This window comes from Helicobacter zhangjianzhongii (assembly GCF_030249855.1).
Taxonomy (GTDB): domain Bacteria; phylum Campylobacterota; class Campylobacteria; order Campylobacterales; family Helicobacteraceae; genus Helicobacter_B; species Helicobacter_B zhangjianzhongii.
Genome location: NZ_JANURN010000004.1, coordinates 1 through 57,671 on the forward strand (window position 1 = coordinate 1; position 57,671 = coordinate 57,671).

The 57,671-nt window shown below is 45.1% G+C and carries 45 protein-coding genes and 3 pseudogenes (1 of these 48 running past the window's edge); 30 read left to right on the forward strand and 18 right to left on the reverse strand.

The window, feature by feature from the left end; genetic code table 11:
* Positions 1 to 223: 223 nt before the first annotated feature.
* Positions 224 to 463, forward strand: a complete 240-nt coding sequence (locus tag NYG90_RS04710; RefSeq protein WP_285264759.1) for a hypothetical protein — start codon at positions 224 to 226, stop codon at positions 461 to 463.
* A 78-nt stretch (positions 464 to 541) separates the two neighbouring features.
* On the opposite strand, the gene NYG90_RS04715 is transcribed toward NYG90_RS04710, so the two are convergent.
* The 5 genes from NYG90_RS04715 to NYG90_RS04735 form a co-directional block, all read right to left on the reverse strand.
* On the reverse strand, positions 542 to 1,849 hold the full coding sequence (locus NYG90_RS04715) for an RNA polymerase factor sigma-54 (protein ID WP_285256890.1): 1,308 nt from the start codon (positions 1,847 to 1,849) through the stop codon (positions 542 to 544).
* An 8-nt stretch (positions 1,850 to 1,857) separates the two neighbouring features.
* Entirely contained in the window at positions 1,858 to 2,574 is a 717-nt protein-coding gene (gene lptB / locus NYG90_RS04720) for an LPS export ABC transporter ATP-binding protein (protein WP_115012328.1), read from the reverse strand.
* A gap of 111 nt (positions 2,575 to 2,685) precedes the next feature.
* Complete coding sequence (gene tsaE, locus NYG90_RS04725; protein WP_285256889.1) at positions 2,686 to 3,135, reverse strand: tRNA (adenosine(37)-N6)-threonylcarbamoyltransferase complex ATPase subunit type 1 TsaE; 450 nt, start codon at positions 3,133 to 3,135, stop codon at positions 2,686 to 2,688.
* A complete protein-coding gene (locus tag NYG90_RS04730) occupies positions 3,132 to 5,171 on the reverse strand; it encodes a DNA polymerase III subunit gamma/tau (protein ID WP_285256888.1) in 2,040 nt (679 codons plus the stop codon). The genes tsaE and NYG90_RS04730 overlap by 4 nt, the downstream gene beginning before the upstream one ends.
* 39 nt (positions 5,172 to 5,210) lie before the next feature.
* Positions 5,211 to 5,675, reverse strand: coding sequence for a c-type cytochrome (locus tag NYG90_RS04735; RefSeq protein WP_350338547.1), 465 nt, complete (start codon positions 5,673 to 5,675; stop codon positions 5,211 to 5,213).
* A gap of 75 nt (positions 5,676 to 5,750) precedes the next feature.
* On the opposite strand from NYG90_RS04735, the gene folD reads away from it, so the two are divergent.
* The 9 genes and pseudogenes from folD (at position 5,751) to ychF (ending at position 12,980) form a co-directional block, all read left to right on the forward strand.
* Positions 5,751 to 6,605, forward strand: a complete 855-nt coding sequence (gene folD / locus NYG90_RS04740; protein ID WP_285256887.1) for a bifunctional methylenetetrahydrofolate dehydrogenase/methenyltetrahydrofolate cyclohydrolase FolD — start codon at positions 5,751 to 5,753, stop codon at positions 6,603 to 6,605.
* Between the two features lie 9 nt (positions 6,606 to 6,614).
* Positions 6,615 to 7,517: pseudogene (gene lepB / locus NYG90_RS04745) on the forward strand (signal peptidase I); the annotation flags it as partial.
* Between the two features lie 93 nt (positions 7,518 to 7,610).
* Positions 7,611 to 8,282 (forward strand): site-2 protease family protein, encoded by a 672-nt coding sequence (locus tag NYG90_RS04750; RefSeq protein ID WP_285256900.1) that lies wholly within the window; start codon positions 7,611 to 7,613, stop codon positions 8,280 to 8,282.
* A gap of 11 nt (positions 8,283 to 8,293) precedes the next feature.
* Positions 8,294 to 8,725 carry a ribose 5-phosphate isomerase B gene (rpiB, locus tag NYG90_RS04755; RefSeq protein WP_285256886.1) on the forward strand — a complete coding sequence of 144 codons (432 nt, stop codon included), beginning with the start codon at positions 8,294 to 8,296 and terminating at the stop codon, positions 8,723 to 8,725.
* Position 8,726: 1 nt separating this feature from the next.
* Positions 8,727 to 9,065, forward strand: coding sequence for a hypothetical protein (locus NYG90_RS04760; RefSeq protein ID WP_115011649.1), 339 nt, complete (start codon positions 8,727 to 8,729; stop codon positions 9,063 to 9,065).
* A 35-nt stretch (positions 9,066 to 9,100) separates the two neighbouring features.
* On the forward strand, positions 9,101 to 9,661 hold the full coding sequence (gene apt / locus NYG90_RS04765; RefSeq protein WP_285256884.1) for an adenine phosphoribosyltransferase: 561 nt from the start codon (positions 9,101 to 9,103) through the stop codon (positions 9,659 to 9,661).
* Between the two features lie 83 nt (positions 9,662 to 9,744).
* The gene (locus NYG90_RS04770) at positions 9,745 to 10,395 is read left to right on the forward strand and encodes a DedA family protein (protein WP_258552317.1); all 651 of its coding nucleotides are present in this window, start codon (positions 9,745 to 9,747) and stop codon (positions 10,393 to 10,395) included.
* Positions 10,395 to 11,879, forward strand: a complete 1,485-nt coding sequence (locus tag NYG90_RS04775) for a leucyl aminopeptidase (protein WP_115011646.1) — start codon at positions 10,395 to 10,397, stop codon at positions 11,877 to 11,879. Before NYG90_RS04770 ends, NYG90_RS04775 begins: the two co-directional genes overlap by 1 nt.
* Entirely contained in the window at positions 11,880 to 12,980 is a 1,101-nt protein-coding gene (gene ychF / locus NYG90_RS04780) for a redox-regulated ATPase YchF (protein ID WP_285256883.1), read from the forward strand.
* A gap of 127 nt (positions 12,981 to 13,107) precedes the next feature.
* Here the strand turns inward: ychF and NYG90_RS04785 are convergent, their stop codons facing one another.
* Both NYG90_RS04785 and NYG90_RS04790 read right to left on the reverse strand, forming a co-directional pair.
* On the reverse strand, positions 13,108 to 16,542 hold the full coding sequence (locus tag NYG90_RS04785; protein WP_285264760.1) for a proline dehydrogenase family protein: 3,435 nt from the start codon (positions 16,540 to 16,542) through the stop codon (positions 13,108 to 13,110).
* Between the two features lie 103 nt (positions 16,543 to 16,645).
* Positions 16,646 to 18,037, reverse strand: a pseudogene (locus NYG90_RS04790) (sodium-dependent transporter); the annotation flags it as partial.
* A gap of 109 nt (positions 18,038 to 18,146) precedes the next feature.
* On the opposite strand from NYG90_RS04790, the gene NYG90_RS04795 reads away from it, so the two are divergent.
* The 6 genes from NYG90_RS04795 (at position 18,147) to NYG90_RS04820 (ending at position 22,516) form a co-directional block, all read left to right on the forward strand.
* Positions 18,147 to 19,220, forward strand: a complete 1,074-nt coding sequence (locus NYG90_RS04795; protein ID WP_115011642.1) for a tyrosine-type recombinase/integrase — start codon at positions 18,147 to 18,149, stop codon at positions 19,218 to 19,220.
* 46 nt (positions 19,221 to 19,266) lie between these two features.
* The gene (gene ybeY / locus NYG90_RS04800) at positions 19,267 to 19,908 is read left to right on the forward strand and encodes an rRNA maturation RNase YbeY (protein ID WP_350338568.1); all 642 of its coding nucleotides are present in this window, start codon (positions 19,267 to 19,269) and stop codon (positions 19,906 to 19,908) included.
* A 252-nt stretch (positions 19,909 to 20,160) separates the two neighbouring features.
* Positions 20,161 to 21,354, forward strand: a complete 1,194-nt coding sequence (locus tag NYG90_RS04805) for an acetate/propionate family kinase (protein WP_285264761.1) — start codon at positions 20,161 to 20,163, stop codon at positions 21,352 to 21,354.
* A gap of 34 nt (positions 21,355 to 21,388) precedes the next feature.
* Positions 21,389 to 21,982: an isochorismatase family protein gene (locus tag NYG90_RS04810; protein ID WP_285256880.1), complete on the forward strand. Its 594-nt coding sequence runs from the start codon at positions 21,389 to 21,391 to the stop codon at positions 21,980 to 21,982.
* Positions 21,983 to 22,181: 199 nt separating this feature from the next.
* The gene (locus tag NYG90_RS04815) at positions 22,182 to 22,322 is read left to right on the forward strand and encodes a hypothetical protein (protein ID WP_285256879.1); all 141 of its coding nucleotides are present in this window, start codon (positions 22,182 to 22,184) and stop codon (positions 22,320 to 22,322) included.
* Positions 22,298 to 22,516: a hypothetical protein gene (locus NYG90_RS04820; RefSeq protein ID WP_285256878.1), complete on the forward strand. Its 219-nt coding sequence runs from the start codon at positions 22,298 to 22,300 to the stop codon at positions 22,514 to 22,516. Before NYG90_RS04815 ends, NYG90_RS04820 begins: the two co-directional genes overlap by 25 nt.
* Before the next feature lie 23 nt (positions 22,517 to 22,539).
* On the opposite strand, the gene NYG90_RS04825 is transcribed toward NYG90_RS04820, so the two are convergent.
* From NYG90_RS04825 to NYG90_RS04835, 3 genes are all read right to left on the reverse strand, one after another.
* The gene (locus NYG90_RS04825) at positions 22,540 to 24,948 is read right to left on the reverse strand and encodes a TonB-dependent receptor domain-containing protein (RefSeq protein WP_285264762.1); all 2,409 of its coding nucleotides are present in this window, start codon (positions 24,946 to 24,948) and stop codon (positions 22,540 to 22,542) included.
* A 329-nt stretch (positions 24,949 to 25,277) separates the two neighbouring features.
* On the reverse strand, positions 25,278 to 26,348 hold the full coding sequence (locus tag NYG90_RS04830) for a Cj0069 family protein (RefSeq protein WP_285264763.1): 1,071 nt from the start codon (positions 26,346 to 26,348) through the stop codon (positions 25,278 to 25,280).
* 83 nt (positions 26,349 to 26,431) lie between these two features.
* Positions 26,432 to 27,421, reverse strand: a complete 990-nt coding sequence (locus NYG90_RS04835; protein ID WP_285264764.1) for a hypothetical protein — start codon at positions 27,419 to 27,421, stop codon at positions 26,432 to 26,434.
* 77 nt (positions 27,422 to 27,498) lie between these two features.
* Here NYG90_RS04835 and hemB point away from each other — a divergent pair, with 77 nt between their 5' ends.
* The gene (hemB, locus tag NYG90_RS04840; RefSeq protein WP_285256874.1) at positions 27,499 to 28,518 is read left to right on the forward strand and encodes a porphobilinogen synthase; all 1,020 of its coding nucleotides are present in this window, start codon (positions 27,499 to 27,501) and stop codon (positions 28,516 to 28,518) included.
* A complete protein-coding gene (locus NYG90_RS04845; protein ID WP_285256873.1) occupies positions 28,509 to 29,276 on the forward strand; it encodes a pseudouridine synthase in 768 nt (255 codons plus the stop codon). Before hemB ends, NYG90_RS04845 begins: the two co-directional genes overlap by 10 nt.
* A 261-nt stretch (positions 29,277 to 29,537) precedes the next feature.
* Here the strand turns inward: NYG90_RS04845 and NYG90_RS04850 are convergent, their stop codons facing one another.
* Complete coding sequence (locus tag NYG90_RS04850) at positions 29,538 to 31,205, reverse strand: cation:proton antiporter domain-containing protein (protein ID WP_258552223.1); 1,668 nt, start codon at positions 31,203 to 31,205, stop codon at positions 29,538 to 29,540.
* A 232-nt stretch (positions 31,206 to 31,437) separates the two neighbouring features.
* On the opposite strand from NYG90_RS04850, the gene cheP reads away from it, so the two are divergent.
* Both cheP and NYG90_RS04860 read left to right on the forward strand, forming a co-directional pair.
* The gene (gene cheP, locus NYG90_RS04855) at positions 31,438 to 32,289 is read left to right on the forward strand and encodes a cheVAW transcriptional regulator CheP (RefSeq protein ID WP_115011631.1); all 852 of its coding nucleotides are present in this window, start codon (positions 31,438 to 31,440) and stop codon (positions 32,287 to 32,289) included.
* The gene (locus NYG90_RS04860; protein ID WP_285264765.1) at positions 32,225 to 33,217 is read left to right on the forward strand and encodes a hypothetical protein; all 993 of its coding nucleotides are present in this window, start codon (positions 32,225 to 32,227) and stop codon (positions 33,215 to 33,217) included. Before cheP ends, NYG90_RS04860 begins: the two co-directional genes overlap by 65 nt.
* Positions 33,218 to 33,340: 123 nt before the next feature.
* Here NYG90_RS04860 and NYG90_RS04865 read toward each other — a convergent pair whose 3' ends face one another.
* From NYG90_RS04865 to NYG90_RS04885, 5 genes are all read right to left on the reverse strand, one after another.
* On the reverse strand, positions 33,341 to 35,305 hold the full coding sequence (locus NYG90_RS04865) for a methyl-accepting chemotaxis protein (RefSeq protein WP_285256870.1): 1,965 nt from the start codon (positions 35,303 to 35,305) through the stop codon (positions 33,341 to 33,343).
* 368 nt (positions 35,306 to 35,673) lie between these two features.
* Entirely contained in the window at positions 35,674 to 36,327 is a 654-nt protein-coding gene (locus NYG90_RS04870) for a response regulator (RefSeq protein WP_285256869.1), read from the reverse strand.
* Positions 36,327 to 37,850 (reverse strand): sensor histidine kinase, encoded by a 1,524-nt coding sequence (locus NYG90_RS04875; RefSeq protein WP_115011627.1) that lies wholly within the window; start codon positions 37,848 to 37,850, stop codon positions 36,327 to 36,329. The genes NYG90_RS04870 and NYG90_RS04875 overlap by 1 nt, the downstream gene beginning before the upstream one ends.
* A complete protein-coding gene (locus NYG90_RS04880) occupies positions 37,843 to 39,294 on the reverse strand; it encodes a hypothetical protein (RefSeq protein ID WP_285256868.1) in 1,452 nt (483 codons plus the stop codon). The genes NYG90_RS04875 and NYG90_RS04880 overlap by 8 nt, the downstream gene beginning before the upstream one ends.
* 9 nt (positions 39,295 to 39,303) lie before the next feature.
* The gene (locus NYG90_RS04885) at positions 39,304 to 42,522 is read right to left on the reverse strand and encodes a UvrD-helicase domain-containing protein (RefSeq protein ID WP_285256867.1); all 3,219 of its coding nucleotides are present in this window, start codon (positions 42,520 to 42,522) and stop codon (positions 39,304 to 39,306) included.
* 118 nt (positions 42,523 to 42,640) lie between these two features.
* On the opposite strand from NYG90_RS04885, the gene NYG90_RS04890 reads away from it, so the two are divergent.
* The 8 genes and pseudogenes from NYG90_RS04890 to dapE all read left to right on the forward strand — a co-directional run bounded on the left by NYG90_RS04890 (position 42,641) and on the right by dapE (position 53,222).
* Positions 42,641 to 43,483 (forward strand): hypothetical protein, encoded by an 843-nt coding sequence (locus tag NYG90_RS04890; RefSeq protein ID WP_285256866.1) that lies wholly within the window; start codon positions 42,641 to 42,643, stop codon positions 43,481 to 43,483.
* A gap of 66 nt (positions 43,484 to 43,549) precedes the next feature.
* Positions 43,550 to 45,253: an OmpP1/FadL family transporter gene (locus tag NYG90_RS04895; protein ID WP_434062728.1), complete on the forward strand. Its 1,704-nt coding sequence runs from the start codon at positions 43,550 to 43,552 to the stop codon at positions 45,251 to 45,253.
* Between the two features lie 71 nt (positions 45,254 to 45,324).
* Positions 45,325 to 45,729, forward strand: coding sequence for a hypothetical protein (locus NYG90_RS04900; protein ID WP_285264767.1), 405 nt, complete (start codon positions 45,325 to 45,327; stop codon positions 45,727 to 45,729).
* Positions 45,729 to 48,443: a ribosomal protection-like ABC-F family protein gene (gene abc-f, locus NYG90_RS04905; RefSeq protein ID WP_285264768.1), complete on the forward strand. Its 2,715-nt coding sequence runs from the start codon at positions 45,729 to 45,731 to the stop codon at positions 48,441 to 48,443. The genes NYG90_RS04900 and abc-f overlap by 1 nt, the downstream gene beginning before the upstream one ends.
* A gap of 69 nt (positions 48,444 to 48,512) precedes the next feature.
* Positions 48,513 to 49,685, forward strand: coding sequence for a pyridoxal phosphate-dependent aminotransferase (locus tag NYG90_RS04910; protein ID WP_285256863.1), 1,173 nt, complete (start codon positions 48,513 to 48,515; stop codon positions 49,683 to 49,685).
* Positions 49,686 to 49,687: 2 nt separating this feature from the next.
* A pseudogene (mnmG, locus tag NYG90_RS04915) lies at positions 49,688 to 51,286 on the forward strand (tRNA uridine-5-carboxymethylaminomethyl(34) synthesis enzyme MnmG); the annotation flags it as partial.
* Between the two features lie 384 nt (positions 51,287 to 51,670).
* Positions 51,671 to 51,931, forward strand: a complete 261-nt coding sequence (locus tag NYG90_RS10595) for a hypothetical protein (RefSeq protein ID WP_434062729.1) — start codon at positions 51,671 to 51,673, stop codon at positions 51,929 to 51,931.
* Positions 51,932 to 52,058: 127 nt separating this feature from the next.
* Positions 52,059 to 53,222, forward strand: coding sequence for a succinyl-diaminopimelate desuccinylase (dapE, locus tag NYG90_RS04920; protein WP_285256861.1), 1,164 nt, complete (start codon positions 52,059 to 52,061; stop codon positions 53,220 to 53,222).
* A 125-nt stretch (positions 53,223 to 53,347) separates the two neighbouring features.
* Here dapE and NYG90_RS04925 read toward each other — a convergent pair whose 3' ends face one another.
* Complete coding sequence (locus NYG90_RS04925) at positions 53,348 to 54,460, reverse strand: DUF354 domain-containing protein (protein WP_285256860.1); 1,113 nt, start codon at positions 54,458 to 54,460, stop codon at positions 53,348 to 53,350.
* Positions 54,461 to 54,671: 211 nt separating this feature from the next.
* Here NYG90_RS04925 and NYG90_RS04930 point away from each other — a divergent pair, with 211 nt between their 5' ends.
* Positions 54,672 to 56,531 (forward strand): hypothetical protein, encoded by a 1,860-nt coding sequence (locus NYG90_RS04930; RefSeq protein ID WP_285256859.1) that lies wholly within the window; start codon positions 54,672 to 54,674, stop codon positions 56,529 to 56,531.
* Positions 56,532 to 56,585: 54 nt separating this feature from the next.
* On the forward strand, positions 56,586 to 56,738 hold the full coding sequence (locus tag NYG90_RS04935; RefSeq protein WP_285264770.1) for a hypothetical protein: 153 nt from the start codon (positions 56,586 to 56,588) through the stop codon (positions 56,736 to 56,738).
* Between the two features lie 198 nt (positions 56,739 to 56,936).
* Here the strand turns inward: NYG90_RS04935 and NYG90_RS04940 are convergent, their stop codons facing one another.
* Positions 56,937 to 57,671, reverse strand: partial view of a glycosyltransferase gene (locus NYG90_RS04940; protein WP_285264771.1) — the 3' portion only. It continues 84 nt past the right edge of the window; 735 of the gene's 819 nt are visible here — the last part of the coding sequence; its start codon lies beyond the right edge, outside the window; the stop codon is at positions 56,937 to 56,939.

Consider the following 57,671-nt stretch of genomic DNA (forward strand, 5'->3'; position numbering starts at 1 on the left):
TCTAAAGAAACATCGGCTTGCGCCGAGCGGTGTCCCTTGTTTTCTTTTTGCGGATAAAACAGAGTAAGCTTTTTGCGTTAAGGGAGACTGAATCGTAGAGAGAGCTTTCACACCAGAATCCACTTTTTTAATTTTTCCCCTTACATTTTTAACATTTCCCTAGAATCCAATTTTTGATTGTGGATTGCCACGATTTGCCACGCAAATCTCGCAATGACAGAATTTGGGCTTCAATCCTAGAATCCACTTTTTACATTTTTGGCGTTTATTACTAGAATCCACTTTTCAAAAAGTGGATTCTAGTAAAGGTTATTTTGCTAGCGCAAAATTATGGATCGCTGCGCCGATACATCGGCTCGCGATGATAGAGGGGCAGCGTAGCGCAAGGCTCGCGATGATAGAAAGGCTATGGATACTAAAAACTTCGCTTTGCCACGACTTGCTAGCGCAAGTCTCGCGATGATAAAATGGGCGATTTCTCTCTCACTCGCTTGCGATGATAAAGGGGCTTGAAAGTCTTAGATCCACCTATCCACTATGCCTACACGCTCATTTCATAGAGTCTTTTTCTCTCGCTTGAGCTGGCGATATTAAGCTGCTGGCGGTATTTGGTGATGGTGCGGCGCACGATTTTTAGCCCAAATCGCTCCTCAATCATCGATAAAATCTTCACATCACTTAAGGGCTTTTTCTTGTTCTCGCTCTTGATAATCTCTAACAAAAAGTCCTTGATAGAAGCATTGCTCACATCGCCATCAATCGCCGTGGTAAAAAAGCTCTTAATCGCAAACACGCCGCGCGAGCATTCTAGGTATTTGTTGGAAATCGCGCGTGAAATGGTGCTTGGTGCGTAGCCTAGCTCCTGGGCAATGTCTTTAAGCTTCATAGGCTTCATCTCCCCACCGGTAAAAAAGTCATATTGATAATCCACAATCATAAGCCCCACCTTTTTGATCGTGGCTTTTCTCATCTCAAGCGCATCGATGAGATCCTTTGCCTCTTTGACTTTAGATTTTATATATGCTTGACTATCATTGTGCGCACGAGCAAACTGCCGATCAAACCGCTGCTGGTCTAGCATATTTCTATCCAAGGTGATGATGGGATAGCACTCATCATTTGTGCGCACAATGATATTGCCATCTTCTTCAAAGATAAAAATATCAGGGATTTTGTAGGACTCTTCGTGGGCAAAATCTAGCGCGGGAGGGTTTTTAAAACTGCGTATAACGCGCATAGCTTCGTTGTATTTGGGGTGCTTCCTAAAAGTGTGATGCATATCAAGCTTGGTGATGATCTGCGCACAAAGCTCATAAGTCGCATTATCCACCTCGCTTGCCTCTAGCTGGAAGCAAAAGCTCTCCACCACATCTCTTGCCCCCACTCCGCGCGGCTCTAGGAAGCAAAATCGCTTGCGCACGCTCTCGTATTCTTCCACGCTTACTTCTAGCCGTTTGGCTGCTAGCTCGCTATCTTCTTGGAAGTAGCCCTCCGCGCTAATGCCCTCGATAATGTCAAAAGCGATCATCGCACTAAGCTCTGTGGGGAAGAGTGGCGGGCAGATCTGGCGGTAGAGATTGTCATACAAACTATCTTGGGCTATGGTTAGCTGCTCGATTTTATCACTGCTACTAGCTCTTGTGCTTTGCGGCAGTCTGCGAAATGCCGAGCTAAAGTCCTTGCTTAAAGGCGACTGCAATGCTATGAAAGGATTTTCTTTCACATATTCTTTTAAAATATCTTCTACTTCAAACAAATCACTCTGCAAAATCGGTAGCCAGCTTTTGAGCGTTGTAGAGAGCTTGCCCTTAACGCTTTGCCGAAGTCTTGTCCCACCAGCTACTGCCACGCCCTATCCTATGCCTTAAAATGCTCACCTAAATAATACTTCCTAACAAGCGCATTACCATAAATCTCTTCAGCATTACCGCTTGCAAGCAAGGTGCCAGACTTTATCACATACGCGCGATCACACACAGAGAGTGTCTCGCGGACATTGTGGTCAGTGATAAGCACACCTATGCCCATATCTGTCAGCGTAGAAATGATCTTTTGTATATCAATCACCGCGATAGGATCAACGCCAGCAAATGGCTCATCAAGCAGGATAAACTTCGGCTCTTTGATAAGTGCGCGTGCGATCTCTACGCGCCGCCTTTCACCACCAGATAGACTAAGCCCCTTCCTCGCGCGAATAGGCTCGATATTAAATGCTTCTAGCATTTGCTCGATTTTATGCTCTCTTGCTTTAGCTGTGCGAAAGGTCGCTTCCGCGGCGAGGGCGAGATTATCCTCTACGCTTAAATCCTTAAAAATACTTGATTCTTGCGGCAGATAGCCTATGCCCATATTAGATCGCTTATGTAGGGGGTAGTTTGCTAGATTCTTGCCATCAAGTAGCACTTCTCCGCTACTTGGCTGCAACAAGCCGCAAATCATATAAAAAGTCGTGGTCTTGCCTGCTCCATTTGGTCCAAGCAGCCCCACTACCTCCCCGCTTCTTACTTCAATGGAGACATCATTGACGATTTTTGTTTTTTTGATATGTTTGGCAAGGTGCTTGGCTTCTAGGATATGCTGCGCAAATCCACCCTGTGCTATATCTTGTGTAGGCACGCTTCCCCTTTGAGTTGGCTTTGGTATCGGCTTTGGGGCATTGTATAATCTCTTGTCTTAAACTTCAAACTACACAGAGATTTCATACACTCTCTCATCGCTTCTCGTGGTGCTTAGAATCCTTACTAGCACGCATTCAAAGCCGCATTCTAGCAGCAAAGGCAGTAGCTCCTCCCCCCACTCAATACAATGCACCCCACTCTCACTAAGCCAGTCTAAAAGCCCAAGTTGTAGCACTTCTTCATTTGTGCGGCGATACAAATCATAGTGATACATTCCGCCATAGTCGTGCATTAGGCTAAAGGTGGGCGAAGTGGCTTGCACACTAGAATCCACTTTTATAGATCCTACGCTAGAGTGTCTTAGGCTAGCAAGGAGGGCTTGTGTAAGTGTCGTTTTCCCGCTGCCTACCGCACCACTTAGGATAATCACATCTTTACCCAAGCTTAGAATCTCTTGTGCCACGGATCCTAGCTCACTGCACTTGGCGCGACACTGCATATAGGGCTGCAACATCATTTTGAGCTTGCTTCTATGATCATACTTTTCGCGCCAAAATGCTGCTTGATCCCGCCAATTAGGGCTTGATTATTGTGCTTAAATGCCTCTGTGATAGGGTCTGCAATGGGGTCGTTTGTAGGCGTGTCGCTAGTCGCGGTGACTTCTTGTGGTGTGGCAGAGTCTTTAGAGGCACTTGCATTGTGGCTAGGGGTGGTATGGCAGCTTTCTTGTGTAGTCTGGGAGGTAGTAGAATCCACTTTTTGCTCCATAGCAAAGCTTGCAGGGAGATTTAGCGGCACTTCTTCTCTCTCCCAAGGCACCTCATCACACACAGCCTCGCTAATATGATCTGGTCTTATCTCGTGTGTGCTATACAAGATAAGATCACTAGGCTTTAGCTTTTTAGGCTCTTTGCTAGAATCTAGCTCTTGTGCGGCATTGCTCGCTTGCGTGGTATCACTAGCTACACTAGGGCTAGACTCTTGGGCTGGCTTAGGGGCTTGGCTAGATTCTGGTGTGCTTGCGTTTTTAATGACAATTGGCGTGTGGCTTTGAGGGGCAAATATATCTTGCACAAATCCACGGATAAGCCCAAAATGCTGGCGCAACAACGACCTATCCTGCTCATCTCCACTACTTTGCCAAATCAATGTCCCACTCTGGCTTGGCTCACTTGCTGGGATAAACTGCTCAAACACAATAGATCGCCGAAATGCTTCGCCAAGCTCATAGGAGCGATCGGCGATTTTGCTTATAAGCTGGTGGAATGCCTGCTGATACATTTGGGGGTGCTTGGGACTTGGACTAGAATCCACTTTTTTACTAGCAGTGTTGTTTTCTGTCATTGCGAGCGGTGCTTGCACCGCGTGGCAATCCATAGATTCTGCGGAAGTAGAATCCACTTTTTCTAAAGAAACATCGCTTTGCTTGTTTTCTAAAGAAGCTACGCTTTGTGATGTTTCAGCTTGTTTTTCAAAAGTGGATTCTAGAGCAATACTAGATTCTAGGTTTTTGATCGCTTCACTAATCTCTTGCAGCTTCATCGCCTCGCGCATTTTTAGACTCATTAGCAGCAGCACAAACGCCCCATCTGGGTTAAGGTTTAGCAAGCTCTTTGCCTGACTCAAAATCCCCAAAAATCGATCGATCACAAGCAGAGAAAACTCCTTGCTCCCGCCTAGCAACATATCTTTAAGAAAGAGCAGCATCTCATCGATAATCATCTCGCACTCATACTCGCCCAAAATCTCTAGCGCACGCACCACGCCCTGCTCATCATCGTGCATAATACTAGAGAAAAAATCGCGCAAACTCTTAGGATCAACAATGCCTAGCATTTGCGTTACTTGATCGATTGTCAAATATTTATCACAATAATTTATCGCTTGATCTGTGAGGGTGAGCGTATCTCGCAAGCTGCCCCCACCACTACGCGCGATAATATCAAGCGCGCCCTTTTCATAGCCCACGCCCTCTTTTTCTAAAATCATCTCCAAATGCGCGATAATGGCTTTGTGGGGGATTTTTTTAAAGCGGAAGTGCTGCGTGCGGCTTAGAATCGTAGCAGGGAGCTTGAGTGGATCAGTGGTCGCTAGGATAAATTTCACATACGCTGGGGGCTCTTCAAGTGTCTTTAGCAGGGCATTAAATGCTTCTTTTGTGAGCATATGCACCTCATCGATGATAAAAATCTTATACCTAGACATTGTGGGGACATATTTTGTCTGCTCAATCAAATCGCGGATACTATCAATGCTTCTGTTTGAAGCAGCGTCCATTTCGATGATGTCGATGTTTTTCCCATCGAGTGTAGCCACACAAGTCGCACACTCGCCACAAGGCGTGCTTGTCGGTCCTTTTTCACACTCTAGTGCGCGCGCAAAGATTCTAGCCGAGCTTGTCTTCCCGCTCCCACGCAAGCCACTAAACAAATACGCATGCACAATGCGATCTTTATCCAATGCCATAGAAAGCGTTTGCGAAATCGTCTCCTGCCCTACTAGATCGCTAAATACCTTTGGGCGATATTTCAATGCTAATGCCAATGACCCCATAACTCTCCTTTTTTGCTGCGACTTTATCTCGCATATCTGCTAGCGAAATGTCTTATTGCGCGATGTGATGTAGAGATAAATCGCATTGATTTCTTCATCTGTGAGATTGTATTTAGGCATTACGCCGCTATCTTTACTAAGGGCGACTTTAAATGTCTCAAAGGCAAGATTATTGATCCGCGGGACGATGATATGCCGCTGCTTGCCCTTATGGACATAAGAAGCCAGCAGAGTCTCCTCGCCGTCTTTGCCGTGGCATTTTACGCAGCCAATGCCGCGCGGATTTTCATAGAGATTTGCGCCATATTCTTGCGGTGTGATGAAGCCATCTGTATCTTGAGTAGAATCCTGACTGCTATCTTGCACGCTAGATTCTACCTCTTGTGCGATGGATTCTAAAGCGGTTTGTGTGCTAGCAGATCCCTCGCTAGAATCCGCTAGAGCTAGAGTATGCCACGCCAAGAGCAAGGCACAAGCACGATAGAGATTTTTCATAGCAATCATTCTGCCTTTTAAGATTTTTCAAGTATAATAGCACACTTTTTCAAATCCGCCGCGCTCGGCATATAAAGGCATTTAATGACGCTTCTTGATGGCAAATCTCTCTCTGCTCATATCCAAGCAACCATACAATCCCAAGTGATGAGCCTACCCAGAGCACCAAAGCTTGTCGTGATTCTCGTGGGCAATGATGCGCCATCGCTTGCGTATGTTACGATGAAAGCCAAAGCCTGCAAAAATGTCGGGATCGATGGCAGTGTGCTAAATCTCCCAGAATCCACACAAGAAAGCGAGCTACTAGCACATATCCGCACATTAAACACCGATGATAATGTCGATGGGATCTTAGTGCAGCTCCCACTGCCAAAGCATATTGATACCGCTAAAATCCTAGAATCCATCACCCCAGAAAAAGATGTCGATGGCTTCCACCCGCTCAATGTCGGTAGAATCCAGACAAATACGCAAATGGATTCTAGCTTCGCCCCTGCGACTCCGCTAGGCGTTATGCGGCTTTTAGAGCATTACAAAATCGACCCTAAAGGCAAAAATGTCGCCATCATCGGCGCGAGTAATATCGTCGGCAAACCGCTTGCCGCGCTTATGCATAATGCTAATGCGACTATTAGTCTCTGCCATATCTACACACAAGATCTTAGCCTTTATACCAAACGCGCGGATATTGTATGTGTGGGCGTGGGCAAGCAAAATCTCTTGCGCGCAGAGATGATCCAAGAAGGCGCAGTGGTGATTGACATAGGCATAAACCGCCTAGAATCCGGCAAGCTTGTAGGCGATGTGGATTTTGACAATGTCGCTAAAAAGGCTAGCTTCATCACGCCTGTGCCCGGAGGTGTAGGACCTATGACTATCGCAAGTCTCTTAGAAAACACACTAAAAGCCTATCGCTTGCGCACACTATCTCAACAATAAGGATTTATGATGAAAACTCTTTTTGCTACTTTAATGCGCTTTGTCTCCAGCTGGACAGGGACAATTATCATCGTGCTGTTGTTGATATTTTTTATCGCTCAAGCCTTTGTGATCCCCTCTCGCTCGATGGTCGGCACACTCTTTGAAGGAGATTTTTTGTTTGTCAAAAAATTTAGCTATGGTATCCCTATCCCTAGAATCCCGTGGGTAGAGCTACCCGTCTTCCCCGATCTTAAAGATAATGGACACATTATCGAAGGGCAACGCCCCAAACGAGGCGATATTGTGATCTTTATCCCACCACATAGCCCCAAGCAATACTATGTCAAGCGCACCTTTGCTGTTGGCGGTGATGAAGTAGTCTTCACACCAAATGGGCTATATCTGCACCCAAAAGAGGGTAATGATTATGTGCTAGAGCATTATAAAGGCGAAAATCTCATAGAAGTGCAGGGCAAACTTTTTGTCTTTGATCCGTATTTTGCCACGCATTTTGGGGTCAATAATGATGGCGGGCATTCGGCGTTTTTTGAGATGAGCGCGCTCTATCAAGGTGCTTTGCTTGCCAATAGATCGCCCTATCAATACACACCAAAAACGCGCGGAATCGCTATGGAGCCCATAATCCAAAATGGACAAATAGGCTTTTTCTACAAGAAAATCGCTGAAGATGAGTTTTTTATGATCGGGGATAATCGCAATAATAGTGAAGACTCGCGATTTTGGGGCAGTGTGCCATACAAAAACATCATCGGCAAGCCGTGGTTTATCTACTTTAGTATGAATCTCGCTGATAGTATAGAATCTGGGGCGACCTATGACCCCAAGCAGCGATATAGTATCCGATGGGAGAGAATGTTTAAAGGCATAGATGGTATAGAAGAGCTAGCCAAAGAGTATGCAAACAGCCATAATCAAAATCTTTTGCCTATCGCCAATACCGCAAAGTCCGCTACGATAGATTCTAGGCATATCGTATCCAAATAGCTTCTTGTGGTGGATTCTATGCTAGATTCTCTATCCCAGCACGCTTTGCAAATCATCATAATGGCAGTAGCCCTGCTTATAAGCATTATAGGGCACGAGATTATGCACGGGCTTGTGGCTTACCACTATGGAGATCCTACTGCCAAGCACGCTGGGCGACTTAGCATAAATCCTATCAAGCATATCGATCTACTAGGCTCGATTATCGTCCCTGTTGTGCTCTTTATCGCGCAAGCTCCCTTTCTCTTTGGCTGGGCAAAGCCTGTGCCTATTGATATACGCTCCATTATCCATTCTCGTGGCTATGGAGCGGCTATCGGCGTGGCTCTAGCGGGTGTGAGCTACAATCTAGCCTTAGCCCTCTTTGCTTCTATGCTGCTTTTTAGCGATATACTTGATTTGAGTATGCAAAGCCTTGTTGGCAGCATTTCTGTGCTACTACTCTTATATCTTATCCAATACAATGTCGTGCTATGTGTCTTTAATCTCCTGCCAATCCCCCCTCTTGATGGCTCTCAAGCCCTGCTTTTTGCCGCGCTGAAATTTAGGCTCTACACATTTGCTAAATTCCTAGAATTCATCGCCCCTTATGGAATGCTTATTGTCTTTGTCATATTATTTATCCCAAGTTTATCTAGCATTTTATTTTATCCTGCTACAATGCTTCTGCGATTTTTGCTACCACTATAAGAGAGAAATGAATGATTTTTATAGCTTGCGATCACGCTGGATTCTCATTAAAGCATTTTATCAAGCAGTGGCTTTTACAAAATGGCTATGAAGTGTGCGATTTGGGGGTCGATAAGCAAGAGAGAGTGGATTATCCTGATTATGCCAAGCTACTTTGCGAGCGCGTGCTTGAAGCAGGCGAGCAAGCAAGGGGGATTTTGATCTGTGGCAGTGGCATAGGTATGAGTATGAGTGCCAATCGATTCTCCGGTATTCGCGCTGCACTTTGCACAAGCGCATATATGGCACAAATCACACGCAAGCACAATGACGCTAATGTCTTGTGTCTTGGGGCGCGCATAAGCGGTGAGGGCGAAGTAGAATCTATGCTTGAAGCATTTTTACACACAGAGTTTGAAGGCGGGCGACACATCTGCCGTGTGGGGAAACTCGATAGGAGCTAATATGGATCTAGCGTTAAAGTGGTTTGCTGGCACAATCTTTGTCCTTTTTGTGCTGTATATGGTCTCAAAAACGATGTTTTATAAATCCGTGGCGAGAAAAGCCGAGCATAATGCCGCAGCGATGAAACTCACACTCCAAGAAGCCGAAATCCTTATCCAAAAGCATCAATTACAACTACAACGCGCACTAGGAAATATCGATATTCTCACGCAAGAGATGAATTCCTTGCGCAATGAGATCAAAACGCTCAAGCAGCGTAATTCACAATATCGTGTCGAGACAGATAAATACCGCACGCGCATAAAAGACCTAGAGCAAAAAATCGAAGCCTTGTTGTAATCGCTATAATCTCAATCCACACGCAAAGGAACACTATGGCAAACGCACAAAACCTACAAGAGCTTAGCACACAAGTCCGCAATACTTTGCGAGAGATCCCAGACTATCCAAAGCCCGGAATCTTATTTTATGACATCACTACAATCTTAGAGAATGCAGAGTGCCTACACAAGATTATCGCCTTTTGGAAAGCTCGCTATGTGAATCAAAACATCACACATATTGTGGGGATAGAATCTAGGGGCTTTACTTTTGGATCTGCGCTAGCTTATGCCTTGGGGGTTGGCTTTATCCCCGTTAGGAAAAAGGGCAAACTCCCATTTGCAACCTACTCGCAAGAATATGCCTTAGAATATGGCACAGATACGCTAGAAATCCACCAAGATGCCTTTGCAAGTGTGCAGGAGCGTGGAGAAAAGGCGCGAGTCGTGCTTGTCGATGATTTGCTCGCCACAGGTGGGACTGCTGCTGCAAGTATTAAGCTTATTGAAAAAGCTGGTGGAGAGTGCATAGAGGCGTGCTTCTTAATCCGCCTAGTTGAGCTAGAAGGACACAAAAAGCTTACAACAAACTTTATGAATATATTGGACTGCTGATGAAAGCACTCAAACAGCACTACAAAAGCATTATTATTGGCACATTTCTTCTTGTGCTAGTTGGTGGGCTTGTAACATATATGATGAAATCCGACTTCTCCCTAGAAGAAGCAATTGTAAATTTATGGGAAAATTATGTAGCAGATTGGGGCTATGTGATTTTGTTTTGCTGGAGTATTTTAGAAGGCGAACTTGGATTGATTTTTGCCGGTATTGCTAGCCACACGGGGCATTTAAATGTCTGGCTTGCGATTTTTATCGCTGGGCTTGGAGGATTTGTGGGCGATCAAATTTATTTCTACATCGGTCGCTGCAACAAAGGCTATATCCAAGCACATCTCTCAAAGCAAAGGCGCAAACTTGCCCTAGCACACTTGCTTTTGCAAAAATATGGCTGGAGTATTATCTTTATCCAGCGGTATATGTATGGTATGCGCACCATTATCCCCATAAGCATAGGGCTCACACGCTACTCTGCGTTAAAATTTGCCATTATCAATCTTATCAGCGCGTGGGTGTGGGCGGCGATCACCATTTTGCTTGCTTGGGTCTTTGGCGATAAGATTCTAGAGTTTTTACAGCTATTTAAAGCCCATCCATATATTTTTGTTATTTTTGCTTGCGCATTTCTTGGTGGGGTGTGGTGGTTTTTCTCATCACGCACGCAAAAAATCGATAAAAAAATCGATAAACTCCAAAGCCAAATCACCAAAACCACTTCAAAGGATCACTAATGCTAAAAATATCCGCACATAAAGAGTCTTTCACCTCTATCAAAGCCGATGTCGCTATCGTATTTGTCATAAATAAAAACACCAAACACAAATGGATTGATCAAAAATTCCTACACGATCTTGCCTACCAGCACAAATCCCCTGTGCTGCACCAGCAAGCAAAAACACTCTATATCCCACTAGGGTCGCTAGAAGTGGATTCTATGCGCGAAGCTGGAGCTACCGCTGTAAAAACACTAAAATCCTACCCCTTTAAAAGTGCCAAAATTGGATTCTACACACTGCCAAAGAGTAGCGATACAAGCATAATGGCAGCTTTCACGCTAGGAGCATTGCTTGGAGATTATAGCTTTGATACATTCTTAAGCAAAAAGCAGCCTAGCTCTTTGCGCGAGATTCTCATCAGCCTAGAGTCCTATGATACAGATTCTGCAGGAGCTACAAAAGAGCGCGTGCAAGACTTCTCCAAACAACTCGATGAGATAAAAATCATCACTAAATCTGTCAATATCACGCGTGATTTAGTCAATACCCCTCCGCAAATCGCCACGCCAAAATATCTGGCAAACTACGCACAAGATCTCATTAAAGGCACAAATCTATCGTGCAAGATCCTAAAAAAGCAAGAGCTCAAAAAGGAAAAAATGGGCGCATATTTAGCCGTAGCTAAAGCCTCAAGTAAATCCCCGCGCCTAATCCACCTAAGCTATAAGCCTAAGAATCCACAGAAAAAAGTCGTGCTAGTAGGCAAGGGACTTACCTATGATAGTGGTGGGCTAAGCCTTAAGCCAAGTGATTATATGACAACAATGAAAGCAGATAAAAGTGGCGGCTGTGCAGTGCTAGGCATTATGCTTGCAGCAGAAAAGCTAGGGCTACCCCTAGAAATACACGGCATTATCGGCGCGTGTGAGAATATGATCGGCGGCAATGCGTATAAACCAGATGATGTGCTAATCTCCCGCGAGGGAAAAAGCATAGAAATAGGCAACACCGATGCTGAAGGGCGACTTGTGCTAGCAGACTGCCTAAGCTATGCACAGGATTTAGACCCTGATGTGCTTATTGATTTTGCGACACTCACAGGGGCTTGTGTCGTAGGGCTTGGGGAATATACAAGCGGTGTTATGGGCTATAATCAAAAGCTCCAGCTTGACTTCACCCAAAGCGCGCTAGATTCTGGCGAGCTAGTGGCTATCCTGCCCTTTAACCGCCATATCAAAAAGCTTATAGAATCCAAAATTGCTGATGTAAGCAATGTCAGCTCATCTCGCTATGGTGGGGCAATTAGTGCGGGAATGTTTTTAGGAGAGTTTATCCGCGAATCCTACAAGGACAAATGGCTACATATCGACATCGCTGGACCAGCGTTTGTGGCAAAAGAATGGGATATTAACCCATATGGAGCAAGTGGAGCAGGCGTGAGAATGGGGGTTAGATTCTTGCAAGATATAAGCAAGATAAGCAAAGCAAGGAAGCAGTAGATGGGACTCTCTGTCGGTATCGTAGGCTTGCCCAATGTGGGCAAATCCACCACTTTTAACGCCCTGACCAAAGCCCAAAACGCCCAAGCAGCAAACTACCCCTTTTGCACCATAGAGCCTAACAAGGCGATTGTAGAAGTGCCTGATCCTAGACTTTTAGAGCTTGCTAAAATCGTGCAGCCACAGCGCATTATGCACTCTCAAGTGGAGTTTGTGGATATTGCGGGGCTTGTCAAGGGGGCAAGCAAGGGTGAGGGGCTAGGTAATCAATTTCTAGCCAACATCAAAGAAGCCGATGCGATTTTGCACATTGTGCGCTGCTTTGAAGATGATGATATAACCCATATAGAAAACCGCATAGACCCCATCGCAGATATTGAGATTATCGAGCTAGAGCTTGTGCTAGCTGATATTGCAAGCGTGCAAAAACGCATTGCAAAGCTTGAGAAAGAAAGCAAAGCCCAAAAGGGAGCAAATGCTATGCTAGAGCTGGCTAGATCCCTGCTTGCCCACCTAGAATCCAGCCAGCCAGCCAGCAACTTTGCACACAAAGACACACAAGACTTCATCACGCTTAATAAAGAGCTACGACTTCTTAGCGCAAAGCAAGTGATCTATGGCGCAAATGTTGATGAAAGCGCACTAGAAAGCGATAATGAGTTTGTCAAAAAAGTGCGAGATTTTGGTGCAAGCAAGGGATCGCCTGTCATTAAACTCTGTGCCAAGCTTGAAGAAGAGATGATAGGCTTAGATGATGATGAAAGAAAGGAGCTGCTCGCTTCTGTGGGCTGTGCAGAATCTGGACTAGAGCAGATTATCCGCACGAGCTTCTACACACTAGGGCTTATTAGCTACTTTACTGCTGGGGTGCAAGAAGTGCGCTCTTGGACTATCAAAAATGGCACCAAAGCCCCACAAGCAGCCGCTGTGATACACAATGACTTTGAAAAGGGCTTTATCCGTGCAGAGACCATAGCCTATGAAGACTTCATCAAATATGGCGGTGAGAGCAAGGCTAAAGAATCTGGGGCTATGCGCGCTGAGGGCAAGGACTACATCGTCCAAGATGGCGATATTTTGCACTTTAGATTCAATGTCTAGAGCTTGACTATGGACAATTTACAAGATTTACTACTTGAAAGCCTTGTGTTTGCCCTAGTAGCCATAGGGCTGCTCATCTATCGTGCCACATTAAAAAAATAGCCTTTATATCACCACACTCAAGCCACTATTCAAGCAATTTGGCAAGCTTGTTTTCAGCAAATACTCCATAGCGATGATGCACGATACTTATCACTCTCTCTCTGTAATACCAAAGCAGCTCAAACCTGCCGTTATCAAGAGGCTTATCAGGGATAATACGCTTATGAGAAATAGCGGCTGCTTGATAGATAGAATCCATAGCACTAGCTTTTGTGTGGTAGCGGATGACATCATTTTGTGGGATTCTAGCGATGAAATCCTGCAAGGATTCTTGCACAAATTTCGCTATAAGCCCAAGCCCTGCTAGATTCTCACGCAAAAATGCCAAGTCTTCATCTATTGCTTCAAAGCTCACTATAAGCTCCACTTTGCACGCCTGCGCACCGATTATGACCCCTAGCACATCTTCTAAGCTATCGTTGCTGCTGACTCGATAAGCAAGCGTGCTAATTGCTTTATAATCTAGCAAGTGCTTCGCGCCATACTCAAGTGCGCAATCGTGTGATAGCATAAATTCTGTATTGCGGTAATACACATAGCTCTTGGCTTTTTTGAGTGCGTTTTCCAACGCCTTGCGCCTAGAATCCACTATATCCCCGCTTGCCAAAAGCCGCTTAAACTTTGGCTCAATGATACTTGTAGCAAGGTTTTCATCACAAGCATTTGGCACAGGGCGCACAAAATGGATAATATCATTGTAAGTGCCGATTGTATGCGACAAAGAGCCTGATGGGGTCGTGATGATCTTCGCGCTTGCTGTGTGGATTGTAGGCTCATTGATAAGCAAAGTGTGTGCTTTGGCATTCTTACGGAAATACACCCACTCATCTTCATCGCGCGATTCTAGGACGCATATATTGCTATCTAGCGTGTTTGCTAGGGCTATGGCGTGCTTTATATCATCGGCTTTGATGATATAAAGCAGTGGTAGATACCTATCTATCGCGCTAAGCTCATTGGCACTAGCATAGATAATACCAGCTCCCATATACTGCCCATCGCGCTGTGGCTTTAGGGCAAACGCCCCTTGTATCGCCTCTAATGCGTGATTAGAATCCAGCACCACACCTAGGGCATTTTGCAGTGCATAAGGCGTGCCATAGTGTAGGGATCTAGCACACGCAAGCACTCCTTGCATAAAGCCTGTATCATCAAGCACACTTTGCTCAACAATCAGCACCGATAGCTTCCTAACCCCCACCCCTCCATAAAAAAATGCCGAGCTAATCGCGTGTTTAATGGCTTGATCATAATCAGCTAATTGCGTGATGATCATTGCATTTGTGGCAGTAGGGTGGGCGATAAGCGGTAGCATAGGCTGTGCAGTGGCAATGGATTCTAGGCTTGATCCCTTCCCAAACCCAACGACAAAGGCAAATAAATCTGTGCGCATATTTGCCAAAGCTTGCCTAAAATCCTCTCTTTGCATAGGGGTAAAACATAGCATATCTCGCGGGATTCCAGCCTCCCATAGGCATTCACACACCATATAGCTACTGCTAATCACAAGTGATGATGGCTTAAACACCACTTGATCCCCACAAGCAAGGCTTGCAAGCACAGGGGCGAAGCTTATGCTTAAATGACTATGCGCACTCCCTATCACAAGCCCCCTACCCTTTGGCATAAATGATGTATGAGCGTGCGTATCACAGAGATCTTGTAATGACTTAGGATAAAAGCGCAGCAAAGTGATAAGCTCGCTTATCTCCATATCTGTCTGCATAGGGACTTTGCCAATCTCTAAGGCTGCGGTTGTGATTATTTGCCCTCGTTTTTCTTGCAAAAGATGTGTGGCTTTGTTAAAGATTGCTATGAGATTTTCTAGCCTACTCAATGAAGCTGGCACGATATTCTCATCAAACCCCTTAGCAAACGCCACTTTTCTAATCTCTCTCCCATCAAAGCCATAAAGCATTTGAGCTTCTTTGATGTATGTGGCTTGTATCGTGTCTTTGGGTAGCTCTTGGGCTAGTGCTTCGATGAGCCATTGGTAATTTGCTTGGGCGAAAAACTCCGTATCAGTCTCATAGACACCATCGCTGCTTTGCAGATCTAGCACTGCTGCTCGATCTTGCACAGCAATAGGTGCGCAAGAGAGCTTTGGGATATATGCCAAAGAGTCCAAAAACATCGCCTTTTGCGCCTGCCACGCACTATCACCCACGCGCATCGCATAGTAGCTTGCCATAAAGTTTTCTTCTCCGGTGTTTTCATCAAGGCGGCGCAATAAATAAGCGATAGCCTCCTGAAACGATGAAGTATCACACACAGGAGTATAGAGCATAAGCGTATGATACTCCCCTAGAATCCTACTTGCCTGCATACTAATGCCCATACTCATCTCAAAGACAAAATGCTCCCTATACTCTGGCTCCACGCAATGCTGCAAAAGCATATATGCATAGGCAAGCTCAAAGACATTATGGCTAGCCACCCCTAGCTTAGTATGGCGATAGTGTGCATTGTCTATGAGATAATGCAGCATTTTTTTGTAATTAGCATCAGTGCAAAGCTTTTGGCTAAACATCGGCAGCCTTCCATTATGCTTAGCGGCATAAAATTTCTCAGCTTGCATATTTGCGCCTTTGACCAAGCGGATATGCACGGGCTTACCCCCAGAATCCACCCTAGCCTTTGCATAATCACAAAGCTGCATAAGATAGGAGAAAGATTCTGGTATATAAGCTTGCAGCGCGATCCCTGCTTCAAGCTCGCTATATCCACTAAGGGCTTCCATAAAGGCACTCACACTAAGCTGCAAAAATCGATGCTCCTCCATATCAAGCGTGATGATCTTTGGCAGATTCTGGGCTTGGCTTTGCTGGCTCGCATAGGCAAAAAGCTCTTTTAGACTCCTTGCTAGCTCATCTCTTGAGTGTATAAAGCTCCCCTCCCACATCTGGGTAAAAAACGCGCTAGGCTTGATAGAAATATGCGTGATATGGCTGTTGTCTAATGCCTTTTTACACATTGTGATATTGTCTTTAATGATCTCTTGACTTAGAGCCTTTTTGGCGATGAAGTAGTAATTAGCAATATGACTTTTTGGGCTAGATGTCGGCATACTAAAGCGCATCATCAAGCCTGCTTCTTTTCTAATTTGCTTGATAAAAAACGGCACACTAAGGCTAGGGGCATATCTCCCTACTTGCAAGAAGATATATAGCAACATCTTTTCATAGAGAGTGAAAAACTCCCCAAACTCATAGCGGCGCAATATGCGCTCAATAAGCTTGTGGCTATGTGCGGGATTATTGCTAAGCACACTAGAATCTAGCAATTCCATAAAAAGAGCTTTATATTCTGGATTCTCGATGATGTGCTGCATTTTGTAGTAGAAGCTCTTCTCGTGTGTAGCAATACTATCTTGCACGCGCTCTTGCAGACTTGCAGCAAACTCTATCGCACGCTCTATGAGATCATTATGCTGCTTTTGTGTTAGAGATTGTAGTGTCATATTCCCTGCTTTAACTTGCGATTTTATATGGCTGGTGGTAGAAAGCACCGCGCTCATTATATGCTTGTGTGCTGGACTCTCGAGCTGGCTTTGTGGGCTTAAGGTCTAAAAGCCCTGCGATAAAAATGGCGATGATGATTGCAGGGATACCATAGCGCACATAATGCAGCCACCCTTTTAGCAGCCACCTTGGGGCATTGGTGCCATTAGATAGCTCTTGGATAGCCTCTTCTTTTAGCACAAAGCCCACAAAAACACTCGCCCCAAGGGCTGTGATGACAAAAAAGATATTCCCACTAAGGAAATCAAATGTATCAAACACACCCCTCCCCCAAAGCACCACATCTGCAAGCACAGAAGAGCTTAATGCACAAGGGATATTTCCTAGCACAAATACCCCTAAAAGCGTGGAGTTTATGGCGGCATTATGCGATAGGTGAAATTTCTCTTCTAATACGCTAATGATGACTTGATAGATCGTGATAGAAGTCGTAAGTGCCGCTATAATCAGCAGCACAAAAAACACAATAGCAAAAAGATTACCAAAGTGCATATGTGAAAATGCAATAGGCAAGACCTTAAACACAAGCGAAGGACCAGAATCTGGAGCGAGATTAGCACTAAAGAGTGAAGGGAATATCATAAAGCCCGCTAGCACGGCAATGAGTGTGTTGATCACGCCGGTAAAAAGAGAGGTTTTAATCAAATTTTCCTGCTTATCAAGGTGAGAAGAGAGCGTGATCATCACGCCAAAACCCAGCGAGAGCGCGAAAAACACCTGCCCTATCACATACAAGAAAAGCTCCGCGCTAATGGCATTAAAGTTTGGCACAAGGTAGAATCTAACGCCATCCATAGCCCCTTCTAGCGTGAGATTGCGCGCTACCATTATCACAAGACAGAGCAGCAAAAGAGGCATAAGATATTTCACTGATCGCTCAATCCCATCGATGACACCTTTACGCAAGATAAGCCAATTGATCGCCACAAACACAAAGGTAAAAAGACTTATCTGCCACGGAGCATTTTCTATATGCTCTTCATAAAATGCGATAGTCTGGGACTTTTGCAAAGGCACACTTACATCAAGCCCTCCAAAAGCCAGCCCAAAGCCTTGTAAAACCTCTTGCACAATATGCACGATATATGAGATCACCCACCCACCAATCACCATATAATACGCCAAAATCCCAAAAGCCCCAAGCATACCCATATAGCCAAAGATCTTCCAAAATCTAGAAACAGGCTTTGTGGATTCTGGCACACTACCAAAGGCATCGACACAATTTGTATGCGCTCTTCTGCCGATGACATTTTCTACCAAGATAATGGGAATCCCCACAAAAAGCATCGCCAGCACAAACACAGCCACATACGCCCCTCCGCCATACTCGCCCACAAGATAAGGGAAACGCCAAGTCGCTCCAAAGCCTATGGTAGCTCCAGCTACTGTTAAAATATAAGTCAAACGATTTGACCAAATTTGTCTCTTCATCTCTACTCCTTAGCACAATTGCGCGTATTCTACTTATTTTAAGCTTTTATTTTATTGTATCTATTGATAGCGTAATGTTATAATGCCCAAATTTCTCACAAGGCTCTCTATGACCTACCCCTTGCGATCTCGCTCCACGCTGCTAGGCAATTATGTCTTTTGGCTTGGAAAATTCTTTATCCACAAAATCACCACTCTCTCCAACCGCCATATCCACGACTCAAGCACTCTAAGCAAAAGTCTAGATTCTATCCGCGATGCCACGAGCCTAGCCCACTTAACCGAGTCTATCAAGCAAGCCAGAAATAGCGGTATGACAGGGATCAACACCTACGCTCTGCCACTTTTGCGACTCGGGAGATTTTTGCAGGATTCTAGGATACAGGATTTAGAAGAGATTGATGAAGTTTTTTTAGCAGAGTTTATCACCCTAAGCACCGCTAGACTCTCTAATGCCACTAAACGCAACTACCGCATAGCACTAATCGGCTTTTTTGGCTTTATTGATAAGCACAATGAAGATGAATCAGGCAAATCCTATATCTTTAACATCGAGCTAAAAAACCTAGCCGGCACGCGTGGCAAAAGCGGCGTGAAGCTCCCGACCTTTTTAAAGACTGATGAGCTAGAGCGGTTTTTACACTCTATTGATACCACGCCCTTGCCTGCTAAAACCCAAGCTAGAGATCGCTTGATTGTAAAGTTTATCATCTACACCGGGATCCGCGTAAGCGAGGCGATCAATCTCCAAGCACAAAAGGTAATCCAAGAAAACGATGTCTTTATGCTAACCATTCAAGGCAAAGGCGATAAATACCGCGTGGTGATGATCAAAGCCTCGCATATCAAGCAGCTTTTGCACAGCTGGCTTACTCTGCGAGAAGAAATCCCAAATATCCAGAGCAATCTGCTTTTTTGCAACAAAAAAGGCAAGCCCCTAAGCCAGCCCTATGTCTATGGGATCGTGCGTAAAATGCTCTTAAACATTGGGATAAAAAAGGAAAAAATGGGCGCACATATGCTGCGCCACTCCTTTGCCACCTTGCTCTATCAAAAGCACAAAGACTTAGTCCTAGTCCAAGAAGCCCTAGGACACGCAGATCTAAACACAAGTAGAATCTACACACACTTTGACAAAGACCGACTTATAAAAGCCGTGGATATTATGGATTCTCTACACTAGCTACAAATCCTAGAATCCACTTTTTGCAGCATATTAAGGAGGCGCAATGATTGAGCTAACTGACTCGACAAACAAGCTAGATTCCATCTCGCTACAAACCTTGCACCAAAAGCTACACGACATAGTAGAAACACTCCAAGCCATCATTATCTCGCACGCGCCATCAAGCCAAGAGCTAATGCACGCTAGAATCCACCTAGAGCGCACAGCCCCACTCTTGCAAAAAGACATTGAAGTCATTTTGGTGTGTCAAGAAGATATGCGCACGCTTAACCTAGAATCTATGGGTAAAGACTATGCCACAGATGTGCTAAGCTTCCCGCTTGCACCGCTAGATATGCCCAAGCAAGATCCTACAAGCCTAGATCATAAAGCCAGCGCAACAAGCGCGATTGCTACCGCTCCGCAAATCCCAGAATCCAAAAAATCCCCACAGCCCCCACCAATCCCACTAGGAAGTATTGTGATAAACCTACCCCTAGCCACAAGCATAAGCGATGAGCGCGCCCATAGTCTCTGTGATGAATTATGCCTGCTCTTTTTGCACGGATTATTGCATTTACTAGGTTTTGACCACGAGAGCGACAATGGCGAGCAACGCGCACTAGAATCTATGCTCCTTAGCGCACTTGCACTGCCAAGCAGTCTTATTGACCGCACACTTATGCCACCCATATCAACACAATAAATGCGTAGAATCTAAACATCTATCCACGATTGTATAACAAATATTCCCCAATCTTGCCTATGATCACAGGCACTTCTCCACTATACATAAAAATCCCATTATAAAATGTGTTAAAACTACACAAAATCCCAAATGCATTTTGTAAATTTTTGTGCATTAAGCCGAAATCCCCTACACTAGATTTGCGATTGCTTAAAGGCAGTCCCAATGCTAGGCTACACCACGCCATATCACAACTCACAAGGAGAGAGTATGAATGTTTTAGTTGTCAATTGCGGAAGCTCATCGTTGAAATTTCAGCTCATACAAACAAGCACGACCAAGGTGCTAGCTTCAGGGATATGCGATAGAATCGGTCTTGATGGAAGTGAGATAAACTACAAAAACGACAAGGGAGAAAAACTCAGCACAAAAACCCCCATAGAATCCCACGCCAAAGCCATACAGCTTGTCTTGCAGCACCTAGTCGATAAAGGCGCGGTAGGTTCATTAGCAGAGATTTCTGCCGTGGGACATAGACTTGTGCATGGTGGAGAGTATTTCAAAGAATCTGTGCTTATTGATGAAAAAGTCTTAAGCGAAGTTGCTGAATGCTCTATGCTAGCTCCACTGCACAATCCTGCTAATATCATCGGCGTGCGAGCGTGCCAAGAGCTTATGCCAAATGTCCCTATGGTCGGTGTCTTTGACACAGCTTTCCACCAAAGTATGCCGCCAAAAGCCTACACCTATGGCGTGCCTTATGAGTGGTATGAGAAGCATAAAGTGCGTAGATATGGCTTCCACGGCACAAGCCATAAATATGTCTCCCGTAGGACAGCGGAATACTTAGGGCTAGATTATCATAGCTCCAAAATCATCGTATGTCACCTAGGCAATGGCTCTTCTATCTGTGCGGTGAAAAATGGCAAATCTGTGGATACAAGTATGGGGCTAACTCCGCTTGAAGGGTTGATTATGGGGACAAGAAGCGGGGATCTAGATCCAGCCATTTTAGAATATATCGCCGATAGAGAAAAACTAAGCACCAAAGAAATCGTGAATATTTTAAACAAAAAATCCGGTGTGCTTGGTATCTCTGGTCTATCAAGCGACTTTAGAGATCTCTTAGATGCAGATCTCAAGGGCGATGAGCGCGCCAAACTTGCACGCGCGGCATTTGCCTATCGTGTCTTAAAATACATCGGCTCTTATTGCGCGGTGCTTATTGGTGTAGATGCCATTAGCTTCTGTGGCGGTGTGGGTGAAAATGCCAAGTTTATCCGCGGAATGATTGTAGAGCATTTGGAGTTTTTAGGCGTGAAGCTCGATACTGAAGCCAACAATGCCTGCGGACAAGAAGCCATCATTTCAACCCCGGATTCTAAAGTCAAAGTATGCGTGATCCCAACAAATGAGGAGCTAATCATCGCTCAAGATACAGAAGCGATCGTCTCAAAGCTCTAGGCACACGACAAAGGGCATAATTTAAGGACATAAAATGGAGCATTTTTCTTATGGATTGTTTGGGCTAGATTCTAGTGCGCTTGTAGTTATTGATGTGCAAGAAAAGCTTGTGCCTGCGATGTGGGAGTCTTCTCGCATTATCCATAAGACAAACACCCTGCTTGCCGGAGCAGCCGCCTTGCAAATCCCAATCCTTATCACCGAGCAATATCCAAAAGGTCTAGGCAGCACCGATCCTAGAATCCACTTTCACCCCACCCTAGCACCGCACCCAGCGGAATCCAGCACACCGCAAGCCCTTGTGCTAGAGAAAGTCTCTTTTAGCATTTTTGGCGATGAGCAAATTACTGCACATATACAATCCCTTGGCGTGCGAAATCTGCTTATTTGCGGCATAGAGAGCCATATCTGTGTGCTGCAAAGTGTCCTGCACGCACGCAAACTCGGCTTTGAAGTATGGGTGGCAAATGACGCTCTAAGCTCACGCGATCCAGCCAATCACCACAATGCCCTGCAGCTTATGGCAGATTCTGGAGCAAAGATCACAAATGTAGAATCCATACTCTTTGGTGCTATGCACACCGCCAAGCACCCAAGCTTCAAAACACTAAGCGCACTTATCAAATAACCGCCCCCGCTTTACTTCTCTCCCCCACATACACACAAACCACGCTAAAGCCTATCTATTTCATCTCCTTGCATTTATCCCAATCCCACAACTTTCCTTTGTGTTTGTAGATTACTAAACAAGCGCGGTCTTTACTTGTTTTCTAAAGAAACTTCGCTTCGCTCGTTTTGCCACGCTTTGTCTTGCGCCAAAGCTCGCAATGACCATAAAAAGGGCGTTATTTGAAAAAGTGGATTCTAGTGTGAAAGCTCAAATTGTCATCGCGAGCCTTACGCTACGCTATCTCTTCTGTCATCGCGAGCGAGTGAAGCGAGCGTGGCAATCCATAGCACAAACCTAGAATCCACTTTTTCAAAAGTGGATTCTAGCATCGTCTCAATTCTAAACGAGCCAGCAAAGGATTCTAGGATTGCTAAAAACTTCGTTTGTGGATTACTAAAGAAGCTGCGGCTTCGCCTTGCTTTGCCGCGCCACTGCTGGCGCAGTGTCTCGCAAGTGAGAGAAAAAGGGCGTTATTTCAAAAGTGGATTCTAGGGCTGGCTAGCCCTAGCACGCCGCTAAAAGTCCATTTGCACAGAGATATAATATCTCCTACCTTCACGGATATAGTTGTAGGCATTAGCGTAGTTGTAGTTTGGTGTGCTAGTAGTGGTATAGCGTTGATAATCCACAAAATTGACATTAAAGAGATTATACACCGCGGCATTTATGCGTAAGCGGTCGCTCACGCGGTAGTATGCGCCCAAGTGGGTTAGGGCAATTGGCTTGTAGTATGCCCCAAGTGTCGCAGCTGCAGTCCCTGCGATATTAGGATCGCCACGATAAATCCCGGCTTTATACTCTTGGCGGATATACGCGCCAAAGTGCCTGCTATCATAGTTGATAGAGGCAGTGAAATTATGCAGAGGCACATTCTGCAAGCGCGTGCCAATCGCCTTTTTGTCTTGGGATTTGGTGATCTCTGTGAGGGTGAAAGTGTAGGCGGCATTTAGCCCTATCGTGCCATAGCCCACGCTAATTGGCTTAATAGCAAGCGAAGTCTCCGCGCCATAGCTTATAGCCTCATCGACATTAACATAGCTTGAGCAAGAGCTAGCCCCACAGGTAAAGCCATTGATCACCTGTCCTTGGCTCACACTTGGAGTGGTGGAGATCCTATCAGTAAAGTTAGTGTAAAAGCCCGTGATAGAAGCAGAGAAGTAGGGATTATCGCTTAGGGCGGATAATTCATAGTTGATACTAGATTCTGGCTTTAGGTTTGGATTGCCATAGGTGTGGGTTGATCCTTGTCCGCTTAGGTTGGCTATGCCATTGATGAGATTGGGCAGGGCTGGGGTTTTATACCCTGTGGAGATCCCACCTTTGAAAGCGAGCCACCCGCGCTTTATAGCATTATAAGAGAGATAGACTCTAGGGCTGGCATTACCCCCAAAGATAGAGTTGAAATTCCCTCGTATGCCTGCTGTCAAAAACAAGCGGTCATATACGCCTAGCTCGCCCTCGCCAAAGATCGCACCAATATGCTGATCTTGGGTCGCGCTTTTGCCCCCTACTTGGAAGATTTTGTCCCTAAAGGTGTTATACCAATACCGCCCGCCTAGGCTTGCATTTAGCCCAATATGATCGCCAAAGGCAAAAAACGCATTGCTTTTGTGATCGATGATTATATCTTGGCTCTCTAGCTCTCTGCTATCGCCTGCGCTCACGCCATTTGTCGGTGCTGCGGCAGCGGCTTTTGGCACATAGCGGTTGGGATTAGCAGTGAAGTTATACTGCAAACTTGAATCTGTGCTAAAGGTTTGAAAAGTGGATTCTAGGCTATCGTGGTAATGCCCCTTATGTGCGGCAACCACATTAAGCCGATAGAAATCCATTTCACTGCCATAGCCATTTGCTGCTTGCTTGTCTTGCTCGCTGCCTGTGCCATCGGCTTTGTAAGTGCCTAGGAGTCCTTGAGAGTTGTCGTAATTTTGCTGTGAGTAGTCAATATCGAGATATGCGGAGTTTCTAGGCTTGCCTCCCACTTCTGCTAGCTCGCTCCAGCTTAGCCTGCCTCCCACATTGTAGCTAGAAAATGGAGCTAGCCCTACGATAGTATTTCTACCAGCAGTGGATTGAGACTCCTGCCCATTTGACACAGATGGGTATTTAGAGAGATTGGTGCTAGGGACAAACTCTCTGTTGTATTGCCGCCCTCGCAATGATAATCCCCAATTTTTCGCTTCATTCAAGGGACCTGCGGTGTAGAAATTAAACCCTTGCGTATTGCCAAAGGATTTATTCTCTTGGAAAGTATAGTCATAGCCAAAGCTAGCTCCCCATTTATCATATCTCTGCTTGGTGATGATATTGACCACACCGCCGATCGCATCGCTGCCATAGAGCGTGGAGGCAGGACCTCGCACGACTTCTATTTTTTCTATCATAGAGAGTGGAGGCATAAAGCTCGTGGTAGAGTCACCAAAGCCATTGGGGAAAAGGCTAGAATCCGCATTTACGCGCTTGCCATCGATTAGCACAAGTGTGTAGGAGCTTGGCATACCGCGGATAGAGATACCATAGCCCCCTGTTTTGCTCACACTAGCATCTATGCTCACGCCCGGCACATTTGCCAAAGCCTCTGCTAGATCGCGCACAGGGCGAGAGGCGATGTCTTGGGGGCTTACTACAGAAATTGAAGCTGGGGCTAGCAAGTGGCTTTGGTGGAAGCCGCTTGCAGTAACGACCTGCTCGGCTAGCATTTTTGTCTCTAGGCTAGAGCTGCCTTGATCGTGTTGCGGTTGTGTGGATTCTTTGCGAGCTTTTTGGGCTACTTCTTGGGACATTGCTTGGGAGGCGTCTTGATATGGCTGCTTGGCTTCATCTGGCTGGGCTAGAAGCAGCAATGGAGCAAGCAGCAAAAAGCAAGAGTTCCTATGCGTTATTATCGTATAGAGTGGGCGATTGATTGGGGGTGGAGTTTTCATACATATCCTTTGTATTTGTGCAATAGCGTTTTATCACATTTACAATACTGCAAATGATTATTAAAAACTTTGGCATAGTAGTGAAGCAAAAATGAAATATAACTTAAAAAATAAAAGTTTTTCTTATTATTATAGTTAGTCCTGTGCCTAAGCCATATCACACCGCGCCAAACTAAGCACGCCAGATTCTAGTGAGCCAAGCAAAGCCACAACAGCAAAGCAAAAACCCAGCTTAAAAATACAAAAAATCACGACTAAAACAAGGATATAAGAATGTGCAGTCAAAGAATCTAAATATGCAGAGAGCCGCTAGGGCAGCGGCTCTTGTATTACGCCTTTTTCTCGCTAACGATTTCTACGATATTATCACCCACCATTACAGCGATTTTCTCCATAAACTCTGCCGGACTTGTGAAGCCCACACAAGAGCAGTTAATTTCACCTAGGACATATTTGTCCTTGCCGTTTTCATCAGTATCTAGGATAAAGTCTGCTGTCCAAATTAGTGGCAGATCATAGTTGCCAAGCTTTGTGCGGATCTCTGGGAGCTGGACTAAAAACCAATCAATGAGTGATTGCCAGTCTTTAGGCTCATCATAGCGGTATTTCGCCCCACTAAAGAGTGTCGCAGAGAAAGCATCGCCCCCTTCAGCAGGCTTTTTATGCACGACATATACAGGCGTTTTATAGAGCATTAGGATTCTAATCTCACCCTCTTTAATGCGCGGCAAAAAGGTCATATCCACAAGCATTCCATTATCACCGATGATGTATTGCTCGCAAAAATCCATAAACTCCCCAAGCTTGCGCGTTTCAGTGTGATTGTCTTTAGCCTCTGTGCAGATGATTGTCGTATCTAGCGGGAGAGATTCTAGCTTGCCATAATCGCTTGCGGATTCTAGCCGCACGCGCCAGATCCCTTCCCCTGTGGAGCCGCGATTTTGCTTCAAAACACGCTCACCTTTGGCAAGGCTTTTGGGAAAAGTGCTTTTAAAAGTCGCAATATCGTAGTAGGCATAAGTATCATCAGGCACAAGATCTGTGCTAGCTAGCTTTGTAAGCGCGTCTTTTGCCCCATAGCCGATCATCGCATCTGGGTGAGACATACCTACAAGCCCATCATTGCAAAGCTTGCGTAGCACATCAAAGTAGAGTTTCTCTTCTTTCAAATTCCCCGGATTTACGCGCGATACATAGCCATCAGCACTCTCCCTAACGCGCTCATAAATCGCATTGCGCTCGCTCTCATTGCGCAAAATATCATCGGTGAAAAACACCACCTCCGCATTCCAGCCCTTTGCTTTAAGCGCATTGACCATAGGCATAGTGTCTTTTCTATATCCATCAGGTCCCTTATCACTCCCGCCTTTTGCTTCAAAAAACACAATGTTCTTTTTCATCACAACTCCTTTACATAAAGTGGATTCTAGGATACCACAAAACAGCCAAAAACAAAATATCCCACCGCGCCAAATTTGCCACGCTAAAACACAATTTGTAGATTCTGCATATCTTTATATTCTTTGCTTACATCACTAAAGCGTTGATGAAAATGCTTATAATGCCTGCTTAGCTCTGTGGCTAGCTCTTGGAATCTTGGGCGCGGAAGCTCGCTTGCTGCATCTAGGCAGACATTTGTGAAGTGCTGGTCATCTGGATCGTGCAAGGCTGCTTTAAATCTCTCAAAATACCTATCCACAAGTGCCTTTTGCTCGGCTTGCTCTTGTTCTTTTTCTTGTAGCTCTTCAAGCATTTCTTGTAGCTCTTTGATAGACATTCCTAGTAACGCTCCCTTGCTATATGCAGCCGTTAAGGCTAGGATACTTTGGATCACAGAGAGCTTTTCTGGGCTGTGATCATAGAAGCTTTTATAGTTGGATTCTAGCTCATCTGGCATATACTCTTTGATCATCGATAGCTTGATATGCGCAAGATCGCAGATCTCATCAAGATAGGCTGGGTCTTTGGACTTTTGATAAATATCCCTTAGCATAGGCAAGTCATCTTTACGCGCTAGATAATACTCCATAAGCGTGTCGCGCTCTTCTTCAGGGAGTGAGCTTAGATTGTCCTTTAGCTCTAATAGCCAGATTTCTTGTAGCTCACGGATTTTTATACGCACCATTTTTTCCACTTTAGCAAGCTTTACCCCGGGCAAAGCAGAGAGCAGGAGATTTGCTAGCTCACGCACAGAGTATAGATCGATATAATTATCTATCTCTTCATACAGCTTGCACAAATCCCGCCCGATCAGTGCGATGGTCTCTGGCATAATAGTCGTGCTTTTTTTGCGTAGATTCTCGTGCTCTGGGCTAGTCTCTAGCACATCTTGGGCTTGCAGGATAAACTCTCTTGCTATATCTTGATAGAGCTTCAAAATACGCTCATCGCTCATCGCTGATAGCTCATCTTGCTTGTATCCTTTGTTTTTAAGGTATTGCAACATTAGCGATATATCAAACTGCGCATACATAGCCTAGCCCCAAATCTTTACAATATTTTTATAAAAGCAGTGCTATATTACCACATTTAATCTATGCAAGGCTCAATATGACACCACCACCTACACCCGCCAAACCCCACAGCCTAGAATCCACTTTTTTGCGTCCGCGCCGCTTGCGCTATAATCCCGCCCTACGCGCTCTTGTGCGTCAAAATCGCCTGCACAAAAGCGATTTTCTTCTGCCCTTGTTTGTGTGCGAGGGGAAGCAGATTAAGCGCGAGATTGCTTCTATGCCGGGCGTATATCAAATGAGTATCGACACGCTTGTAAAAGAGTGCGAGGAGGTGGCTAAGCTTGGGATTTTAGGCATAGTGCTTTTTGGTATCCCTAAGGACAAAGACGCTCAAGGTAGCCACGCCTTGCAGCCTGATAGCATTGTCTGCCGCGCTATTGCTGCGATTAAAATCGCCTGCCCAGAGCTGCTTGTGGTTGTGGATTTATGCTTTTGTGAATACACCAGCCACGGGCATTGTGGCATACTTGATGAAAAGCTAGGTAGCGTGGATAATGACGCGACTTTACGGATTCTAGCAGAGCAGGCTATCACTCTAGCCCAAGCAGGTGCAGATATGATCGCCCCAAGTGCCTCTATGGATCAAATGGTGCGAGCCATACGCGCGGCATTAGATTCTAGCGGCTTTGCGCATATCCCTATAATGAGCTACTCCACCAAATTTGCTAGCGCGTATTATGGACCATTCCGCGATGTAGCAGAATCTGCCCCAAGCTTTGGCGATCGCAGAAGCTATCAGCAAGATATTGCCAATGCCAAAGAAGCCCTGCTTGAGAGCCTGCTTGATGCGCAAGAAGGCGCGGATATTTTGATGGTAAAGCCCGCTTTAGCGTTTTTAGACATTGTGCGTGATATAGCACAAGCCACGCTAGCTCCCATTGCTATCTATAATGTCAGCGGAGAATATGCAATGCTAAAATGTGCGCAAAAAGCCGGAATTATCGATTATGAGCGTGTGCTAGAAGAAAATCTCCTAAGCTTCAAACGCGCGGGCGCAGACATCATCATAAGCTACCACGCCAAAGAAGCGATTCTACTAGGCTTATGCGACTAAATACCTTTATCGCGCACAATAGCGCATACTCACGCCGAGAAGCCGACTCGCTCATCGCCCAAGGGCGTGTGCGTATCAATCGCCAAAAAGCCCAGCTAGGCGCGATGATCACCAAAGATGATAAGATCTTCATCGATGGCAAGCAGCTAAAGCCCAAAAAGGCTGATGATTATACATTTATCATCTACCATAAGCCCAAAGGCGAGCTTGTAAGCAAGCGCGATGATCGCGCAAGGAGAGTGATCTATGATAGCCTAGAATCCAGATTTCGCGCATTTATCCCTGTGGGGCGGCTAGATTTTTCAAGTGAAGGGCTGCTTATCTTAGGGGATTCTAAGAGCATTGTTAGCGCGCTTATGCATAGCAACCTCGAGCGAGAATACATCATCAAAATCGACAAGCCCATAACTCAAGCAATGCTAGAAGCTATGGAAAATGGGCTTAAAGCCAGCGATGCTAGGCGCGGCGGACATAGCCATAGTGAGATTGTGGCAATGGAGTTTGCGCCATTTATCTCGTGGCAGATTATCAAAAGCACCCCCACACTATCGCGGCTTAAGGTCGTGATCCAAGAAGGGCGCAATAGAGAGCTGCGGCGGTTTTTTGGCTATTTTAAGGCAAGTGTGCTTGATTTGCGCCGTGTGCGCTATGGCTTTGCTAGGCTTAATGCCCTGCCTGTGGGCAAGTGGCGGTATTTTAGTAAAGATGAGTATAAAAGCTTGCGAGCATTTCTTAAAGACTCTCACCCTAATGTTTAAAGCCCTTTTTACAACTTGCAAGATGGCTGCCCAAAGATCGCAAGCTAAGATCACGCGTGTAGGACTAGAATCCACTTTTGCAAACTAGATTTTATGCTATGGATCATTACGCCTTTTCAATGCTCACGGCTCTAGCTGCGGCTTCTCTCCCAAAGATTCTAGGGCAAAGGGCGTGGATTTTGTGATTGCTAAAAAGCTATGCCTTATCCGCAAAGTCGCGCTAACCTCTCACAATGCCAAAGCGCGATACCAAAACGCAGCCTAGAACTCCACTGCCTTTTGCACTAAGAGCTTTGCGATCTCTGTGCGGGAGTTGAAGTTGATCACATCAATGGCATCTAAGCTTGCTTGCACTTCCCTAGAATCCACTTTTGCGATGATAGGGATATGTGGGTCAAAGTCTAGCACCTCATCGCAAATATCCTTAATCGTCTCTGCATCATCGATAGCTAGGATCATACATTGCGCATCTTTGGGCTTTAGCAGTTTGAGAAACTCCACTTGCTTGATATTGCCATAGACTACGCGATCTTGAAGCTTGAGCCCAAGCTCCACGCGCTCGCCATCAGAATCCACTGCGACATAAGTCTTGCCCGCTTGCTTTAGCAAATCCACCACCTCTATCCCAAACTCCCCATAGCCCACCACGATAATATGCCCATTTTTCAAATCACTTGGGATTTGTGCAAGCTCATCACTTGCGTGAGATTGGGCTAGCTTTTGCTTAAGCACAAAGGCACAAATAGGATCTAAATACTTCAAGATAAATGGCGTGGCAATCATTGAAAAAGTTACCATAAGCACGAAAAACTGATAAATATCCCCATCACCAAAGCTAATGATCCCAGCATCTTCTAGCGCGCCAAATAGCCCGCCGCTAATGCGCTCGGCAAAGATATTTTCCCGATTTGCCATAAGAAAAATAGCGAAAGAAAACTCCCCGATTTGACAGAGCGAAAGAGCGGTTTTAAGCGCACTTTGATAGCTACGAAACCACCGCAAAATCCAATACACAACCGCTGTTTTAAACACCATAACAAGGGCTAATGCCAACATAAGAGCAAAAAACTCCTGCATTAAAAAATCCACATCAATCTGCAAGCCCACGGTAACAAAAAACAACCCAAGAAAAATGTCTTTGAAATGCGACAAATCTGATTGCACTTGATAGCGGAATCGTGTCTTAGAAATACTCATACCAGCGATAAATGCGCCAAGTGACATAGAAAAGCCAAAGCTATGTGCCAAAAGCGCGGAGCCTAGCACTAGAAATAGCACGCTTGCCATAAATAGCTCATTGGTCTTAGCACGCGCAGCACGCGAGAGCATACGCACTGCCAGCCACCGCCCCGGGATTAGCAAAAGTGCTAGCACTAGCACGCCTGAAATGAAAGTTTTGATAAGCATATCTCCTAGCGATGCTTGAGAATCTGTCATAATGGCTAAAATCAGCAAAATCGGGATCACGGCAATATCTTGCATAATCAAAATCCCCACGGCATTTTTGCCAAATGATGTATCAAGCTGCCTATTTGCTTCATAGTGGCTAAGGACAATGGTCGTAGAAGACAGCGAGAAGCCCATACTCACCACAAGCGAGAAGACAAAGGAGAATCCAAGCACATAGTAATTAACAAGCAAAAAGGCACAAGTTGTGATACATACTTGCAAGATCCCAAATGTCAGCACCTCTTGGCGCATAGATTTTAGGCGATCAAAGCTAAATTCTAGCCCGATCATAAACATCAAAAAAACAATCCCAAACTCCGCTACATCTGTAAGTATGTCATTACCACGAATGTCAAAGATATAGACAATCAACACGCCCGTAACAATATAGCCAATGATCGCTGGAATATCGAAGTATTTAAGCGCGAGATTAAGCATAATCGACAGCCCAAGCCCAGCGACAATAATAAGTGAAATCATCTCCATAAGAACAAACCAATATATTAAAATAGATTATAAAAGATACCTTTATTTAGCTTAGATTCTTATTTGATTCCTTGTAGTTTTAGTCGATTTACACTATAAGTATCGCAGCAAGGCTACCGCGCAAATATTTAGCGCATTAACCACAAACCAAATAAATTTTGGATAGAATGGAGACCGCAAACAAGGCTTCATTCTAGTGGAGTTTATACCCAATAAGGATATGTGAATGAATGATATACTTCTAACACTCATAGAGCAAAATCTCCCCCCCTTGCCTAACACAGTGATCAAATTGCGCGATTATATCGATGAAAAGGGATCAAAAATAGAGATAAAAGGTGTGGTGGATATTATCTCCAAAGACCCACTAGCTACTGCCAATCTGCTCAAAACTGCAAATTCTGCTTACTATGGATTCTCTCAAGAAATCTCCACGATCAACCAAGTCATTGCATTACTTGGGATAGAAAATGTCAAAAATATCGTAATGGCAGATTCTCTACGCTCTAGGATAAAAATCAATGTCAGCCCCTATGGACTTGATACAAATATCTTCATAGGCACTTGCTCTAAAGAAGTGGATTTCATCTCAAATTGGCTCAATGAAGAAGACCGCAAGCTCTCTCAAACCTTGATCCCGTGCGCTATGCTCTTGCGGCTTGGTATGATCCTTTTCTCAAGTGTGCTTATTCGATCCAAAAAAGACAAAGAATTCCGCGATGCGCTTAAAGCAAATGACTTTAAAAATATCGCGCTAATCGAGCAAGAATTCTTCGGTGTCGATCATATTTCATTCCTAGCTTACTGCTTTGATCATTGGAAATTTGATGAAGTCTTGATCCAGACTGTTGTCTATGCGATCAACCCACACTCTGCACCGCCAAGTATCAAGAAAAATGCGTATGCCCTAGCGATTACTAATCGTATTTTTGAGCCTTATGAAGGGGGCAATGACTACAATACTAATGAAGCCCTAGCCCTTGTCAAAGAAGCCGCCCAGCAAGATGTGATCTTTGATGAAAAAAATCTTATCAAACATATTTCAAATTTCTCGCACCATATCCCAAATTCCAAATAGTCTGCCTAAGCTTTTTGCACTATGCTTGGCGTGTGGTCTCTATGCACACGCCAATCCTGCAAACAAGAAGCTAGATATAGATATAGAGCGAGAAGGTTGGCTAGTTGATCTAACGCGCGTTTCTGTCAATTTTTCTTCGACTAAAATCACCAATCAAGACCCCTATGCGCAATTTGCCAATAGTCGCCTTAGTGGTGATTCTCAGCTGATAATGCAATTTTATGGCTATGTGCTGGCGGATTACTACTCCAAACGCTTTGTGTTTTTTAACTCTCTCCTTGCCGAATACGGCGAGACAATGGTCTTTTTATCACCCAAAAAACGCTTAAGAAACAAAACACTTGATAGAATCCTATTTTCCACGGGATATACACAAAGGATCTGGAAGCTAGATAAAATCGGCGGCGGCGAGATTGGTCCTTATGCCCAGCTAAGCCTACAAGGTGAATTCACCCCATCGCCTAATCTCCCATATCGCAAGAAGTTTTTTCGCTTTGCCGCTGGGGTTAGGCTCTTTGATGGCAAATATGTTGAGAATCTCAAGCTTAATCTCTTTGGCGAAGAAGATTTTAGCGATGTGCATAATCTCATAGAATCTATGGGTGTGGAGACAGGGCTATCGCTTAAGCGTATGCTACGCGAGGGCGTGCAGTTTAGCTCGCTGCTAAACTACCGCTACTATATTATCAACAACTACCCCAATCTACGCAACCCAGAGCACGAGCTAGAATGCAATCTCCGCCTTGATACAACCCTGTGGAACAGCTTCACCATTTCACCATTTATAAGCTTCTATCTCCTAAAAGGTCGCTATATCAACAAGCCAGCAAGCAATCTTTTCATCGGTGTATCCTTAAGCTATGGCAAAGTCCTAAAAAACAACAAAATCAAAGAGCCACAAGCTACCCCCACGCCAAATAGTAATTAGCCAAGCAGCAACTAGCGTGCGCTCGCGCGCTTTAGTCAGCTCACATTGCTAGCAACTATACGCACCTAGAGAAATTTACCCACATCGCTTAATCTCCCATATCGCAATAGGATCGCCTAGAATCTAAAATTTCTTTTTATTAGCATCTTGCAAAATATCTTGCGCGATCTCTTCGATCCCTAGGCTAATTTCTTGTGTTTTGCTTGCGGTTTGGGCATTGTGCTGGGTGGTCTCTTCTAGCTGGGCAATGCTATCGTTGATATGCTCGACACTATCCATCTGCGCTCGGATCGACTCGCCCATCTCATTGATACTTTGTGCCAGAAGATTCACACTAGCTCCGATCTCGCCTAGGCTTTTTTGCGTGCGTTCAGCGAGATTTCTTACTTCATCAGCAACGACTGCAAAGCCTCTGCCGTGCTCCCCTGCTCTTGCTGCTTCTATGGCAGCATTTAGGGCTAGCAAATTAGTCTGGTCGGCGATTTCAGCAATAAAGCCTAGAATCTTTTTGATATCCTCGCCTTGCTGGATTACTTCTTGGGCTTTGCTATCAATGCCCTGCATAGATTCTGTGATCTCTCTTACTACCTCTGTGGTCTTTCCTAGAGAATCCGCCTGCCGCTGTGTGCTTGTCGTTAGGGCTTGGACAGATTCTTCAAGATCTTTTGCCTTGCAGTTAAGCGATTTGGCAAAATCAAGACTTGTAAAAAGCATTTTCCGTATTTCTTCACCAAGATGATTTATGCCTTGATTCATCGCTTGTAGCTCTCCTGCAAGGGCTAGGTCCTTGCTTGATTGCCCATCTTGGAAGTCATTATCAGCATAGCGGTTAAGAATCTCTAGCACACGCGATACATTCATATCAAGCGATGCTAGCATTTCATTAAACAGCGCGCCAAGCTGCGTTAGCTGGGGATTGCTAGCATTGGTATGGAGCTGCAAGCGCAAATACCCCTGCTTGATACTCTCCACCGCTTTAAAAAAGTCGTCCAAAGACTGCGTGTCTTTTAAAACATTGGCTTGGATTGTTTTGACATTATCGCTAATGGCTTCTGCCATTTCTTGAAACTCATCGCCACTGCGCAAGACAAGAGCCTGCACGCTTGGACGCTTGTGATTCAAAAAGTCAAAAAACTCTAGCAAGCTTTTTTTGATACGCTTAATGGGCTTTAGCAAATACGCAAGGATACAATACAAAACCACAACAAGAATAAGCGCAAAGATAAAGAGCATAATGAAAATGGGTTTGTTATTTTTACTTAGCGCATCGGCTATGCGAGATTCTGGGATAATGGAGCAAAGCAGCCATTGCGTTTGAGACTCTAGCCTGCAAGTTGCAATACTGGATTCTAGTCTAAAGGTCGGTTTATCAGCACTAAAGGCACTCTTTATCGCTTTGGCAAACTCATCACTTTGTAAAATCTTGCCCTCATCACTATGGCTGACATAATTGCCATTTGTATCTATGACAATAATCCCCTGACTACCTATCTTTTCATCTTGTGCGTGGATATAGGCATTAAGCGATTTTAGGGCGATGTCCGCACTTGCCACCCCTATAAAGCGACCATTTTCAATGATAGGAGAAGCAAAGCCAAAGACCGGAATCTTATAGGAGTTTTGGATCCAAGGCTCGCTTAGCACTTCATCTTGTAGGGATTTTTTAGGGATTTGAAACCAGCTTCGCGTGCGCGGATCATAGCCATCTTGTGGATATTGGTGCTTGCCATTGCCTCGTAACATTCTGCCACTAGATTCTAAGCCGATATATGAGAGATTGAAGTCTCCTGCTTCTTGGATCAAACGGAGATTTTGGATCATTTGCGCTTCGTTTAAGCCACTTGCTAATGCCTCTTTGGCAAGCTTATTGATGAGTCGCTTTTTTTCATCGATATAGACATTGATGAGATTTTCTAGCTGCAAGACCTGCTTGCTTTGTGTCTCATATTCAATGAGCGTTATGGTCTTTTGCGCATTAAAATACACAAACCACGCCAAAACGCTAAAGCTCACAAGCACCAAAAATGTCGTGCTAATTGATACCTTTGCGTTAATCCCCAATTGCAATTTGCCTACAATCTTGCTCATTCTTGCCACCTTGTTTGCATATAGCTACATTATACACAAAAACACCACTTGCGACATAACTACACCAAATACAAATGCGCTAAAGCCTATCACTTAGCACAAATGCGCTTGGCATTTAATCGCACAAACTCTAGCAAAAACACGCCAAGAGCGCATTGTATATGCAGATACACTATATAAAATCCAGATTGAAGAGATTATTTGCCTTTTAGCCAAGCTGTCCAAAATTGCTTAAGCAAAGACACACCCAAGCAAACGCCGAGCAAAGCCATCTAAAAACTTCAAATAAATACCTCATTCACAGATTTATTCTAAGCCTTTTTTGTTTATTGCCACATACGCCTATATAGATTCTAGCTTTTAGGATTCTAGCCCTGAGGCATATTGATACGATAGACTTTGTTGCGGATTTTGCTAAGTAGCCCTACTTCCATAAGCTGATGAAATGTCTTTACAATCGTGGGCTTGCTGACATTGAGCTGCTCGATAATGTCTTCATACGAGCCATAAAACATATTATCCTTATCGCAATGCGTGAAGAGAAATTGGATAATCTCTATCTTTTTGCCTCCCACAAATGTCGCAATCGCCCCTAGCAAGAGATTTTTATCGCGGATCTCTTGGGCTTGTAGGCGGGGTAAAATCGCCTTATGCAGTGTGGATAGCAGCTCTTTGACATCAAGGGGCTTTAAGATATAGCCTTCAACTTGCAGGCTTATAGCATCAAGCAAGTAGCTCACTTCTGTGTGTGCGGTGGCGATGATAATGGGGCATTTGGCATTATGGGGGCTTTGGCGCACAAGGCGTGCAAACTCTATGCCATTCATCTTTGGCATAAGAATATCTGTAAGGATAATATCAATATGATGAGTATTAAACAGCTCTAAAGCTTGTGTGCCATTTTTAGCAAGTAGCACTCTGCCCATATAGTCTTCTAGCACCATTGCTGTTACACGCGAGACATCATCATTGTCTTCAACATACAAAATACTCAAATCTCGCAATTCTGCAAACTCTTGCATTAACTATCCTGCTGAAAATATAATGGAAATCTTATCATAAAAATCGCGCCATACAATTCCTGCCCATTTTGCTCACACCGCCACGCACCATTGCGCGCTTCTATGCTTCCGCCCATTTGTCTCTCCACAATTTGCCTAACCATATATAGCCCTATGCCTGTGCCAATGGACTTATGCTTTGTCGTGAAATATGGCTCAAAGATTTTATCAATATCTGCAAGTGTGATACCACCGCCATTATCCATAATCTCTAGCAGAGCAAAAGGCGTAGAATCACAATTTTGCTCTAGCTGTTTTAAAGTGATTTGCACCACGCCCGCAGGTGCATTATCTGTGGCATCTTCTTTGGTGAAAATATCTTGGGAGTTTTTGATGATATTTAGCACCACTTGGGCAAAGGCATTTTCATAGCCGACCATCTCCAACTCCTGCGTATAAGTGAAAAATACTTCGATATTGTTTTGCTCTAAAGTAGGCTGAATCAAGCGGATAGAATCCTGTATGCTTTGCGTGAGCGAAAATCTCTCTTTGGCGAGATTTGGGCGGAAAAAGTTGCGGAAATTTTCAATGGTATCAGACATATTTTTGGCAATCTGCAAGGCAAATTCTGTCTCTTTAGCGACAAAGTCATCGGTAAGCTTTTGCTGCTCATATTTGAGCTTGAAACTTTGAAAGAGAATAATGAGTGAGTTAAGCGGCTGCCGCCATTGGTGCGCGATATTTTGGATCATTTCACCCATTGAGGCAAGACGGGCTTGCTGATACATAATTTGATCTTTTTTGCGCGATTGCTCGATCTCATAGGCGATAGTTTTTTGTAGATTCTGGTTAGTAAGCTTAAGCTCACTTGTTTGGGCATCGATTGTCTGCTGGAGCTTGTGATTGACCCCACGCACAAAGCCCAGCACAAGAGAGGCAAAATACAGCGTCCCAAAGCTCACCAAAAACGCAAAGACAAAAAGCAGCCATAGCGTGGCATTGTAGAGAGAATCTGCGATTTTAGTAGCAAGCAAAGCCCTAGCAATATCTGTCTGCACAAGCTTATCTAGTGTAGCGATGATCTGGGTGATCTCGTGTAGCAATTCTTTGGATTTTGTGCTTGTGCGATTGGGGGCTTTGTGCGCTAGCTGATTGTGGATTCTAGAATCCAGCTCTTCTATAAGCCCTAGCTGTCTTTGGCGCAAACTAGCCATTTTCTCAACTTCTTGGCGCAAAAATATCTGCTGATATAACTGCTTAAATTTAGCGATGATTGTGCGCTCGCGCGGCTCGCTTTTATACGCTGCCCAATGCTCTAGCACAATGCCTTGATCTAGGGGCTTGCTTGGAGCAAGTGCTAGCTCGTGGTAGTAGGCTTGGATTTGCTGCAGGGAGTGGGATTTTTGCAAGTGATTTGCTAGGTTTTTATCATACTCATCTTTTAGCCCAAGCAACGCCAAAAACGCGATAATGCACACAAGTAAGAATCCAAATGCGATAAAAAGCAGCAGGATTTTTGCTTGAGATTCAAAGCTTTTATGCATAGCTATCTAGCTCTATGATAAGGGCGCAAATACGCCCGCCCAAAGCGTGCAAAAGATTGCCAAAGCGATAGATACTCTGCTTATTTTCTCTAGTGATGAGCGTGATTTCTGCTTGGGCGTTTTTTTGCGTATTTTGCATTGTGTATTTTTCTTCTTGCAAGGCGGTGTTTTTGCCCTTTAGTGAAGCGATTGTATCAAGTGTTTGGATCTTTTTTTGCAAGAGAGAGTTGATGATTTTTGTCATAGCATTGCGCGTTTCTATATCGGCTTTTTCATAGGCTAGGCTCTGGGTCTTTTTTTCTTCATATTCTTGGCTTAGGGTTTGGATCTGCTCTTGCTTTTCTTGGATTATCGCGTTATTATCGCGGACTTCTTGATCGATTGCAAGCAAGCGTTTTTGCGCATCGGCGATATTTTGTCGGTGCTTTTGCAAAGCTTGGTTAATGTCTCTTTCAGAATGCAAGATAAATTCAATATCACTAAGCCCCCAAATCTTAGAATCCACATCTTCAATCACAGGGACATAAAACTCCCTACCATTAAAGATCTTTTTCTTCCCGTCAAAAAACGCCACAAACTCCCTAGCATACACCTCCCCAGAATCTAGCCTATGCAGCACTTCTTGCGCGATTTCTTCACAAATTTGCTCTCTATTTTCTCGGTAAGATTCTGCGCCATAGCAGTTTAGCACGCGTGCGCCTAAGTGTAGCTCTAGCCCTTGAAGCTGCTTAACAAACTCTTGTATATAGAGGAAAGAAAATGCCCCCAAAAAATCCATAGCACGCATCACCGCTAGCTTGCTATCAATCAGCTCTTGCGTGATTTGCTTGATGACTAGCTCCATATTTTTCTCTTTTAATGCGCGATCAATATGCACTTTTGTGGCTTCATCAAGCAGGGAATCTATACGAGCAGATTTTGTCATCTCGCGGATTTGGGCGTTATTTTGCACAAGCTCAAAGTCAAAGTTTTTGACCAATGGCTCCACATCGTGGAAAAACAGCCCATCTCTATCGCCAAGCCCTAGCACTCTCTTTAGCCCACCACGCACAATATCTTTGATAAGATCGCCTGATAGCTTTGTGTCTTGCAGTGATAAGAAAATCTCTTTCAAGCAGCTATTATCGCCACTTTTTAGCCGATCAATATAGCCTTTTTCATCAAGAAAACGCATAAGAAAATCCACATACGCGTTTTTATCGCGATTGATGATACTGCATTTAATGGTAATGTCATTTGCCCCAAACATCACAAGAGCTTTCATACCTCTTTGTGCCATAAAGTCCATAATCGCCTTGCGAATAGTATCTTTCTCCACTTCATTACGCGCCAAAAGCGTAGCAAACGCAGGCTTCACCCTCGCGATAAACTCATCAAAAGACTTTTGGGCTAAAAATTCCTTTGTCATAATATTGATAGATTCTAGATAGAGTCCTTGATTCATCGCTAATCCTTACACTACGCTAACCACTTGTATAGGATCGCGGATATAAGCGACATAGCCATGGCACTCTATCTGCTCTCCATACGCATAGCGCAAAGCCTGCATATACTCTTGCACCTGCTTTGTATGCTCGCTCCTTGGCGCACCGCTTTTATAATCAACCACGATAAACTCCTCTCTATCTTCGCACACGCAATGCACAAGCACATCAAGCCGCCTTAGTGTCCAATCTGTGAAAAGCGGCACTTCCACAAGCACCTTACTATCGCCAGCACGCTCTAGCAATGCCAAAAATCTAGGATCACTCCTTAAGGCTTGTATGCGAGAATCTATCGCATCTAGCGCGCTGGATTCTAGCCCAAACTTATAGCGCAAAATCTCTCTTACGCGCTCTTTTGCCACCCCAAAGCCTACTTGATACTCTAGCCCTAGATGCAACGCCTCACCAAAGCGCATACTAGCGATATGTGGCACAAAGCCATCTTGTGCTTGTGTGGCGGGGAATTCTTGCTTGCCAAAATGCTCTTGTTGCAAGATTTGTGGCGTGCTTTTGGGCTTTGGCTTTAATATCTGGCTTTGTATGATAGCCCCAGATTCTAGCACAATCTCTGGGTGATATAGCGACTCTTGCAAGATAGGATCGCTATCTTTAGCCTCTGTTGTTATAGGTGTATGTGCGTTATGTTTATGGGCTTTAGTCGATGAGGCTTTGGGGTCTTGCTGGGTGGATTCTAGCTGTGTGGGGAGATTATTGATAATTGGCAAAAGACTTGATTGCTCCTGTCTTGCTATGATGATAAGCCCCTTTTGTGCGCGTGTGCAAGCTACATATAAGACATTATTATCTTCTATGGTGCTTTGTGTGGCGCGTAGCTCTTGGGCTTGTTTATATCGCTCATCAAGCTCTTTGCGCCTTTTGTGTAGCTCTTGCAAATGTAGCAAGACTTTTTTATCTTGTGTGTGTAGAATCTGCGCATTATCATTAGGAGCTTTGCTAAATCGATCAAGCACCACCACATAGGGAAACTCTAAGCCCTTAGATTTATGGATAGTTAGGATCCGCAAGCCTTGCTGATCATCTTTGGGGGCATCGGGGATTTGCGCTTCTAGCTGTGTAAAAAGCTCTTCAATACTGCTGGATTCTAGGCTATATTCTAAAAGCAGCTGCGCACTCTTATCCCCAAGCCCAAATGCTTTGATAAACGCTAGGAGATAGCGGCTTGGCTTTGTATCAATAGGACATCGCTCTAGGGCGTGCAAAAATGTCTGTGCTATCGCGCTTGGGCTAGGAGAGACAAACGCCTTGCCACCAAGGAGCTTTACTAGCTTATAGAGATAGAATCTCGCTTCATCGCTAGCAAGCAATGCGCTAGAATCCAGCCTAGATTCTAGCTTCGTGCGCACAAAGTTTGCTAGCTGCAAGGCACATAGCAGGGCTTTGACGCTTTTTTCATCAGTGATTTTCGCCCGCGCTTCTAGCACGATATTGATATGCGGGAAATGTGCTTTAATGGCATTGCGCAGGCTTTGTGCCTCTGTATTTTTAAAGCACAAAAAGGCTATATCTTGCGCATTGACACGAGATTCTAGCAACTCTCCTAGTGTTTGTATCGCATAATCAAGCATAGCCGGCTCTACTTCTTGCTTGCTCACTCTGCCGCTGCTTTTTTGACTTTTGATATGTAGCTTGCACACTCGCACAAAGCCGCCATTTTTATCACTCTCTTTGGGAAGCTGCTGGGGGATATAGTCGCTAAAGATTCTAGCAAACACCGCATTCACAAAGCCCACGATCTCGCTATATGAGCGGTAGTTATAGGGGAGATTCTGCACATTGAGCCTAAGCTCTCCTGCCACCTTGTCAAAAAACCCACTCTCACTCCCACGGAAGCGATAGATACTCTGCTTGCTATCCCCCACGATAAAAAAGCTCCTATGCTCCTTGCCGTGCGCTCCAAAGCCCGCGCATATTTCATCAATTAGTGGCTGTAAAATGCGGTATTGCATAGGGTTTGTATCTTGAAATTCATCGATTAAGATATGCGCGATTGTCGTATCTAGGCGAAAGTAGAAAAATAGCGGGTCAATCACTAGCCTAGAATCCACCAAATCCCTAGAATCCACGCTAGGCTCTAAATTGGATTCTAGCTCTTGTGCTAGCAGGCTATATAGCTCTAGCATACAATCGCTAAAGCCTAGCATATTTCTTGCAGCTAGCACGCGCTTGTGGGCTAGGGAGTATTGTGTGATCATACGCGCGATTTGCGCGAGTGTCGCACGCTCTTTGCTAGCAAAAATCTCGCCCATACACTGCTTGATCTCTTCAATTCTTTCGCACACTTGGACATTGGTAACTTCATCTTTTGTAAGGATTTTTTTGAAGTATTGATATGCGCTTGGCTCTTGCATAAGCCAAGTTATCTTATCTTTATCAAGGAACTCTTCAAAGCTTGCAAAACTTAGCGCATTATAGCCTTGAGTGCTTAGGGGCATTTCTAGTCGCTCCCCAGCACTAGTAAGGATCTGTCGCACCTCTTGGAGCAAGATCATCACTCGCGCTTGCTTATCCCTAGAATGCGCAAGTAGTGTATTTGTATCAAGCTCTCTATATCGCTTAAGCATAGCATTGGAAAAATGCAGCCTATCTTCAAATCCTGCTTGTATGAAAGAAAATAGCCTATCAAACTCCAGCCCAAGCGCAGCACAAGTTTTAGCAAGAGACTCTAGGCTAGAGCCTTTGGCACTGGATTCTAGGAAGCTCTCTTTGATAGATTCTAGCGCACTTTGCCCATCATCGATCATCGTAAAATCCGCGCGCAAGCCCGCAAAATAGGAAAATTTCTTCAATATCGTAGTAAAAAACGCATCAATTGTAAGGATACGCGCCCTATCGCGTAAAAATGCCTGATAGATTCTAAGGGCATTGTGGGCGATCTCTTGTGGGCTAAAGCCCTCTGCTAGCAAGCTTTGGTAAAACGCTCCTTGCACACCTTGGGCTAGATCACACAGGGCGTTTTGTATGCGCTCTTGCATTTCCTTAGTCGCTTTTCTTGTGAAAGTGATCGCTAAGATCTCATGCGCCCTAGCTCCTTGAAAAAGCAAGATGATATAGCGCGTAGCAAGCGCGAAAGTCTTGCCACTACCTGCTGAAGCCTTAAGGGCTAGCAGTGGGGTTTTAAGCGATATGGCTGGTGCATTTTGCGACACATCTTGCGTGGTAGCTCTCAATCAATCCCCTTTCATCGCTCCCTTTAGGCTTGCTAGAATCTCTTGCATATTTAATTACTAATTATTACTGCCGATTTGGTATCATAGCAAATTTAGAGTAATTGCAAAAGGAGTTACAATGCCAATCACCACACAAACCCCCACCAAATCCCTAGCTACAACCACACTAGCTACAATCCTTGGAGCAAGCTTGCTATGTAGCCTAGCCTTTGGCGCAAAAGATCCCAACAAAACCTACAAATCCGTGAAAAGCCAGCAGAGCTCTTTTACCAAAAATTTCGCAAGCGGCTCTATCGTCTCTGGCTCCACCTATGGCAGCACAAGCAAAAACGCCGCACGCCGCTGGTATATATTCAACGAAGCAAGTGTTGGCGGCTCTTACACGACTTTAGGGCAGGCAAACTATGTCGCTGTCGATGTGGGCTACCACGCTTATCTCCGCACCATAGAATCCACTATCCTAGGGCTAAACTTCCTTATCGGTGCAGAGCTAAACTTCCCTATCTACTTGCAAGCAAATGGTAGATCAAACATTATCGCCGATAAATTCCTAGAGACAAAAGAAACCGCCCAAGCTGTGCAAGGCTTTGGGGTCGAGCTTCCGGCGATGATTGGCTTTGAGAAAAATGGATTCTACCTTGTGGGGCTTGTGGGCTATGCGTGGCAGTTTATGACAGATACTTATACGAGGGTGAATGGCAGAGGCGAGCACCCCACGATCAAAACTAGCTATGATGGGCTCATTTATGGAGCAGGTGTGGGCTACAAAGTGCGCAATGTGATCAACCTAGGCTTCCGCTGGACTATGGGCAATATGACAAACCGCAAAGATGGCACGGAGTTTTCCCAAGGGGCGATCACTGATGGACTAGATCAAAACGCCATCACCACCCAAACCGGGCGTGATATTTATAATATCAACTATATGAAGTTTATGGGATTTGTCTCGGTGGTGTTCTAATCTACTAGATTCTAAGGAGGCTATATAGGGGGTGAAGAGTTGAGCTGTGTCAATAAACTTTCTGCTATGCTTGCTCGCGCTTGTTTTTTGCCCATCCTATCCCTATCTCACATCTATGCCAATGGCTTTAAAATCCAAGAGCAAAGCCTAAATGCCACTGCCCTTAGCTCCGCGTATATCGCAGGCGCGCGCGGCGCAGATGCGAGCTACTACAATCCTGCGAATATGGGCTTTAGCAACGACTGGGGGGAGAATAAAAGTGAGTTTGAGCTAGCCACAAGCCTCATCAATATCCCCGGCTTCAACTTCGATGTCGCCACGACAAATCAGGGGCTGTATTCTAAGACGACAATGGATTATTCTAGCACGATTCAAGGAATTTTTGATTTTTGTGGCAATAGTATCGGTCAAGCAATTTGTGGTGGGATAGGCTTAGAGGCTTTAAATGACTTAAATAAGCCCATTATCCTGGAGCACTCCACCCCAGATACTCAAATCGTAACCGGTGGCACCGGTGATACCGCCCTAGCAGTGCCAAAGATGTTTTATAAATCCCGCACGATGCATGGCATCACCTTTGGTGGGAGCTTTGTGGCTAGCTCTGGGCTAGCTATGCAGTGGGCAGGGAAAGGCGGGGAGTTCTTACAAGATGTGTTTATTATGATGGTAGAGGCAAGCCCTAGCGTGTCCTACACGATAAACGATCGCCTATCCTTTGGCTTTGGCTATCGGGTGATGTATGCGATGGGCAGCTTTAATAATGTCGTGTATGTCCCCCTAGATGAGAAAGGCACAGGAATCCAGCTTGATAAAGAGCAGATTAAAGATCTCTCCAAGCACCCAGAAGCAGTGCAGGCACTTATTCCAGAATCCATTAGAAATATGAAGATTGCAGGAATACCTTTCACAAGCATTTTGCAAGCTTTTGGATTTAAGATAAAAGGTTGCGATACTGGTGGAGCAGAATGCACAGATTGGGGTGCGCTTATGAGTAGTGTCGATGGGGAGAAAACAAATCTTTTTGGCACTTCTAAAGTCTATCAAAAAAGCGAGGGCAAAGACCTTGCCACAGGCTATCGCCTCTCTGCTTCACTGCGTGTATTTGATAATGGTATGGCAAGTGTGGTGTATAACTCGCCTGTGAAGTTCGATATGAAAGGCAAGGTTGAAGCGACCACCTATGTCGGCGGAGCGATGGGCAATGTGCTTACCATAGCAGATCTCAATATCGCTGTGCAAATGCCAGAGATTTTGACGCTTGCTTATGCGCACGAGTTTTTCAATAGACGATTGCGCTTAGAGGGCGTGTATGAGCGGACATTTTGGAGTCGGGGGTTTAAGTTTAATGTCTCGCCAGATTTTGCTAATGCCAAGTATCAAGGCTTAAGCGGGCTTGTCGCGCTGCCTGATGTCTTTAATAGTGAAACGCTTAAAAATATGGTAGGCATAGCGAACTTTGGCGTGGTGAGCAATATGGGCGCAGGCTGGCGCGATACTAACACTTTCCGCATAGGCGCGACTTATAAGACGCCCTTTATCCGCCTTATGGCGTCAGCTGCCTATGATGCAGCACCTAGTGCGCAGGATAAAATTGGAATCCCGGATTCTGATGGCTTTATGCTAGGCTGTGGGGCGAAAGTCAATCTAAGGGGCTTTGATCTAGGGCTAGCTGGAAGCTGGACTTATAAGCAGTCTATGAGCTCGCTCTATCATAGTGGGGGACTTGGGGGGCTCTTTATCTATACCGCTTCACTAGGCTATCGCTGGTAAGGTTAGCACATCGCCCTAGAATCCGCGTTTGTGATATGCTTGCATATCCTAGAAATCACATAGGAGGCATAATGAAAGCCTATAAACAATACTTGCTTCAAGCCCTGCTTCTAGGGCTTTGTGTCAGTAGCGCGTTTGGCGCGTGGGAGATGTTTAGCGATGGGAAAGATACCTATCTCTACAACACCCAAAGCGGCGATGTCTATATCCGCTACAATCGCGGCGACAAGAACTATGAAGACATTTTTGTCAAAATGCCAGCAGGAACACTCCCTAGCCAACTCTCACCCACTCAAGCCCCCTCTACCAAGCGCACAAACCCTAGCACCACACCACAGATACTCTCCCCCACTGCCCCCCAAGCCCCGAGCAAAAATGACGAGAGTGCAAAGCTTTTAGAACAGCAGCAGCAAGCTTTGCAAAAGTCCCAAGAACTCCTGCGCAATAGTATTGATACAAGCGGAGTGCTGGAGTAATGGCTCTGCTTTCTTTACACAATGCCTACAAAAGCTTTGGCGCGCGCAAAGTGCTAGAAAATGCCAGCCTAAGCCTTGATGATGGCGAAAAAGTGGCGATCATTGGCAAAAATGGCGCAGGCAAAAGCACCTTACTAAAAATCCTATGCGAGCAAATGCCGCTAGATTCTGGCACACTAGCAAAGCGCCCCAATCTAGTAGCGCGCATCCTCCCCCAAGACCCACATTTTAGAGTGGATCTAAGCGTTAGGGAAGTGTGTGAAGCAAGCTTGCAGGAGCTAGTAGCGATCCATAAGAGAGTAGATGAGATTAACGCACTTTTGCAAGCAGATTCTAGGGAGCTTACCCAAAACACAGAGCTTCTAAACGAGCTAGGCACTCTCACCACACAGCTAGACTCCATTGATGGCTGGGATTTGGAGAAGCGGATTACAGAGCTTATAGAGAACTTCCACCTAAAAGACCTGCAAGATCGCGCCATAGGCACGCTAAGTGGCGGGGAGCTTAAGCGACTAGCACTTGCTACAATCCTTATGCAGCCAGCAGATCTCTATATCTTAGATGAGCCTACAAACCACCTTGATGTCGAAGTTGTAGAGTTTTTAGAATCTAAGCTTAACGCGCTTAAAGCCTGCGTGCTCTTCATTAGCCACGATCGCTACTTCATCGATAATTGCGCGAGACGGATTATCGAAGTGGATTCTAGTAGGCTCACATATTTCCGCGGCGGCTATGGCGCGTATCTTTCCCAAAAAGCCGCGATGCTAGAGAGCCTTGCCAAAGAGCACTCCCGCACGCTAAAGCTTCTAAAAGCAGAAGAAGAGTGGCTGCATAAAGGCGTGCAAGCAAGAAGGAAGCGCAATGTCTTGCGCAAAGAGCGAGTCGAGCTTCTGCGCGCTAAGGCAAAGCAGAATCCAAGCCTAATGCGCCAAATGCGCCTAGAGCTAGAGCGCGAGAGCAAGCACCATAATCGCACCCACTCACACAACGCACAGAAAATGATCATAGAGTGTGAGAATCTATGCGTAAGTATGGGCGGGAAGCCTTTGATCAAAGATTGCAGTCTGCGGATTCTACAAGGGGATAAAATCGCCATAGTCGGGCGCAATGGTGCTGGCAAGTCAAGCTTGCTTAAAGTCTTTTTAGGAGAGATCGCGCCACAAAGCGGGGCAATCAAGCGCGGAGAGCTAAAGATAGGCTACTTCGCTCAAACACGCAAGGAGCTTGATGATAGTAAGAGTCTCATTGAGACCTTTTGCCCAAATGGTGGGGATCATATTGAGGTAAAGGGCAAGAGTATGCATATTTATGGGTATTTGAAGAGCTTTCTCTTCCCCAAAGATTTGCTCACACAAAAAATCGGCGCACTAAGTGGCGGGGAAAAAACGCGCGTAAGCTTGGCACTACTTTTTACCAAGCAGTATGACTGCTTGCTTTTAGATGAGCCTACAAATGACCTAGACATCGCTACAATCAATATCCTAGAAGAGTATTTACTCTCTTTTTCTGGGGCATTGCTGCTTATAAGCCACGATCGCTACTTTATAGACAAGCTCGCCCAAAAGCTGCTAATTTTGCATAGCCCCTCTCGAGCAGCTGGCACAAAGCGCGGAGCAAAAGTGGATTCTAGTGTAGAAGAGAGCTTGCAAAGCTTTAGCCAGTATCTTGATTATTTTAAAGAGATAGCCTACTACAAACAGCTAGAATCCACTTTTACCAACGGAGATTCGGTCTTGGGTGGGCAATGCGGCAGTGTTGGTGTTTTTGCGGAAGGCACGGACAGGGAGTCCGCTAACCTTCCACAATTTTTGCAAAGCTCCCACAGCCCCACCGCAAGTCCTAGAATCTTAGGAGAAGAAAAACAGGCTCAATCCCTAGAATCCACTTTTGACAAAAACGCCCAAAGTTTAAGCCTTATCCCCACTCCATCATCGCGAGCCGATGAAGCCCTCCCTCTGTCATCGCGAGCCGATGAAGTCGGCGTGGCGATCCATAGTCAAAAAGCGGATTCTAGGAGTGGTTATTCTGCTAGCGCAGAGTGTATGGATTGCCACGCGGTGCAAGCACCGCTCGCAATGACAGCACAACACGCCGCAAGTAAAAAAGTGGATTCTAGGGAAAACACTCAAAGTGTAAAAAACTCCGCACAGGATTCTGGGCTAAACACGCCGCAGGCGGCAGGATTTTCTAAAGAAACATCGCCTAACGGCGAGCGGTATCCCTTGTTTTGCCACGCCGCCACTCACGCAGCGGCTCGCAATGACGATAAAAATGCGCAAATTCTCAACAAGTCAGCAAAGGATTCTGGGCTAAACACCAAAAATGTAAGCGAGCCAGCAAAGGATTCTAGGATTTTGGAGCTAGAATCGGGGCTTTGCGAGCGCGTGCAAGGGCGCATACTTGGCGTATGTAACCGCAGCGCGCGCGAAGCAATCCACGATTCTAGCCCAAAAGCCGAATCCACCAACCAAAAGCCCAAGCCCAAAAAGCTTAGCTACAACGAGCAGCGCGAGCTAGATAGCCTACCAGATCGCATACAATCCCTAGAAGCACAAAAGCAGCTAATCGAGCAGCGACTTAGCGATGAGACAAGCCTAGCGCGCTATGGTGTGGTGGCATTGGCAAAGGAGCTAGAATCTATCACCAAAGAGCTAGATTCTAGCTATGAGCGATACTTTTTCCTAGAAGAAAAGCAAGAATCCCTAAAGCATTAGCCCACACGCCCAAAGCCAAAATCTGCTAAAATAGCGCACTGCAATCATCTCTTAAGTCAAGGAGCATTTATGACCTACTCTAGCCGCATTACCAATCTCCAAGAGTCCGCCACTATCGCTATCTCTACCCTTGCTACCACGCTCAAAGCACAAGGGCGTGATATTCTAAGCTTTTCTGCTGGGGAGCCAGACTTTGACACGCCAGAGCCTATTAAGCTTGCTGCCAAAGCCGCGCTTGATGAAGGATTTACCAAATACACGCAAGTAGCAGGGATCCCAGAGCTCAAGCAAGCAATCACCAATAAGCTAGAGCGAGAAAATGGCTTGCACTATGAGCCAAAGCAGATTCTAGTGAGTAATGGCGCGAAGCAGTCGCTTTTCAATGTGTTTCAGGCGTTGATTGACACAGGCGATGAAGTCATAATCCCCTCACCTTACTGGGTAACCTACCCCGAGCTTGTAGCTTATAGCGGTGGGAGCAATGTTTTCATAGAGACAAATGAGCAAAATGGCTTTAAAATCACTGCTAAGTCCTTGCGCCAAGCAATCACGCCTAGGACAAAAGCCCTTGTGCTTACCACGCCATCAAACCCCACCGGTATGGTCTATACCAAGCAGGAGCTAGAGTCCATAGCACAAGTGCTACACGGCAGTGATATTGTCGTAATCGCCGATGAGATGTATGAAAAGCTACTTTATGATGGGGAGTTTGTCTCTGTGGGGAGCATTAGCCAAGATATGTTTGAGCGCACTATCACGATCAATGGGCTTAGCAAATCTGTGGCGATGACTGGCTGGCGTATGGGCTATTGCGCAAGTGCTGATACTACGCTTATCAAGCTTATGACAAATCTCCAATCCCAATGCACTTCAAATATCAACTCAATCACGCAAAAGGCGTCTATCATCGCCCTAGAAGGTGGCGTGGATACGCAGATAGAAGCAATGCGCCAAGCATTTTTAGCTCGCAGGGATCTAGCAGTGTCTAGTATCAATGCGATTCAAGGGCTGCACACGCTCTCCCCTCAAGGTGCGTTCTATCTCTTTATCTCCATAGGGAGTGCTTGCGGTGGGGATTCTATGGCATTTTGCAAGCAGCTCTTAGAGCAAGAGGGGATAGCTCTAGTGCCCGGCAGTGCCTTTGGGGCAGATGGCTTTGTGCGGCTAAGCTTTGCGTGTAGCACAGAGCAAATCACCGCTGGTATCGCGCGTATAGCGCATTTTATGCAAGGCTTGGTGTAAGTATGGTCTATGATGTTCTTGTCGTAGGTGGAGGGCACGCGGGCTTAGAGGCGGCTTGTATCGCTGCTAGAATGGGCGCACGAGTGTGTATGCTCACCATCTTAGTCGAAAATATCGCCCTAGCCAGCTGCAATCCTGCCATAGGCGGCTTAGGCAAGGGGCATTTGGTCAAAGAAGTCGATGCGCTAGGGGGCGTTATGGGGAAGATCACTGATAAATGCGGGATACAATACCGCATACTCAATGCCTCCAAAGGTCCTGCGGTGCGTGGCACAAGAGCGCAAATCGATATGGATTTATATAGGATCTATGCGCGCAATCTCGCCCTAAACACGCCAAATCTCACTATCTCTCAAGCAATGGTCAAAGAAATCCTGCTTGATAGCACAGGGCAGAAAGCCATAGGTGTGCGCACCAATATCGGCAAAGACTATTACGCACACAAGCTTATCATCACCACAGGGACATTTTTGCAAGGGCTTGTGCATATCGGCGAAAATCGTTTAGAAAATGGTCGCTTTGGCGAGAGTGCGAGCAATGATCTAAGCACATCATTGCGCGATTTGGGGCTTACTCTTGGGCGGCTAAAGACAGGGACTTGCCCTAGGATTTTGGGATCTAGCATTGATTTTACGCATTTAGAGCAGCACTCTGGCGATGAGAATCCGCCGCACTTTAGCTACACGACAAGCGAATTTACCCCCACGCAGCTGCCCTGCTATATCACCTACACCACAGAGCGCACACACGAGCTTATCCGCGAGAATTTCCACCGCGCACCGCTCTTTACCGGACAGATCAATGGTGTAGGTCCGCGCTATTGCCCAAGTATTGAAGATAAAATCTCGCGCTTTGCCGATAAATCTCGCCACCAGCTCTTCTTAGAGCCGCAAACCACGCACGCCACGGAATACTATGTCAATGGTCTCTCCACCTCTCTGCCCTATGATGTGCAAGAGCAAGTGATCGCCTCTATCCCGGGGCTTGAAAATGCCATAATCACGCGCTATGGCTATGCCATAGAATACGACTATGTCTTGCCCACCCAGCTCCACCATACCCTAGAATCCAAAGCCATACACTCCCTCTACCTAGCCGGGCAGATCAATGGCACCACAGGCTATGAAGAAGCCGCCGCACTAGGGCTACTAGCTGGGATCAATGCCACGCTCTCCTTGCAAGACATCGCGCCAGATCGCTTCCACTTCCCTCGCAAAGAGCTTGTGCTGCGCCGAGATGAGAGCTATATCGGCGTGATGATTGATGATCTTGTAACCAAAGGCACAAATGAGCCTTACCGCGTCTTTACCTCTCGTGCAGAATATCGGCTGCTACTGCGCGAAGATAATGCGATCTATCGCTTGCTAGGCTATGCTAGAGAGCTTGGCACAATGAGTAGGGAGCATATCGAGCGTTTTGCGCGTGATAAGCAAGATATAGCACAAGCCCTAGCGTTTTTACGCACGCACTTCATCACGCCAAACAAACACGCCCAAAGCTTCCTAGCCCAGCTCAATCTCCCCCCAATCAACCAAAAAACCGCGCTACTACATATCGTAGGTAAAGATGGGTTTAGGGATTTTGACGCGCTAGAAGCATTTTTGCGCAGTGAGCAGGATTCTAAAGGGGATTCGGCTTTGCTTGGTGGGGATTCGGCTTTGGGTAGGCATTCCGCAGATTTTGGGGATTTGGAGGCAACCGCAGACCATCAGTCTAGCTCTGCCCCCAAATCCCCAAAAAACTACGAAAGCCCCACCGCAATGCCTAGAATCCTTGAAGAAGAAAAACAAGCCGAGTGTGAAAAATTCACCGCAGACTCCCACAAAACAAGCGAAGCGCAGTTTCTTCAGAAAAGCGCGCAAAAGCCAACGCCAGAAACCAAAATCCCGGCGTTTTCACACTTCAGCCCCGCCGCAAAAGAGCAAATCCACATACAAGCAAAATACCACGACTATATCCAAAAGCAGCAAGCAAGTATTGATAATATGCACGCCCAGCTCCAAGCCACAATCCCGGAAGATTTTTGCTATCAAGGGATTTCTGGGCTATCGCTTGAAGTGGTGGAGAAGCTCTCAATCGCACGCCCTAAAACGCTCTTTGATGCCTCTAAAATTAGTGGCATAACGCCTGCTAGCCTTGATGTGCTGCATTTACACTTGCATTTGCAGGCAAAAAGAGCAAAAGTGGATTCTAGTAGCAAGATAGCTTCAAGCAAGCAATGCAGCAGCCTAGAGTCATTATCCTAGATTCTACTAGGATCTACCTTTGTCATTGCGAGCCGACAACGGCAGCGTGGCAATCTATATTAGAATCTACTTGCAAAAGTGGATTCTAATATAAGCCACATTGACACAAACGCACACAGGAGACACAATGCAAGCGCAACAATGCGTAGATTTTCTGGCAAAACTACTCACCTACCCCACGATCACCCCACAAGAATGCGGTATTTATGAGCCTATCAAAGCCTTATTGCTAGAAGCTGGCTTTGAGTGCCTGCATATTGATAAACACGACACGCGCAATCTCTTTGCCCATATCACGCTAGGCAAAAGCCCTAAGCCAGCAAGGCATTTTTGTTTTATGGGGCATATTGATGTCGTGCCTGTGGGAGATGGCTGGAGTGTGGATCCCTTTGGCGCGGTGGTGGAAAATGGCTATATCTATGGGCGTGGAGCGCAGGATATGAAAGCAGGGGTCGCTGCTTGTATCTACGCGCTACTAGATTGTGCCAAAGCCGCTGCCACAGCCCCCCTTATGCTCTCACTTTTGCTCACAAGCGATGAAGAAGGAGATGGCACTTATGGCACAGCCTATGCGCTACAAGAGCTGGCAAAGCGCGATCTACTGCCCACGCACGCCATAGTCGCCGAGCCTACTTGCTCTAGCATTCTAGGCGATACGATCAAAAATGGGCGCAGAGGCAGTATCAATGGTGTGCTAGAGATTGTCGGCAAGCAAGGACACGCCGCATACCCTAGCAAGTGTATAAACCCCATAGAAGCCTTAGGATCTAGCCTTGGCAAGCTTGCTGGAGTGGAGCTAGACTCTGGGGATAGGGATTTTGCCCCTACAAAGCTTGTCATCACCGATATGCGCGGCGGCTTAGAGGTGGTCAATGTAACGCCTAGCGCGCTAAAGATTATGTTTAATGTGCGCAATTCTCCTGCTACCCCTAAAGAACGCGTGCAAGAGTATGTAGAATCCATTATGCAAGCAGTGTGCGCAAAAAATGTCGGCATTTCCTACACACTTAGCCTAAAGCAAAGTGCCAAGCCCTTTATCTGCAAGCAGGATTCTAAGCTGATACACACGCTTAGTGCTAGCATTCAAAAAGTATGTGGTATCACCCCAGAGTGCAGCACAAGCGGCGGGACAAGTGATGCGCGATTTTGCCAAGAGTTTGGCATAGAGGCGATAGAATTTGGCGTGTGCAATGACACAATCCACAGCATAGATGAGCGTGTGAAAATCACAGAAGTAGAGCAGCTCTATCGCGTATTTCGCGCATTTTTAGAGCGATTTGCGCAAGTCTAGCCACTATCTACACTAATGCCAAGCCACCGCTTAGGTTTGCTGCTTTTGGTGTTGGGGATTTGTGTGGGATATGAGTGCATAGACTTTTGGGGGGCTTAGCTCTCTTTGAAGCTTAGGTTTTGCCACTATAACAACGCCTTGATATGCGAGATAAACATATCTGTATCTATGCCATTTTTCGCAAAAAGGCGATCTTGCCTTGCATACAAATGGGGCTTAGATAGAATCTCTATAATCTTATCCACCGCTTCAGTGGCACTTTTAGCGTGTTTCATCAAAGCATTATCAAGCAAAAATCTATCGTGAAAAAGCAAGATCGAGCGAGTGGAAATCACAGGTATGCCAAGATAGCACGCCTCTAGATTCATAGTCCCGCCACCGCCCAAAAGCACATCAACAAAGGGATAAAAATCTTTTGGCTCTAGCTTATGGTGCAAAATCTTAAAGCGACTTTGTGCATCTTGCGGAAGCTCTGCAAGGCAAGATTCTAGCTCATCTTTACCATAGCGGGGCATACACAGCACATTGGCTTTAATCTTTTTAGCCAAAAGGGCAAAGCTCTCATAAATAATTGACAATTTATGCTTGACATAATGAGCCTTATACTCCTCTTCACGCACCAAAATAATAGGCAAAGTAGAATCTAGCCCTAGATTCTCGCAAAATGCCTTTCTCTGCGGCGATTCTAGCTCATAATGCAAGGGGATAGAATCTAGCCATAATGCCACATCAATAAAGCCATATTCCACCACTTGAGTAGAATCTAACCCCAAGCTTGTATAGCAAATCTCAGGCACGACAAAAGGGCGGAATACAAGATGGGAAAGCGGAAGTGTCAAGCGGGATAAAATCGTTACAGATTCTAAGCAAAACTTTTCATCAGCCACCGGCGTATCAGCAAAATGCACCACCGGTATCCCTAGCCCATAGGCACACTGCACACCATCAACACTCGCTCCGGTGATAAAAATCTTTGGCATTGCATTAAGCCTTGCAAAAAGCTCCAAAAAGCCCTTTTGACGATTGATTCTTGCTTCAAACTTGCCTAGCTTACTAGCCCCGCCATAGCCGCCAACACAATAATGCTCTATGTTAAAAAGCTCTAAAAGTCTCAAGCACTCATCATAGTCCTTACTCTCACGCGTGGTAACAATCACAGAATCTAAAGCCTTAAGCCTTGGTAAAATGGGCTTAAAAAACAGCACATATTTTGGGTCAATAATATCAAGCCAAATCATTTTTTGCCTTTGTGTTTTGCTCTGTGTATTTGTGTGGTTAAAAATGGATTCTAGCACAAGTAGAATCTAGCCTTGTAGGCTTTAGCCTTTATACGATTTTCTACACGCTTAAGATCGTGCCTTAAGCATATTTAGCTTTTATGCACCAAAAATTTTAATGTATAATCCACGCTCTACACTTTAAATATTTTCACATTTCTAAGGATCCTTGATGTTGGCTTTGAAGCAATATATTCTCTCCCCCTTTGTAGCTTTAGTAATGCTTTTTAGAGATCTAAGATTTGAGCTAGATGAGCTTATAAGATGTAAAAGTCTTAGCCTTATGGAGAGTGAGAGATATTGGCGGGTGATTTTTGCTGAAGTGATTTTAGTGCTGCTTTTAGGTGGGGGCGTCTGGGCGATATTATCATTGCTTTTATCCGCACTCTTTAACATTGCAGATAGCATTCTTATCGTAATGATGATTATAGGCATTGTAGGTGGTTTGGTGCTTTTTGCACTCAATGTAAGAATCACAGCTAAAAGGCTAAAGACTTTGCATAAGGAATTGCATAAGGAATTGATAGAGCAATCAGCTCGCCCCATAGATTCTAGCTTGGCAGATTCTAAGCCCTCTTACTTTTCACGCTTTGTTATCCGCTTTATTACGCCAAAATATTTTTACATCTCTCTTGTGATTTGCGTGGGGTGTTTATGGGGTGCTTTGGCAGGGGAGATAAATGAATGGGAAAAGATTGCTACTATCTTTTTTGCTGTGGTGGGGACTTTGATAGGCTTGTTTTATAGCATTATCCTTTTACCAAATCTCACAAAAGTTTTAGATATAAGGCAATTTAACCAAGATTCTAAAAAAATGCTTTTAAGCATTGTGCTTATAAGTGCGGGGTTGTTGCTTATAGGCTTTAGTCCTATAAAGTTTATCACCTATGAAGATTCTGTTTGCTTTCTTTATATATTTTATGGTGGAATGGGGCTTGTGCTTTTGGGACTATGGCAATATAGTGGGACATATATGAAAATCTGGCTCTTTATAGCCGCATATGGTGTTTTGACATATTTGATTACAGCTTTAAGCGTATATCCATATCGCTTTGCAGATATTGAAAAAGAGGCAACGATTATACCCGCTATGCTCTGCTTTTTGCCGCTTTTAATATGGCATATAAGGCAAAAGGCGTTTGCTGGGGCTCTTGGCATAATATGGATATATAATCATATAGTGAATAGCTATTTTTTTGATGATGGGTATATGATTTTAGATAGTGTTATTTTTAATGCTATTGCATTGTATATGTTTGCGATGATTGGCTTTTATTGCGTGAGATTTTTTAGCGAGAGTGAAAGCTTCTTTGGGGAGTTGATAAGGCTATTTTCTAAGCTATGGATATGCGGAAGTATCAGTGGGCTAATCTTTCTAGGCTTATTCTTTAATGGACTTGCATTTTTTGCGTTAGTCAAGGGCGTTGTAGCGCTACTTGGCTTCTCTCTTAGCTTAAGTTTGCAAAGGCTAAAAATAGAGTATTTTACCTTGCTCTTGCTTTTGCTATTTAGCATATATGTGGGCATTTTCTTTTTTAAAAGTTTTAATTATTTGCACTTTTTTGGCGAGTTTGCACATAATCCTTCCTACACGACACTTAGTTTTGATTCTCTGTTTGGCTTTTTTGTTGTGTCTTTTGTTTTGCTTTTTTTGTTTATTCTCTCAAAGCACACAGGAGCAGATTCTACATATCAAGGCTTTATGCATCTTAGGCTTTGTCTTGTGCTTTGTTTTAGTGCTATGATTTTATTTTGTATGCAATATCTCCATACAGCCCTAAATAGTTATGCTTATAGCCTTTGGGGGGTAATGGAAATCTCCGTGTTTTTTATCATTGCATTTAGCTTTGTGCTGTTAGGGCTATTTTGGCGGTATAATGTCTTATTTGCCCTAAGTTTTGTGGGCTTAATGGCGGATTTTATATTTTTCCCTAGATTTAGTGTGTTTCTTATCCTGCTCTCTTTTGGCACATTGTGGGAGATAATTAAGATTCTATTTTTTAATAGGCAAAAGATAGAATCTATAAGCTAGATTCTACTTCAAATCGCAAGCAATCTCAAGCCACGCATAAACCTCAACGCCACTTTGTTTGCATTGGATTGCCACGCGGATTTTCAATCCGCTCGCAATGACAGGAAAAACACCTTTTCACTAGAATCCACTTTTTCTAAAAGAAGCTACGCTTTGCGATTTTTGTGCTTTTGTTTGTATTTTTCAAAAGTGGATTCTAGGCTTTAAAGTTAGTTTTAGAGTCCCACGATTCTAAGGGTTGCGGTGGGGCTTTGTGCGTTTTGCGTGATTTTAGGGTAGGAGTTACCTTGTCGGTAATGACTATCCTAAAATCACGCAATCGCGCGAATCGCTCGCCCAAAGCTGAATTGCCTAAAGAAAAAGTGGATTCTAGGATTTGTTAGATTTGCTTCTATCTAGCTATTGTTACCGCAACACCTCCTGCCATTGTGGCATTACCGCTTGCTTGCTAAAGTTTTGTGCCACAAGCTCCCTAGCATTTGTGCCAAACTCCGCGCGCTTTGACTCATCGCTCATTAGCTCACACAGCCTAGTAGCAAAGCTCTCTTTATCGCCATTTTCTATCAAATACCCACTTTTGCCCTGTGTGATAATATCGCTAGGACCAGCGGCAATGTCAAAGGCAATGCCCACTAGCCCGTAGCTGCACGCCTCTGCTAGTGCCATACCAAAGCCCTCAAAGTAGCTGCACATCGCATACACACTAGCCCCCAGATATACGCGCTCCATATCCTGCCTAAAGCCCACTAAACGCACGCTTTTTCTCAAGCCCTTTTGGGCGATAGTGGATTCTAGCTTTTCTCGCAGCTTCCCACTGCCTACGATATGTAGCTGCCACTGCGAAGTCTCCTTATAATGCTCTTTAGAGGGGTCTTGCACCATCGCCCAAATATCAAGCAGCCTATCAAAGCCCTTTTCTCCACTTAGTCGCCCCACAGATAGCACGACTTTGGTGCTAGGATCGCTAAAGGTGGTGGGGAGATGTGGGAGGAAATTTGGGACTACTCGCACGCATTTATGATAGCTCTGCCAAGTGGCTAGCTCTTTTTGTGAAAGCACGATTAAAGTGTCAAATTTGGCTAGATTGCGAGCTTTGCGCGTGCTTAGGTGCTTTGGCGCGTTTAAGTGCCAAAGCCGCAC

What these genes read in the sequence shown, in the direction of transcription:
- tsaE (WP_285256889.1), bottom strand. Translation starts at nt 3,135, where the DNA reads ATGATGTTGCAGCCCTATATGCAGTGTCGCGCCAAGTGCAGTGAGCTA.
- NYG90_RS04730 (WP_285256888.1), bottom strand. Translation starts at nt 5,171, where the DNA reads ATGGGGTCATTGGCATTAGCATTGAAATATCGCCCAAAGGTATTTAGC.
- NYG90_RS04735 (WP_350338547.1), bottom strand. Translation starts at nt 5,675, where the DNA reads ATGATTGCTATGAAAAATCTCTATCGTGCTTGTGCCTTGCTCTTGGCG.
- folD (WP_285256887.1), top strand. Translation starts at nt 5,751, where the DNA reads ATGACGCTTCTTGATGGCAAATCTCTCTCTGCTCATATCCAAGCAACC.
- NYG90_RS04750 (WP_285256900.1), top strand. Translation starts at nt 7,611, where the DNA reads ATGCTAGATTCTCTATCCCAGCACGCTTTGCAAATCATCATAATGGCA.
- rpiB (WP_285256886.1), top strand. Translation starts at nt 8,294, where the DNA reads ATGATTTTTATAGCTTGCGATCACGCTGGATTCTCATTAAAGCATTTT.
- NYG90_RS04760 (WP_115011649.1), top strand. Translation starts at nt 8,727, where the DNA reads ATGGATCTAGCGTTAAAGTGGTTTGCTGGCACAATCTTTGTCCTTTTT.
- apt (WP_285256884.1), top strand. Translation starts at nt 9,101, where the DNA reads ATGGCAAACGCACAAAACCTACAAGAGCTTAGCACACAAGTCCGCAAT.
- NYG90_RS04770 (WP_258552317.1), top strand. Translation starts at nt 9,745, where the DNA reads ATGAAATCCGACTTCTCCCTAGAAGAAGCAATTGTAAATTTATGGGAA.
- NYG90_RS04775 (WP_115011646.1), top strand. Translation starts at nt 10,395, where the DNA reads ATGCTAAAAATATCCGCACATAAAGAGTCTTTCACCTCTATCAAAGCC.
- ychF (WP_285256883.1), top strand. Translation starts at nt 11,880, where the DNA reads ATGGGACTCTCTGTCGGTATCGTAGGCTTGCCCAATGTGGGCAAATCC.
- NYG90_RS04785 (WP_285264760.1), bottom strand. Translation starts at nt 16,542, where the DNA reads ATGACACTACAATCTCTAACACAAAAGCAGCATAATGATCTCATAGAG.
- NYG90_RS04795 (WP_115011642.1), top strand. Translation starts at nt 18,147, where the DNA reads ATGACCTACCCCTTGCGATCTCGCTCCACGCTGCTAGGCAATTATGTC.
- ybeY (WP_350338568.1), top strand. Translation starts at nt 19,267, where the DNA reads ATGATTGAGCTAACTGACTCGACAAACAAGCTAGATTCCATCTCGCTA.
- NYG90_RS04805 (WP_285264761.1), top strand. Translation starts at nt 20,161, where the DNA reads ATGAATGTTTTAGTTGTCAATTGCGGAAGCTCATCGTTGAAATTTCAG.
- NYG90_RS04810 (WP_285256880.1), top strand. Translation starts at nt 21,389, where the DNA reads ATGGAGCATTTTTCTTATGGATTGTTTGGGCTAGATTCTAGTGCGCTT.
- NYG90_RS04815 (WP_285256879.1), top strand. Translation starts at nt 22,182, where the DNA reads ATGACCATAAAAAGGGCGTTATTTGAAAAAGTGGATTCTAGTGTGAAA.
- NYG90_RS04825 (WP_285264762.1), bottom strand. Translation starts at nt 24,948, where the DNA reads ATGAAAACTCCACCCCCAATCAATCGCCCACTCTATACGATAATAACG.
- NYG90_RS04830 (WP_285264763.1), bottom strand. Translation starts at nt 26,348, where the DNA reads ATGAAAAAGAACATTGTGTTTTTTGAAGCAAAAGGCGGGAGTGATAAG.
- NYG90_RS04835 (WP_285264764.1), bottom strand. Translation starts at nt 27,421, where the DNA reads ATGTATGCGCAGTTTGATATATCGCTAATGTTGCAATACCTTAAAAAC.
- hemB (WP_285256874.1), top strand. Translation starts at nt 27,499, where the DNA reads ATGACACCACCACCTACACCCGCCAAACCCCACAGCCTAGAATCCACT.
- NYG90_RS04845 (WP_285256873.1), top strand. Translation starts at nt 28,509, where the DNA reads ATGCGACTAAATACCTTTATCGCGCACAATAGCGCATACTCACGCCGA.
- NYG90_RS04850 (WP_258552223.1), bottom strand. Translation starts at nt 31,205, where the DNA reads ATGATTTCACTTATTATTGTCGCTGGGCTTGGGCTGTCGATTATGCTT.
- cheP (WP_115011631.1), top strand. Translation starts at nt 31,438, where the DNA reads ATGAATGATATACTTCTAACACTCATAGAGCAAAATCTCCCCCCCTTG.
- NYG90_RS04865 (WP_285256870.1), bottom strand. Translation starts at nt 35,305, where the DNA reads ATGAGCAAGATTGTAGGCAAATTGCAATTGGGGATTAACGCAAAGGTA.
- NYG90_RS04870 (WP_285256869.1), bottom strand. Translation starts at nt 36,327, where the DNA reads ATGCAAGAGTTTGCAGAATTGCGAGATTTGAGTATTTTGTATGTTGAA.
- NYG90_RS04875 (WP_115011627.1), bottom strand. Translation starts at nt 37,850, where the DNA reads ATGCATAAAAGCTTTGAATCTCAAGCAAAAATCCTGCTGCTTTTTATC.
- NYG90_RS04880 (WP_285256868.1), bottom strand. Translation starts at nt 39,294, where the DNA reads ATGAATCAAGGACTCTATCTAGAATCTATCAATATTATGACAAAGGAA.
- NYG90_RS04890 (WP_285256866.1), top strand. Translation starts at nt 42,641, where the DNA reads ATGCCAATCACCACACAAACCCCCACCAAATCCCTAGCTACAACCACA.
- NYG90_RS04895 (WP_434062728.1), top strand. Translation starts at nt 43,550, where the DNA reads ATGCTTGCTCGCGCTTGTTTTTTGCCCATCCTATCCCTATCTCACATC.
- NYG90_RS04900 (WP_285264767.1), top strand. Translation starts at nt 45,325, where the DNA reads ATGAAAGCCTATAAACAATACTTGCTTCAAGCCCTGCTTCTAGGGCTT.
- abc-f (WP_285264768.1), top strand. Translation starts at nt 45,729, where the DNA reads ATGGCTCTGCTTTCTTTACACAATGCCTACAAAAGCTTTGGCGCGCGC.
- NYG90_RS04910 (WP_285256863.1), top strand. Translation starts at nt 48,513, where the DNA reads ATGACCTACTCTAGCCGCATTACCAATCTCCAAGAGTCCGCCACTATC.
- NYG90_RS10595 (WP_434062729.1), top strand. Translation starts at nt 51,671, where the DNA reads ATGCACGCCCAGCTCCAAGCCACAATCCCGGAAGATTTTTGCTATCAA.
- dapE (WP_285256861.1), top strand. Translation starts at nt 52,059, where the DNA reads ATGCAAGCGCAACAATGCGTAGATTTTCTGGCAAAACTACTCACCTAC.
- NYG90_RS04925 (WP_285256860.1), bottom strand. Translation starts at nt 54,460, where the DNA reads ATGATTTGGCTTGATATTATTGACCCAAAATATGTGCTGTTTTTTAAG.
- NYG90_RS04930 (WP_285256859.1), top strand. Translation starts at nt 54,672, where the DNA reads ATGTTGGCTTTGAAGCAATATATTCTCTCCCCCTTTGTAGCTTTAGTA.